This window comes from Martelella sp. FOR1707 (assembly GCF_053484265.1).
In genome coordinates, this window is the sequence record NZ_JBAKFP010000001.1 from 756560 (window position 1) to 814230 (window position 57671).

Genomic DNA, 57671 nt, shown 5'->3' on the forward strand with positions numbered 1-57671 from the left:
ATATTTATGTGTGTGTGGTTGTTTTTTTTTTTTTTATAAGAGAAAGCAATTAGGTCTTTAATTTCTCTTGACCAACCCCCCCCCCCCCCCCCCCCCCCCCCCCGCCCCACGCTGACCAAGGTGGCCGAGAAGCTGGGGGCCATCCCCGTCAACATCACGATCGCCGATGCCTACTCGGCGTTCCAGCAGGGGGTCGTCGACGGCATCTTCCTGTCCTCCGGCGACATGGTCGCCTATAATCTTGATGACATCGGAACCCATGTCTATCGCACAGGCATCGCGCGGGTTTTCGTCCCGACAGCCATGCGCCAGGAGATGTACGACGCGCTTCCCGATGATCTCAAGGCCGTGGTGGCGGAGGCCGGACGGAACGCGGCGATCAACATGGCGACGATGTATCATGATCTGAACGAGGCGGGCCTGGCGAAAATGCAGGAAGAGGGCATCGTCATCACGCAGCCGAGCGAGGCCGACATGGACAAAATGGACGAACTGCTGGCCTCGATGTATGACGATTTTATCGCCGCGAATGCATCCCTCTCCGATCCCTCCGCCGAGGAAGTCATCGCAGCCCTCAAGGAAGGCAAGGAAAAGTTCGAAGGGATGACCAGCGAAGAGGTTATCGCCTACGACAATGAAAACCCCATCGACGGACTGTTCCGGTAAAAAAGCCGCTCGGTCAGCTTTCGCGAGGCTGACCGAGCTTCCTTTTTCTCTCAGCCGCCCGTCATCACGTCAGTTATACGACGCGGTGCGTGCGTCAGCTCCAAGGCGAGATCAACGAATTCAGCCGGGGAAGGCCGGTAGATATCGGTGCTGAACTCAATGCAGATCGTGTTTGCAGACGAACTTGGGACTGCCCAGCCGAAGCGGAGCGCCAGCAAACGCAGGCCGAGGCCGGCGCTCAGGGCAAGCCGCAGACCGAGGTGGTGGTCGAGGCCCGACCGACCCCGCCTGCTAAGACACGCCGCCAACGATTGGTATGGCGTCACTTAATGATATTGTTGGGTTTGACATGCCCGGCAAGACGCGGCGTTTGCCGGCCTTGAGCATCTGCTCGCCTGCGGCAGCGCAAACTCTCAATGGAATGGCTCGGTCTTGCCTCTCTCAGGAACTCGTTGCTCTCTCGCAGAAGGCATCGGTCATCTATGGCCAATCGACTGTGACGACACCTTGGCTTGCGGAGGCAGTCTGGCCATAACGCCACCAAGGGTCAGCTTGTCGGCGTTGAGAAACGCCTCCGAGGGGCAATCAGGGGAATTTACGTTGCGGGAAGTATCACCGGAGCTGCAAGCTATTCAGCGGTGTGAATGACGGTTTCGGAATCAAACGGTCCGCAAGAAGTACGAGAGTCTGTTTCTAATACCCTTGGGTCTAAGCTGCTGTTCTTGTTGAAACCAATCTGTGCCAAAACCGTTGGTCAAAGGTCCCAATCCCTTCAAGGCCTGATGGCACCAGTCAAACGGTTGAGTCAGTCTAAATTCAGGCAGGTATTTCAGATTGAATTGCAGATACCTTCCTGGACCAGCCTCTGGTATATTTTGACAGCTCGATCGCTGGGCGCTTTTTGGCGATGTCGACGCTTATGGTGTCGAGAGGCACAGGGCGCGATTGCCGGGCGGGAGACCCGCAAGGCATGCCCGAGCTGGGGCGTCTGTGGCGTCCAAGTGAGCATGTGCTGCGGAGATCAACAGAGCAATATTGCAACAGCGTCCAGTGAACCTCCGAAACATTCACTGGGCCCGATGTGGTACGAAACCAAGCGGTCCCGTTTAGGAGGCGGAAACATTCGCTCTCTGGAAGAACGACATGAAGAGTCCCGCCGCGGCAGTTTCCGCACTTTTCGGATCGCGGATGATGGCGATAGGTCGCGGCGTCATCGGGTGCAGTTCGCGCAGCACGATCCTCGGATCGTTCCGGAACGGCCGGCAGGCGAGTTCCGACAGCACGCTCACCCCCAGCCCATGGCCGACCATCCCGATCGTCGTCGGCACGAAGGAACATTCGATCATGCTCTCGCTTTCTTCGATGCGCAGGGTCTTCTGCACCATCGCGCGCGTGTTCGACCCTGCCGCGCCGCCGATGAAGGCTTCATTGCGCAGCGCGTCCCAGGTGAGGTCCTTCTTGCCCGCCAGAGGATGATTCACGGGGATGACGGCGATGAAGCGGTCTTCGTAGACAGTCACCTGCTCGATATCCGACATGGTTTCATCATGCGCGCCGATCCCAATATCGGCCTGGCCGGTGCGCACCAGCGCGACGACTTCTGCGTTGAGCGCGTCGCGAACCGAGATCCTGATATCGGGATAGGTCGACTTGAATGCGGCAAGCGTTGGCGCGAGGATGTGGTCGACTGCCGACGGCAGGGTTGCGATCGAGATATGGCCCATCCGGCCCGCCGCAAGGTCGCGCAGCCGCGTCGTGGCGCTTTTGACGTCGCCCAAGATCCGGCGGGCCTCCGGCAGGAGCAGAAGTCCGGCTGCCGTCGGACGCGCGCGCCTGGCGCTTCGGTCCAGCAATCGCAGTTCCACAAGTTCTTCCGCCTGCTGTATCGTCGTGCTGAGCGCTGGTTGCGTCACGCCCAGCGCGGCGGCGGCGGAGGTGATCGATCCGCAGTCGCAGACCGTGACAAAGGCTCTCAGGTGCTTGGTCGACAAATCGCGCATACATAAGAAAAACATATGCTAGAATAAAATCAAACAATTTTATTTATCGGATTGTTGAGGCGATGATGGCTTCGGAGATGAACATCAGGGAGGATCATATGTTCACCAGATTTCGGGCCGTTGCGACGGCTGTGCTTCTCGTCGCGCCCTTGGCTTCACCAGCGGTTGCGGAAACGCAGCTGAACATGGGCGGGTCCACCAATACATCGTCATTCTACCCCTATTACAGTGCTCTTGCGAACGGGATCAGCGCCAATGACGACACGCTGAACGTCACCGTGGTGAGCGCCGGCGGGTTCGCCGCGAATTCCGTGCTGCTGCAGGAAGGCGATCTCGATTTCGGCGGCATATCGCCCGACATCATCGCCGATGCCCAGGACGAGGGTTATGACGGGTTTCGCGTGCTGTGGTGGACCCTTCCCGCGATCCAGAACCTGATGGCAACCAAGGCCAGCGGCATAACAAATGTCGCGGAATTCGACGGAGAATGCTTTCACCCAGGGACCAACGGGTCATCGCAGCAGAAGAACATGATGCGTATCCTGAAGGTGCTGGACATTCATCCCGACCTTTACATGTCCGACAGCGGCGATGCGATCGACGCTATCAAGAACGGCCGCTGCGATGGCCTGATGATGGCCACCCAGGCGCCGCGGCTCGATAGCGCATCGGCGGAACTGAACCTGACGCGCCCGCTGCAGCCGCTCGGCTATACGGATGACCAGATCGCCCAAATCCGCGAGGCCCTGCCATGGATGGGGTTTTATGAGATGCCGGCGGGCGTGGTGGAAGGGTCGGAACCATATACCGTGCACGCGGTCTGGATCGGCTTCACCGCGACCGACCGTATGGATGAGGATACGGCCTACCGTCTTGTGAAGGGCATGCTGGAGTCCTTGCCGCTGCAGCGGTCCGCCCTTCCGGCCATCGCGAATGTCGACATCGCGCAGCAGACGCTCGATGTCGCAGAGCAGCCTCTCCACGCGGGCGCCGTGAAGGCCTATCGCGAAGCTGGCTATACCGTGCCGGATCGTCTGTTGCCGCCCGAGATGAAATAGGTCGTCGTGAGGCGCCTTCGCCGCCAGGCGAGGGCGCCCGGTTCTCCATTATACGGACATCGTCATGACATCAGATACTCCCGGGCGGCGCGTAGCGCGTCTGCGCACGCTCCTGATCTTCGTCCTGTCTTCGCTGCTCGTGGGCATTACCGCCTGGGGCGCGGTGTTTGGACAGCTGCCGAACCTCCAACACCGCGCCATCGTTCTGTCTCTCGTCGCGGGACTGGCGGTTCTGGTAACGCCTGCCGGCCGAGGCTGGGCGGCAAGAGGTCTTGATGCCCTCATGCTGGTCGTCATCGTCGTGGCCAGCCTCTGGGTCTATGTCAACTACTGGGACATCATGATGAACCCCGTGTCCAGGCGGCCCGAGGCGATCATCCTGGGCCTGGCCCTGGTCGCGGCGATCCTAGAGCTTTCGCGCCGCGCGATCGGCTGGACCTTCGCCATACTGATCGCCATTTTCGCGGCCTACGCCCTGTTCGGGGATCTGTTGCCCGGGCGGATCGGTCATGGCGGCGTCAGCCTGCGGATGCTCACTTCGATGCTGTATCTCTCCACGGACGGCATCTGGGGGCAGGTCTTCAACATCTACGCCAGCTTCCTTATCCTGTTCATCCTGTTTTCCGCGCTCATGATGGCGACGGGAGCCGGCGAGACGATGATGGATATCGCCAAGCTCGTCGGCGGCCGCATGCGCGGCGGCCCGGCCAAGATTTCGGTGATCTCCTCGGCGATGATCGGGTCGATGACCGGTTCGTCGGTGACCAATGTCGCGATGACCGGCACATTCACCATTCCAATGATGAAGCGGATGGGCTACCGCCCCGAAGTTGCCGGCGCGATCGAGGCCACTGCTTCGTCCGGTGGGCAGATCACGCCCCCGCTCATGGGCGCCGGCCTGTTCCTGATGGCCGAGTTCCTCAATCTTCCCGTCAGCCACATGATGGCGGTCGCGCTGATACCGGCATTGCTGTTTTATGCCGGCGTCCTGGCTTCAGTTCATTTTGAAAGCTTGCGTGAAGGCGTCGGCGCCCTTCCGGAAGAGGAAATGCCTGACGCTGTCCGCCTCCGTCGCATTTCCGTTTGGCTACCTCTGGCAGCACCCTTCGTCGTGCTGTTGGCCATGCTGCTGCTGGGCTATTCCGTCTCGCTGTCGATTCTGTCCGCGTGTGTTGTTCTCGCGGGGCTGCATCTGGTGTTCGATCCCGAAAACCGCGGCTTTGTCGCTCGGTTGCGTGACCTCGCCTCGGCCTTGGTGGAAGCGGCCGGCCCGCTGGTCATGCTGGGCGCGCTGTGCGCCGCGGCGGGCATCCTCATCGGTGTGATCGGCTTTGTCGGCATCGGCGTGAAGTTTGGCGATGCGATGCTGGGGCTTGCGGGTGGACACCTGTTCCCGGCCCTGATCCTGGCAGGCGTCGTGGTCATCGTGATCGGCATGGGCATGCCCACCACCGCGGCCTACGTCCTTGCCGCCTCCACCATTCTGACCTCGTTTGATATGCTCGGCGTGCCGGCTCTCAACGCGAACATGTTCGTGTTCTACTTCGCGACGCTCTCGGCTATAACGCCGCCGGTCTGCACCGCCGTCTTCGTGGCCGCGGGCCTGGCGAATGCCTCGTGGTGGGCGACTGCGCTCCAGACCGTGCGGTTTGCGGTGATCAAATACCTTCTGCCGTTCCTGTTCATCTTCCGGCCGGAAACCCTGCTTCAGGGCACGCCATTGGACGTCGCGGTCACCCTTACCGCGTGTCTCGCGGGAACTGTCGCTCTGTCGGCAGGGTTCTCCGGCTGGCTGCTCGGGCCGCTCCACAAGTGGGCCAGGGTCGTGACTGTGATTGCCGGCGTGCTGCTGTTGTGGCCGGCGCTGGCGGTAAACCTGGCGGGGCTGGTTCTGGTCGGGGTCGTTATTCTCGTGACCGGGCGCGGCCGCGACACATCGCTGATTGGCGACAATGCAGGGGTTGCCAAGTGAAGGACATTTTTGCCGACCTGTGCGAGGAGCCGCTGCCGGGCGGCGGACGGCTCTGGCGCAGCCGCGACGTTCGCGTCGGCCAGCCTTCCATCCTGTTCGTGCATGGGGCCTATCACGGCGCATGGTGTTTCGGCGCATGGCTCCACGCGCTCGCCGGAAAGGGCGTGGGCGTGGCGGCGGTCGACCTGCCGGGCCATGGCGGTTTGCCGCAGCCCGCGGATTATGCCCGCTGCGGCATCTCGGATTACGCGCGATCCGTCGAGGAGGCGGCAGCTCGGTTGGACGGCCCCGTGGTGGCGCTCGGGCATTCGCTCGGAGCGCTGGTTCTGACAAAGGCTGCGGAAAAGGTCGATTTCGCCGCGTTGTGCCTCGTTGCGCCTTCTCCCGCCGGCAACTTGCCAGGCGTGGCATCGGTTCCGCCCGTGCCCGCCGACGTGGCGAAACAGCCGCCGGCGCTGGCCGATTATCGTGCCGTCTATCTTGCGGGTTCCGATGTCGCGGAAAAGTGGCATCCCCGTCTCGTTGCCGAGAGCCCGCGCGCGTTGAATGAACGCTACGGTCTGAAGATCTCCGTCCAGCCACGGATAAGGCGCGGCATCGTCATCGAGGCGGGACGGGAAGACGCGGCCCGTCATCCGCCGGGCCAGGACAGGGCGCTCGCCGCCTTTTACGGCTATCGCTACATTCTGCTGCCCGATGCCTCGCATTGTATGATGCTGCAACATCCTGGAACGGACGCCTACCAGGTGTTCGAGAACTGGGCTCTGGAGGAACTGGGACGGCTTGCGCAAGCGGAAGGGATCTAGCCTCGCATGTCCGTGCGCAGGCGGCGCGGAGCGTTCACTTCTCGCTGAGCGGCAGGGTGATCCTGACTTCGGTGCCCTTTGCATTCGGTACGATTCCGATCGTGCCGCCATGACGCAGAACGACATCCTGAACGATGGCGAGGCCGAGGCCGCTGCCGGAGCCGGGTTCGATCTGGCCGAAACGCCTGAAAGCGACATCGGCCAGTTCCGGGGGGATGCCCTTGCCGTCGTCCATGACCCGGAGCACCGCATTTTCCCCGTCCGTTTCGGTTTGAACGGTGATCGCGCCGAGATGCGCCCCGCCATGCTGCAGCGCATTGTCGACGAGATTTTTCACGGCCTCGCTCAGGAGGGTTTCGTCGGACTGGACAACCAGAGCCTCGGGCGCGGCGTCGAAACTGAAAGCCAGGTTCCGCGACAGGATTTCCGGTGCCACAGCCTCGCACGCTTCCTTGACGATGACATTGAGATCGCGCGGGTTCATCTGGGCCGGTTCGTCGTAACGCAGGCGCTCAAGAGAGAGAAGCTGTTCCGCCAGACGCGCGGATTTGCGCGCGGCCATGACGAGTTCGGATTGAAGCTGGACGCGATCCTCCTCTGTCCTGGCGTCCCTCAGCGCCTCGGCGAGAGACAAAAGGGCGGAGGCCGGATTGCGAAGCTGGTGGGCCGCATCGGAGATGAAGGCCTGGTGGTTCTCGATGCTTTGCTCGACCTGGCCGAGAAGCCTGTTCAGGGTGGCGACGATGCCGGCGACCTCTTCCGGGACCGGCCTGCGGATGCGGCGGAGATCCTCGGGCGAGCGCAGGGCGATGGCCTCCTGCAGACCCCTGAGCGGCTTCAGGCCGATCTGCACGCCGAACCAGACCACGACCGCCAGCGCGATCATGAGCGCGGCCATCAGCGCGGCGGCGCGCAAGGCCAAGGTGATCGCAAAGGCCCGGCGATCACTTGCCCGCTGCCATATCGTCACGACCGTTTCGCCGGTGAGATTGCCGATGGTCGTGGTTTCCGACATCCGCAATACCCGCACCGGTTCGCCGCGATAATTGGCCATGTAGAAGGTCGGCCCCTCATCGGTCGGCCTTGTTTCCGGCACAGGTGGATAGGCATATCCCGTTACGTAGATGCCGCCGGGTCCGGTCACGTGGTAGAATATCTCGCCGCCGCCGGCATCGGAAATGATGCTGCGGGAGCGTTGCGATATGGCGTCGCCTTCCGAAATAGCGACGTCGCGGGCAATCGCCAGACCGGCGGCGAGAAGGGTGCGGTCAAACAGCTCTTCCGCTGTTCTCTTCGCGGCCTCGAAACGCCAGAGGCCGAGCAGGCAGGAGACGAACAGAAGCGGCACAAGAATGAGAAGGAACAACCGTGTGCGCAGCGAGAGCGACTTCTTCATGCTGCATCGACTTCGAGCATGTAACCAAGGCCGCGGGCGGATTTGATATGGATGCCGTATTCCTCGATCCGGCGGCGGAGCCGCGAGATATGCGGCTCGATCGCGTTTTCGGCGACATCCGCGCCGGTACCATAGACGTGCGAAAACAGATGGGATTTCGACACGATCCGTCCCCGGCGCTCCAGCAGACATTCCAGGATGGCAATTTCCTTGCGCGGGACATTCAGCACCTGGTTCTCGAAGGACAATTGCCGGCTGGCGCGGTCGAACAAGAGTTTCCCGAGCGTCTCCTGCTCCGAGAAGACGAGGTTGCGACGGCGTGCGACGGCCCGAACGCGCGCCTCGAGCTCATCCATGTCGAATGGTTTGGTCAGGTAGTCGTCGGCCCCGGCGTCGAGCCCGGCCACGCGCTCCCTCGTTTCGCTGTGCGCGGTGAGCAAAATGACGGGCGTGCCATCCTCGCGCCGCCTGAGGGCGCGCAGGATATCGATGCCGTTCATGGACGGCAGGTCGATGTCGAGGACGATTAGATCGGCCCCTTCCTGCGTCAGGAACGCGTAGGCGTCCTCGCCATCGTGCAGAAGGTCAACGGCATGTCCACGGCTTCGCAATCGGTGGGCAATCCCGTTGGCCAGAGACAGGTTGTCTTCCACGATCGCGATTCGCATGGACATGAATTTGTCACGAGGCGCAAGGTTTGCGCAAGCTTGGCTTGGCAACGTGCGTTCGTCGGAGGAGGGACTTTGTTCCCTTATTTAAGTTTTCGAATGCGCGCAGGTACTACCTGCGCCACACTAGGTCCTAGGGAGGAACCAATGACCATTACGCAATTTGCGACTTCGGTAGCCGTGGCAGCTCTGGTGGCATCGCCAGCCGCCGCAGAGGTGGATCTCAGCGGCAAGACGGTGGAATGGGTGATCCCGTTCTCCGAAACCGGCGGCTCGGCAAAATGGGCGAATTTCTTTGCGCCGATGCTCTCCGAAGAACTGCCCGGCAACCCCACGGTTGTCGTCAAGTTCATGCCCGGTGCCGGCTCGACCAAGGGCGCCAACTGGTTTCAGGAGCAGGAATACGAAGACGGCACGCTGCTCTTCGGCACATCCGGCTCGACCCAGTTCCCCTATCTGCTCGACGATCCGCGGGTCCGCTACGAATATTCCGACTGGGTGCCGGTGATGGCGTCCGGTACCGGCGGCGTTGCCTATATCAACCCGAAGGATGGCGAGAAGTTCGACGGTTCGGCCAATGCGCTGAAAGACATCAACTTCATCTACGGTTCGCAGGGCGCGACCCGGCTTGATCTCGTGCCGCTGCTGGCGTGGCAGATGCTGGGGATGAATGTCGAACCCGTGTTCGGCATTAAGGGGCGCGGCGACGGCCGGCTGATGTTCGAGCGCGGTGAGGCCACGATCGACTATCAGACCTCCTCGAGCTATCTCGGCGCGTCGGCCGATCTGGTGGCCCAGGGCAAGGCCGTGCCGATGATGACCTGGGGCGCGCTCGACGACGAGGGCAACATCGTGCGCGATCCGACCTTCCCCGACATCCCGACCTTCAAGGAAGTCTGTGAAGCCACCGACGGCTGTGAAACCAGCGGCGATGCGTGGGATGCCTGGAAGGCGTTCTTCGTGTCAGGCTTCCCGGTGCAGAAGATTGCCTTCCTGCCGGCGGGCACACCCGATGAGGTGGCAAAGGTTTATGCCGATGCCTTCGATGCCGTGCGCAAGCGCGATGACTTCGCCACCATCTCCGCCAAGGAAATCGGCAAGTACGAGATCTTCGTCGGCCCGAACGCCAAGAAGGCGACCGAGGCGGGCACCACCGTCTCGCCCCAGGCGAAGGAATACGTCAAGAACTGGCTTCAGCAGGCCTATGGCGTCTCGCTGAAATAGATCCTCCCCGGAAAGGCCGGCTCGCTTCCTTCGGGACGGGCCGGCCTTCACAGTCCGCCGGCTTTGCGTTCGGCGGCCGCGGTGGTCGAAGACCGCGGAAGGACGGCCGCTACCGCGGCGGCGATCGTGACGGCGAGGCCGTCGCGCGCTGGCCGCCGACCGGTTCGTCCGAACGCAATTGTCTCAGAAATCAAGCCCGTTCCCGGCTGCAAGATCGCCTGACGCATTGTTGCGCGGATTGGCGGGGAGGGGCCTAAACGCAATCCGAAAGAGGCTTCTCCAATGGATATGTTTGCGAGTGCATTGCCGGCCTTGTCTGACGCCTGGCAGATGATCCTTCAGCCGACGGTGCTCGGCTATCTGGTGCTGGGCGTGGTCATGGGCCTTGCCGTCGGGGTCTTTCCGGGCCTTGGCGGGATCGCCGGACTTTCGCTGCTGCTGCCGTTCATGTTCGGCATGGAGCCGCTTTACGGTCTTGCGTTGATGATCGGTATGGTCGCGGTGGTGCCGACCTCCGATACTTTTGCGTCGGTTCTGATGGGCATTCCGGGGTCGTCCGCGAGCCAAGCCACCGTTCTCGACGGCTTTCCGCTCGCCCGAAAAGGCCAAGCGGCCCGCGCGCTTTCGGCCGCGTTCACCTCGTCTTTGTTCGGCGGACTCGTCGGCGCGCTGTTTCTGACGATCTTCATCCTGTTCGCCCGTCCCATCGTGCTCGCCTTCGGGCTGCCCGAAATGCTGATGATCACCATCCTCGGCCTGTCGATGGTTGCGGTGCTGGCGGGGCGCGTTGCGCTCAAGGGGCTGGCCGCGGCGGGTCTCGGCATGCTGATCGGCACGATCGGCGAGGCCGATGCCGGCGGCAGCCTGCGCATGGCGACCTATGATATTCCCTACCTCGTCGACGGGCTCGGGCTGGTGATCGTCGGCCTCGGCATCTTCGCCGTGCCCGAGATCGTTTCCCTGCTGCGTCAGGACCGGTCGATCGCGAAGGATGCCAATCTCGGCGCGGGATGGGGCGAGGGCGTTCGCGACTGGGTGGCCAACAAATGGCTTTCAGTCCGCTGTTCCATCATTGGCGTCATGGTCGGCGTGATCCCCGGTCTCGGCGGTTCGGTCGTGGACTGGATCGCCTATGGCCATGCCGTCCAGACCACCCCCGACAAGTCCAATTTCGGCAAGGGCGAGATCCGCGGCGTGATCGGGCCGGAAAGCTCGAACAACGCCAAGGAGGGCGGCGGACTCGTTCCCACGCTGCTGTTCGGCATTCCCGGCTCCGGGTCGATGGCGATCTTCATCGGCGCCATCGCGCTTCTGGGCAGCGGCGATATCGAGGTCGGTCCGTCGATGCTGCGCGACAATCTTGACATTACCTATTCCATCGTCTGGCTGCTGGCGCTCGCCAATGTCGTCGGCACGGTGCTGTGCATCGCAGCCTCCGGCGGCATCGCCAAACTGACGACCATCCGGTTTACCTATCTGGCACCCTTCCTGTTCATGCTGATCAGCTTCGCGGCGTTTCAGTCGGGGCAGAATTTCGAGGATCTGCTGGCGCTGTTCGCCATCGGCCTGATCGGCATCTTCCTGCGCCGCTTCGACTGGTCGCGTCCTGCCTTCCTGATCGGCTTCGTGCTTTCCAATCCGGTCGAGAAATTCTCCAACCAGGCTGTCCAGATCGCCTCCTTCCGCTTTCGCAACAGCTTCGAGGAGGGAATGACCTATATCTTCTCGCCGATCGTGATCGTGCTGATCATCGTCACGCTGGTATCGGTCGTTCTCGGCATTCGTCAGGCCAAGAGCATCATGGCCGAGGGCGAGGTGCAGGCCGGTTCCAAGCGCGCCCCGCTTATCTTCCTGCTGGTGATTGCCGCCTATGTCGTGACGGCGCTGATCAATGCGCAGATGATCCCGGACTACAACTTGACCGACAAGATCGTGCCGCTGGTGATCTGCGCCATCACGCTTGGATGCTGCCTGATCTTGCTGGCGCAGATGATGCTGCGGCCGGAAACGGACGCGATCTTTGCCGACAAGGAGCGCGCCGGCGAGGACGCCGATGCGCCTTACGGGCTGTGGCCGACGCTGGCGTGGTTCGCCTTCCTGATCGCGGCGTCCTGGCTCGTCGGCTTTATCCTCGCCCTCACGGTCTTCCTCATCGCGTTCCTGCGTGTGCGCGCCGGGGCCGGCTGGCCCAAGGTGCTGATCCTGACGGCTTGCGGGATAGCGCTGATGTGTGTCATGGCCGGAGCGCTCAATCGTGATTTCCCGCCGGGCCTGCTGCAGAGCGCCGTCGACCTGCCCTGGCCGCTCAAGTGATCGGAGACAGACTATGACACAGACCGCCATTCCCTTCATTTTCATGCGCGGCGGCACTTCGCGCGGCCCCTATTTCCGCCGGGAAGACCTTCCGGAGGACCGCGAGACGCTGGCGGCCGTGCTCATCGCGGCCGTGGGTTCGGGGCATCCGCTCAATATCGATGGCATCGGCGGGGGGGCTGCCGTGACCACCAAGGTTGCGATGCTTTCGCGCTCCGAGGATGAATGGGCCGACATCGACTATTTCTTTGCCCAGGTATCCGTCGAGGACCGGCTGGTCGATTTCAAGCCCACCTGCGGCAACATCCTTTCCGGCGTCGGGCCGGCGGCGATCGAGATGGGCCTGATCGCGCCCGCGGGCGAGGAGACCGAGGTCCGCATCCGGGCGATCAATACCGGTGCGAAAGTGTTGGCGCGGGTGAAGACGCCGGGCGGCGCGCTGACCTATGACGGCGATGCCGCGATTGCCGGCGTGCCGGGTGCGGCCGCGCCGATCGCGCTGAACTTCATGGAGGTGGTCGGCTCGTCGACCGGCGCCTTCCTGCCCACGGGCAATCTGCGCGACGAAATCGACGGGATCGAAGTCACCTGCATGGACGTCGCCATGCCGATCGTCATTGCCCGGGCCTCCGATTTCGGGCTCAGCGGCCATGAAACAGCAGCGGAGCTCGATGCGAACAGGGATTTCTTCGCCCGCATGGAGAAGGTCCGGATCGAGGCCGGCAGGCGCATGGGCATGGGCGATGTCACGAAATCCGTCACCCCGAAATTCGGCCTGCTTGCGCCGGCCCGCGACGGCGGCACCATCGCGACGCGCTATTTCATGCCGTGGAACACCCATCCCAGCATGGCGGTCACCGGCTCCCAATGCCTTGCTTCCTGCGCGCTCACGCCGGGAACGGTCGCCGACGGCCTGTTGGAGCGGCCCGAACAGAGCCCGGCAAACGTGGTGCTGGAACACCCGTCCGGTGAGATCGAAGTGCTGGTCGAGTTCGACGCCGCCGACGGTTTCACCCTCAAGTCGGCCGGACTGTTGCGCACCGCGCGCAAGCTGGCGGACGGCAAGGTTTACGTTCCGGGTTCTGTCTGGGGAGGACGCTGATCATGGCGATCATGAATTTGCTTGTGGCATTCAACGGAACCGAAGCCAGCGAAGCGGCGCTTCGCTATGCCGCCTCGCTGGCCAAACAGCGCGGCGCGCACCTGACGGCGCTTCTGGTTCATTCCGTCCACGACACCTTCGACACGACATCGCGCTGGATACCGCGCGAAGCCCGCAATCTGCTTGCCGATGCCCGGGAGAGCATCGTGTCGGAAATCGTGGCGCATTTCGAACGGTTGCGACCGAGCCTCGGTCTCGGGGACGATCTGGTGCTCAGGACGCAGAAGGGGAGAGTGGATATCGTCCTCTCCGATACGGCGCGCAGCTTCGACATGCTGATCGTCGGACGGCCGATGCGCGGCGATGACGAGCATGTGGTTCTGCATCCCGACCGGATCGCGCTGCTCGCCGGCCGGCCGGTGATCGTCGTGCCCGAGGGCTATGACGTGGAAGCCCGACACTCCCACGCGGCCCTCGCATGGGATGGCGGCCGGGCTGCGGCGCGGGCGATGTCGGACAGTCTGCGTCTGCTCGAACAGCAGGGCAAGGTGAGCGTGCTCACCATCGGCCCGCCCGCAGGCTCGCTTGACGATCTGATGACGCATCTCAGCCTCCACGACATCGAGACCGTCCACGAGGAATGGCCGGCCGGCCATCCGCTGGTGGAATCCATCGTGTCCTATTGCAAGCGCAATGATCCGTCATTGCTGGTCATGGGCGCCTATGAGCATTCCAAGTTCCGGGATGACTTTCTGGGCGGACACACCGCGAAGATCCTGCGCGAGATTTCGATACCGATCCTGCTGTCTCACTGAGATCGGCATCCGGGTAGCGGCGGAAACAGGGGGAGCCATGCGTATCCATATCCTCGATGACTGGTTCAACACCTTGCCCGGCCTGCCGGGCTTCAGCCTGCTGTCCGGACATGATGTGACGATCTGGACTGATCACGCGCACGACGAGGCGGTGCTGGCGGAGCGGCTGAAGGATGCCGAGGCGCTTGTGCTGTTTCGCGAGCGCACGGCGATCACCCGCAGCCTGCTGGAGCGCCTGCCGTCCCTGCGCCTGATCGCCCAGCGCGGCGCCTATCCGCATATCGATATCGTCGCCTGCAGCGATCACAATGTGCTTGTCTGTTCCGGCAAGGGCGGCGGCGAGCCCAATGTCGCCGCCGCCGAGCTGACATTTTCCCTCATGCTCGCAGCCCTTCGCGACCTGCCCGGACAGATGGCCTCAGCCAAGGCCGGTCTCTGGCAGACCGGTGTCGGGCGGACGGCAAAGGGTCTGACCATTGGTCTTTATGGCTATGGGCGGATCGCGCGGCTTGTCGCGCACTATGCCCGCGCCTTCGGCATGACGGTGGTGTGGTGGGCCTCGCCGGAAGGGCGGGAGAAGGCGCGCGGCGATGGGGAGATGGTCGCTGAAAGCCGCGCGGCGTTCTTTGCCGAGAGCGACGTCGTTTCGCTTCATCTGCGCCTGACGCCCGAAACCAGGGGTGCGATCACCGCCGAAGATCTGGGGCTGATGAAACCTTATGCGGTTCTGGTCAATACCGCGCGGGCCGGGTTGATTGCGCCCGGCGTGCTGAAGGCGGCGCTTGACGCGGGCCGGCCGGGGCTTGCCGCGGTGGATGTGTTCGATCGCGAGCCGCTGACCGATCCGGACGATCCGCTGCTGTCGCATCCGCGCCTGATCGCGACGCCCCATATCGGCTTCGTCACCGAACATGAATTCGAGACCCAGTTCCGCGAGATTTACGAGCAGATTATCGCCTATGCGGACGGCGCGCCGATCAACATGATCAATCCTCAGGTGTGGTCCGCCGGGCCTTCCGGCCGATGAACGAAGCCGCCAGCGGGGCGCCGACGATCACCAGCACGATGCGGGTCAGGTGGTGGGTGACCACGAAGCCGAGATCGGCGCCGGTGACGATCGCCAGCACCGTCATTTCCGCCTGGCCGCCGGGCGCGAAGGCCAGAAATGCCTCGGTCGGATGGCCGAGCGCAAGCGTCGCGACGATCAGCGCGACCAGCGCCGCGAGCGCGGCCAGCAGAAAGACATAGGCGACGGCGGCGATCACCACCCTGCTCAGCTCCTGCCAAGTGATGCCGGTGAAGTGCACCCCGATGCCGCAGCCGATGAAGAACTGCGCCGCCAGAATGGCCTCGGCCGGCGGGCGAATATGGATCAGGCCCGAGAGCGAAAGCGCGGCGGTCACGATCATCGGGCCCAGGATCGAGGCGCCGAACAGGCCGAGCCTCTCCCCGCCTTTCCAGCCGACAACCGCCGCCACAAGCATCAGGCCCAGCTCCTGGACCGGCACGTTCTTGATCGGTGCTCCGATGGGATTTGAAAGAGCCGCGCCGTAGAAATGCGTCAGGATGAATGGCGCCAGCGTCACCACCAGCAAAACCCGCGTGGCATGGATCAGGGACAGCGCGCGCGGATTGCCGCCGGCTTCCGTGCCGAAAATCACCATGTCCTGAAGGCCGCCGGGCATGGCCGCGTAATAGGCCGTCGGGGCGTCGAAGCCCCAGATTTTCCGGAAAAACGGAACACCCAGCAGACCGATGACCGCAATGTAGATCGGGATGATGGCGATGGAGGCCGCCATGCGCGGCAGCTCCGTGAAAAGCTGCGGCGTGATCGACGCGCCAACCGCCACGCCGAGGATCGTGCGGGCTGCGACCGAGACCTGACCGAAGCCCTTGATCGGCAACCCCGTCAGCGCCGCGCACAGGCACATCAGCATCGGACCGAAGAGGAAAGGCAGCGGTAGATCAAGCAGCCAGAAGATGCCGACGCCGACCGAAGCGAGGACAAAGGTAATGGCGCGGCGCGCGTGCGGGTTCTTGAGTTCTGGGCGCATGAATGTGGATTGACTCAGTTTGTGTCCTTATGTATCCAGTTGGATACAAGAATTACGGAGGCGAGTCCAGTCATGAGTGATGAAGCAGCGGCGCCCGGTTCGTCGCAGGGCAATGCCGTCTATCGGCAGCTTCTGGACGAAGTCCGGGAGGGCCGGCTCAATCCGGGCGATCGGTTGCGGGAAACCGAGCTTGCCGAGCGGCTTGGCGTGAGCCGCACGCCGGTGCGCGAGGCGATCCGCCTTCTGGAAACGGACGGCATCGTCACGCATGTGCCGCGGCTCGGCGCGACGATCCGCACGCTCGACTATGCCGAGGTGATGGAGCTTTACGAGATGCGCGCGGTACTGGAGGGCACGGCCGCGCGACTTGCCGCCCGCGCCGCCTCGGAAATCGAAATCGACGAGCTGTTCGACATGAACCGCGAGCTGGAGCGGATCGGCAATGTGCCGGAGGCCTTCGCCCTGAACCGCCAGTTCCATGCCGCGCTTCTGGATGCGGCGAAGAACCGCTTTCTCACCTGGTCGGTGAACAGCCTGCAGAAATCGCTGATGATTCTCGGACCCACGACGCTTGCCGAGCCCGATCGCGCGGAAAAAGCTGCCGAGGAGCATTTCGGTGTTCTCGAGGCCCTGCGCGCCCGCGACGGAAAACTCGCCGAGGCGGCGATGCGGGCGCATATCGAAATGGCTCAGCGGGTGCGGGTCCGGTCCCTGCGCGCTCGCACGACCTATGACGGAGACCTCCTGTGAGCAAGACAGTCGATATCGTTGTCATCGGCGGTGGCAATGCGGCGCTGTGCGCGGCCATGACGGCGGCGGAAGCCGGCGCCCGCGTGCTGATCCTGGAAACGGCGCCCAAGCCTTATCGCGGCGGCAATTCCCGCCACACCCGCAATTTTCGCTGTATGCATCGGGGGCCGCTCGGTCCGCTCGTTGAAAGCTATTCCGAGGACGAATATTTCGCCGATCTGATCAAAGTGACGGGCGGCAAGACCGATGAGCACCTTGCGCGGCTCGCGATCCGCACCTCCGAGGACTGTCTTCCCTGGATGGAAGAACGCGGCGTCCGCTTCCAGCCGTCCCTTTCGGGAACCCTGTCGCTCGCGCGTACCAACGCCTTCTTCCTCGGTGGCGGCAAGAGCCTCGTGAACGCCTATTACCGCACCGCCGCCAAACTGGGCGTAGCGGTCGAATACGAAGCCGCGGTCAGCCATCTTGAGCTGGATGGCGGCAAGGTCGTGTGGCTCGAATACACGAAAGGCGACGAGACACACCGGATCGCGCCCAAGGCGGTGGTCGTTGCCTCCGGCGGGTTTCAGGCCGATACCGACTGGCTGGCCCGGGCCTGGGGGCCGGCGGCGAAGAATTTTCTGATCCGCGGCACACCCTATAATTGCGGCGTCGTTCTGGCGGATCTTCTCGGGCAGGGCGTCGAACAGGTCGGCGACCCGACCCAGTGTCATGCCGTGGCGATTGACGGGCGCGCGCCGAAATTCGACGGCGGCATCGTCACCCGGCTCGATTGCGTGCCGTTTTCGATCGTGGTCAACAAGAATGCCGAACGCTTCTACGACGAAGGCGAGGATGTCTGGCCGAAGCGCTACGCCATCTGGGGCCGGCTTGTTGCTGCCCAGCCCGATCAGGTCGGCTATGTGATCATCGACGCTAAGTCGCTGGAACTGTTCATGCCGTCCGTGTTTCCGCCGATCAAGGCGCAGACGATCGAGGAACTCGCCGTCAAGATGGGCCTTCTCCCCGACCGGCTCAGGCAAACGGTCGACGGGTTCAACGCCGCCTGCGGCGATACCTCGAACTTCCATCCGACCGAGCTCGACGGCGTCGCCACCAGTGGCCTGACGCCGGCGAAAACCAATTGGGCCCGCCCGATAATGGAGCCGCCGTTCTATGGCTACAGCCTGCGCACCGGCGTGACCTTCACTTATCTCGGTCTGAAGGTGGACGATCATGCGCAATGCTCGCTCAGCGGCAGGCCCGTCGAAAATCTCTGGGCGGCGGGCGAAACCATGGCCGGCTCCATTCTCGGGCAGGGATATCTGGCCGGTTTCGGCATGACAATTGGCACCGTCTTCGGACGGATCGCGGGCAGGGAGGCTTCCGCCTATGCAAATGCAGTCTGATTTCATCGGCGAGGCGCGCCGCCAGGCCGAAATCTGTAACGCCTGCCGCTATTGTGAGGGCTATTGTTCGGTCTTTCCGGCGCTGCACAGCCTCAGGACATTCTCCGACGGCGATATCACCCAACTGGCGAACCTCTGTCACAACTGTCGCGGCTGTTACTACGCCTGCCAGTACACGGCCCCGCACGAATTCGACCTGAACCTGCCCGGCGCGCTGGCCGAAGTGCGGCAGGAAAGCTGGAAACAGCATGCCTGGCCGGCGGGCTTCGCCCGGCTGTTCGACCGATCCGGGGTCGCGATGGCGGCGCTGATGACGGTGGCGTTCGCCCTGCTGTTCGCTCTGGCGCAGGCGATGCGGCCGGAAAGCGGGGAGGGGTTCTACGCCTACATGTCGCATGGCCTGATGGTCGCGATCTTCCTCCCGGCCTTCCTGCTGCCGCTTGTCGCCATCGCCGTTTCGCTTCGCGGCTACTGGCGGACCGTGGAGGGCGGGCGCGTGTCGTTGACGGATCTGTGGGCGGCGATCGTCTCGGCCGGCAAGATGCGCAATCTCGCGGGCGGCCACGGCGATGGCTGCAATTTCGAGGATACCGACCGGTTTTCCAACGCTCGCCGTCATGCGCACCAGGCCGTGCTCTACGGTTTCCTGCTGTGCTTCGGGGCCACCTCATCGGCAACGGTGATGCATTACCTGTTCGCCATGGAGGCGCCCTATGGCTTCTTCAGCCTGCCCAAACTGCTCGGCGTCTCCGGCGGCATCCTGCTGTGCCTTGGAGCCGGCTACATGGCGGCGCTCAAGCTGAAGGCCGACCGTAGCCTCGGCGCGGCTTCCGCCTGGGGCGGCGAAATGGCATTCGTGGCGCTGCTTTTCGCTGTGTCGGCAACCGGGCTTGCGCTTTACGCCGCCACGGGAACGGGCGCCGTCGCCCTGCTTCTGCCGCTGCATCTCGGAACGGTGCTGACCTTCTTCCTGCTCACGCCCTATTCCAAGATGGCACACGGCTTCTACCGCATGACGGCCCTGACGCTCGAGGCGCACAGGCGCGATTCAAGGGTTGTCTGAAACCGGGACGCGGCGCTGGCCTCCTCAGCCCCGTAGTTTGTAAACATTCGTCATATGAATGTTTCGAATACGAAATATTCATTTCAGTCAAGCCGGGCGAACTGTTACGTCTTTATGACAGCACAAGACCCGAAATGCCGGCCCCTGTTTTGATGAACGGGCGAACCGGGGGCGGTGCGTCAATCCTTGAAAAATGGGGGAACCATGAAAATCAAATCCTTTATCATCGCATCGGCCCTGACGGTGGCCCTCGGAACCGGCGCGGTCGCGGAAGACCTGAACATCGGCGTCGGCGCCAGCATCACCTCGATCGACCCGCATTTCTACAATGCCTCGCCCAACAACAACATCGCGATGCAGATCTTTGACCGCCTGACCGAGCGCACGGCCGCCGGCAAGCTGGTTCCGGGCCTGGCGGAAAGCTGGGAAGCGACGGGCGACAGCGAATGGACCTTTCACCTTCGCGACGGCGTCACGTGGCATGACGGCGAGCCCTTTACCTCCGACGACGTGATCTTCACCCTTTCGCGCGCTGGTGACGTGCCGAACAGTCCCGGCGGCTTCGGCGGCTTCATGCGGTCGGTCGAGGCCGCCTCGGCGCCTGATGCCGAAACGGTGGTGATCACCACAGACGGGCCGGCGCCGAACCTGCCCGGCAACCTCGCCAATATCGCCATCGTGTCGCGTCACGCCGGCGAGGGCGCGACCACCGCCGACTACAATGACGGCGTTGCCGCCATCGGCACGGGTGCGTTCAAGTTCAAGAGCTTCAGCAAGGGCGATTCCGTGGTGCTGGAACGCAATCCGGACTGGTGGGGCCATGCCGTTGACTGGGACACCGCCACCTATCGCATGCTGACCAGCAATGGCGGCCGCACGGCCGCACTTCTGTCCGGCGATGTGGATATCATCGACACGCCGCCGGCCGTCGATATTCCGCGGCTGGAGGACACGGACGGGCTCCATGTGCGCTCGACTGCCGGACTGCGCGCCATCTATCTCATGCCCAACTACCGGTCACTTGACGAGGTCACCGGCGTATCGGGCAAGGACGGCGCAGAACTTTCGGAAAACCCGCTGACCAATGTTTCGGTTCGCAAGGCGCTTTCGACGGCCATCCAGCGCGAGGCGATCGTTGAGCGGATCATGGAAGGTACCGCCACCGCCTCGGCGCAGTGGCTGCCCGAGACCGCCTTTTCCTATGCGCCGTCGCAGGCCGTGGCGGCACCCGACCTGGAAGCGGCCAAGGCGCTCTTGGCCGAGGGCGGTTATCCCGACGGCTTCGCGCTGACGCTCTACGTGCCGACCGACCGCTATCCCAACGCGCCCGCCGTGGCGCAGGCCGTGGCCCAGATGTGGACGCGGATCGGCGTCGACACTTCGGTCGAGGCTTTGCCCTGGGCGACGTTCTCCGGCAAGCGGTCCGAGTTCGGCATTCACCTTATCGGTCTGGGCAATTCAACCTTCGATTCCAGCTCTATGCTCGTGAACGCGCTCGGGACCATCAACCCGGAAACCGGCATGGGCGCATCGAACCGCTCGAACTACAGCAACCCGGATCTCGACAAGATCACCCTCGAGGCCCTGCAGATATCCGATGACGATGCCCGCGAAGCTAAGCTGATCGAAGCGGTGGAGTTTGCGATGGACGATCAGGCTATCATCCCGCTCTATCAGCAGTCGAACGCCTGGGCGATGCGCAACGGCATCGATTACGAGCCGCGCATCGACGAGCGCACGGTCGCCAAGGACGTCGTCAAGAAATGATGGGCGGCCTCTGAGCAGGCACAGGCTGCCGGCGGGTCGATTTCGCTGGCAGCCGTTCCCGCCCATGAGACATTGAGGACGAGCAGATGTTTCTCTGGATCATCCAGCGGATTGTGCAGGCCGTCGGCGTGGCGTTCGCCATGATGTTGATCGTGTTCTTCGGGCTTCATGCCATCGGAGATCCCATCGAGACCCTTATCCCGCCGGAAGCGACCTTCGCGGATCGCGCGAAGATCATTGCCGATCTCGGCCTCGACCGGCCGGTCTACGAACAGTTCTTCTTTTTCGTGAAAGGCGTGTTCGAGGGCAATCTCGGCAACAGCTATGTGTTCAACGAGCCGGCCGTCGAGCTGATCGTCTCACGCTTTCCGGCAACGCTTGAGCTGGCGATCTGCGCCGTCGTGCTCTCGGTCATCATCGGCTTGCCGCTGGGGCTCCTGGCGGGCAACCGGCCGAATGGCCTCACTGCAAAATTCATCATGAATGGCAGCATTCTCGGGTTCTCCCTACCGCTGTTCTGGGTGGCGATCCTGCTGATTCTGATCTTCAGCGTGACGCTCGGCTGGCTTCCAAGCTCGGGCAGGGGCGAAACGGTATCGGTGTTCGGCATCCAGTGGTCGTTTCTGACGGTCGATGGCCTGCGGCACCTCGCGTTGCCTGCATTGAGCCTCGCGCTGTTCAACATCGCGATGGTGCTGCGGATGACCGAAACCGGCGTGCGCGAGGCGAAATCGAGCGAATACGTGAAGTTCGCCCGCGCAAAAGGGCTTTCGCCGCGCCGCATCCTTCTGGTGCATGTGCTCAAGAACGTGCTGATACCGGTGGTCACAGTGGTCGGGCTCGATCTCGGCACCACCATCGCCTTTTCGGTGGTGACGGAAACGGTGTTCGCCTGGCCGGGCGTCGGCAAGATCGTCATCGACAGTATCGCAGCCCTCGATCGGCCGGTGATCGTGGCCTATCTGATGCTGGTCGTGCTGCTGTTCGTCTTCATCAACATGGTTGTCGATATCCTCTACCGGATCCTCGACCCCCGCATCCGGCTGACGGAAAGCGAATGACACAGTCCTCCATACAAGCCTTGCATCTCAGACGCGCAGGGCAGTTTCTTCGCGATTTCGCGCGCGACCGCACCGCAGCCGTCGGTCTGGTGATGCTGATCGCGGTGGTGTTGGCGGCGGTGTTCGCGCCGCTGATCGCGCCGCAGGATCCCTATGATCTCATGACCCTGGACATCATGGACGGGCGGCTGCCGCCGGGCAGCAGCTCGTTCTCGGGCCAGGTCTATCTTCTGGGCACCGATACCCAGGGACGCGACATGTTGTCGGCCATCCTCTATGGTCTTCGCATCTCGCTTCTGGTCGGGCTAGGGGCTGCCGGTCTGGCCTTCGTGATCGGGACGCTGGCGGGCCTGCTGGCCGCCTATGTCGGTGGACGTTTCGAAACGCTGATCATGCGGCTGGTCGACCTGCAGCTTTCGTTCCCGACCATCCTCGCGGCCATGCTGATCCTCGCCTTTCTGGGCAAAGGCGTGACCAACGTCGTGCTCGCGATCGTGATCGTGGAGTGGGCGGCCTATGCCCGCACCGCGCGCGGCTCGGCCCTGTCGGTCATGCGCCGCGAATATGTCGAGGCGGCGCGTTCCCTTATGATCCCGCCGCGCAACATCATCCTGCGCCATCTCCTGCCGAACTGCATGTCGCCGCTGATCGTGCTTTTGACCATGCAGGCCGCGCGCGCGATTGCGCTTGAGGCGACGCTGAGCTTTCTGGGGCTCGGCGTTCCGATCACCGAACCCTCGCTCGGCCTGCTGATCGCCAACGGCTTCGAATTCATGCTGTCCGGGGCCTACTGGATCAGCATCTATCCCGGCATTGCGCTGCTGATCACCATCTACTCCATCAACCTTGTCGGAGACCGGCTGCGCCGTGTGCTCGACCCCAAGGCCACGTTGCGCTGAGGAGGCATGATGCTGGATATTCGCAATCTCTGTGTGGATTTCGAGACGGCCGACGGACGGATCGGCGTGGTTCACGATGTCAGTTTTTCGGTGGCGCGCGGCGCGGTTATGGGTCTGGTCGGTGAATCGGGGTCCGGCAAATCGGTCACCGGCTTCTCGATCATGGGCTTGATCGATCCGCCGGGCGAGATTTCGGGCGGCTCGGTTCTGTTTGACGGCCAGGATTTGCGCGGTCTTTCCGAGCGGTCGATGCGCAATCTGCGCGGCAACCGGATCGCGATGATCTTTCAGGATCCGATGATGACCCTGAACCCGGTGCTCAAGGTCGGCACCCAAATGATCGAGACCGTGCGCGCCCACAGCAAATGCTCGGTGGACGAGGCGCGCAGGCGATCCCGCGACGCCCTGGGACTTGTGGGCATTCCGAGCCCGGAAGAACGGCTTGCCGCCTATCCGCACCAGTTCTCCGGCGGCATGCGCCAGCGCGTGGCGATCGCCATCGCATTGCTGCACGAGCCCGACCTGATCATCGCCGACGAGCCGACCACCGCGCTCGACGTCACTATTCAGGCGCAGATTCTCAACGTGGTGCAGGGCCTTGTCGAACAAAAGGGCATGGGGCTGATCTGGATCACCCACGACCTGTCTGTGGTCGCGGGTCTCGCCGATAAGATCGGCGTGATGTATGCCGGGCGCATCGTCGAGCATGGTCCGGTTGAGCAGATCCTCCAGGAGCCGCTTCATCCCTATACGCGCGGCCTTATCGGAAGCCTGCCCGGCGCTGCCGGCCACGGCCGCCGCCTGCGCCAGATTCCGGGCACCACGCCTTCGGCGGCGCGCATGCCCAAGGGCTGTCCGTTCCGCCCGCGTTGCTATGCGGCGACCGATATCTGCGAAGAGCTGCCGCGGCAGGAGCGGCACGGCGAAACGGTTCTGCGGTGCTTTCACCCCCAGCAAGGAGCCCTGCAATGACAACGCCCCGCCTGGAAATCAGCCATGTCAGCAAGGTGTTCAGGAGCCATCCGGGCGTGATCGAGCGCGGCTTCGTCAAGGCGGGGCTGGCCAAGCCGCGCCCGTCCGTGCATGCGCTCGACGATGTCACCTTGACCGTCGGCAAGGGCCAGATCGTCGGCCTTGTCGGGGAATCGGGTTGCGGAAAGTCGACTCTCGGCCGGGTTGCTTGCGGCTTGCTGCCGCAGACCAGCGGCGCGATCAGGCACAACGGCGCCGAACTATCGACAGCGGCGCCGGGCGAGCGACGGGCGATGCAGCTTGGTACGCAGATGATCTTTCAGGACCCGTCGTCCAGCCTGAATCCGCGCATGCGTGTGCGCGATATCGTCGGAGAGGCGCCGCGCGTCCACGGCATGGCCAAGGGCAGGGAAATTGCCGATCTCGTGGACCAATATCTTGAGCTGGCGGGTATTGATGCCTCGGTCAAGAACCGTTTTCCCCATCAGTTCTCGGGCGGGCAGAGGCAGAGGATCGGCATAGCCCGGGCGCTGGCGGTCAAGCCGGATCTGCTGGTTTGCGACGAAAGCGTCGCCGCGCTCGATGTCTCGATCCAGGCTCAGATCCTGAACCTGTTTCTGGACCTGCGGGAACAGCTTGGGCTGACCTACCTGTTCATCAGCCACGATCTTTCGGTGGTTCGACACATCTCCGACAGGGTGGCGGTGATGTATCTCGGCCGTCTGGTCGAGGAGGCCGCGACGTCGGAGATCTTCGAAAACCCGAAACATCCGTATACGCAGGCCCTGCTTGAGGAAATCCCCGAACTGGTTCCCAAAAGGCGCAGCTATGGCGCCATCAAGGGCGAGATCCCGTCACCGCTCAATCCGCCAAGCGGTTGTCACTTCCATCCGCGCTGTCCATTTGCAATGGAGCGTTGCCGCGTGGAGGTCCCGCAGTTGCGCGATGTCGCGCCGGGGCATCGCAGCGCCTGTCATCTCAACGACTGACCGATCTTCCCTGCGACCGCCGCTCTGATGGCGCGCATTCGCATTTCCTATGCATGACTGAAGGTATGCCATGATCACAAAGACCCCGACCCAGAGCTTTCCCGGCGTTCACTGGGCCGACTGCAAAGACAAACCGTCCTATGGCGTGACGGAGACCGTGGAACAGGCGGCGCGCAGCGCGCTTGATGCGCTGGAGACCACGTCCTTCATCGCGATTGCCGGCGGCGAGAAGATTTTCGAATATGGCGATACCAGCCAGGTCAGCTATCTTGCCTCCACCCGCAAGAGCATTCTTTCCATGCTCTACGGCAAATATGTCGAAGCGGGGACGATCGATCTCGGGGCGACGGTCGCCGATCTTGGCATCGACGAGGCGGAGGGTCTGCTCGATATCGAGAAAACGGCAACGCTGCGTGATCTTCTGATCAGCAGCTCGGGCGTCTACTATCCGGCCGGGAGCCCGGGCGGCGACATGACCGGCGTGCCCGCACGCGGCAGCAAGACGCCCGGCAGCTATTTTCACTACAACAACTGGGATTTCAACGTTCTCGGCGCCGCCTTCGAACAGCTGACGGGCAAATCCGTGTTTGTCGCATTCGCGGAAGACTTCGCCGGTCCGCTTGCGCTGGAGGATTTCGATCCGAAGCGCCAGCGTATGCTCGGCTACCGGGACCAGTCGCGATACCTCGCCTATCATTTCTTCCTGTCGGGGCGCGACATGGCCCGGCTCGGTCTGGTGATGAGTCGCGGCGGGCGCTGGGGCGACAAACAGCTGATCCCCGCCGACTGGGTGCGCGAAAGCACCAGCATGCATGTCGTGGCCCGCGATATGGCGCGGCCCAAGCCGCGCGTTGCCGGCTACAGCTATCTGTGGTGGATACCGCAGGTGCCGGAGGGCAAGCCATGGTGGCAGGGCGCCTTTGTCGCCGCGGGACATTTCGGCCAGTTCATCTTGGTGCTTCCGGCGCTCGACATGGTGTTCGTGAACCGTCGCGCGGTCACCGACGAACAGGCGATCGGTCGCAATCAGGGCAGTTTCACGGAAGAATTGCCGACGGTCACCATGCCGGACTTCCTGAGCGTGTGCGACATCTTCGCAGATGCCCGGGCCGATTAAGACCGGCTCCAAGATGCGGAACCGCCCTATTCAGCGGGCGGTTCTCCCTCCGGGTCGGAACGGAAGCACTCCTCGATCTGGGTGCGCAGCCATAGCTGGGCGCTGTCTTCCTGCTTGCTGCGCAGCCAGATCATGCTTGTCGATTGCGGTTCGACCAGAAAGGGCGGGCGATGCAGCGCGAGCGCATGGGCGGATTCAAACAGCCGCGCCACGCTGGCAGGCATGATCGCAACGAGATCGCTCTGCGCGACGATCGACACGGCGGAGGAAAAATGCGGAACGGTGGCGACCACCTGCCGTTCGACCCCGAGTGCATCGAGCTTTTCGTCGAACCAGCCGCGCCGGCTCGGGTCGGAACTGACCTTGACATGACCCATGCTCAGGAGACGCTCCATCGTCAGGGGCGCGTCATTGGCGGGGTTGTCTGCCGCCATGATGCAAACCCGCTCCTCGTTGAACAGCGGTTGGCAGATGAAGCGGGACGCGAACTTGTCGGCGGTCATCACCGCCAGGTCGATGATCCCGTCATCGAGATAGTCCTGGACGAATGTGCGGTTCTGCGAACGCGGATTGGTGGCCGTGCGGGGCGTGTGCAGCACCTCGACGCTGGAATTGGGCGCAAGCTCCCGCATGCGCCGGATCAGTGGCGGCAGCAGCACCACCGAGAAGTAATCGTTCATGCCGATGCGGAAGACCTGCGCGTTTTCGGCCGGATCGAAAATCCCGCCGGAGACGAAAACATGTTCGCATTCGGCCATGATCTTGCGCACGCTCGGCATGATCCGCTGGCAGGTGCCGGTCATCTGCAGCCCGGTGGAGGTGCGGTGGAACAGCTCGTCTCCGAAAATGCTGCGCAACCGCTTCAGCGCGTGGCTCATGGCGGGCTGCGACAGGCCGATCATCTCGCCGGCGGCGGTCAGCTGCCCCTTGATGGCGATCGCGTTCAGAACCTTGATCAGGTTCAGGTCGACGGTGTTCAAGGAGTTCAGCATGCGCGCGAGGCTCCGGTTGGCGCAATTCCGGGAGTGGCGGCTACCGGTGGTAATGCGGAATTGCTTCACGAAAGAAAGGGTCGATTTCCCTGTGTTTACAAGAGCGCAATTCGTCCCGGCGGGCAAGGGCGGACGGTGCGGCGCGGACGGCGTCTTTTGCGGTCGATCAGACAAAACGAACGGTTGCGACAAGGCGGGGAAACAAAAAGCTGTTGAGTTCCGGTGGTGTCGCGCCAGACCGAGCCTCTCAGTCGCGGCCTTCGGCCAGCAGGCTGAGGCGGGTGCTGTAGCCCGAGCGGACATGCTGGCGCGCGGCGTTTTCGGCGCGCTCGCCATCGCGGCTCGCCACCGCATCAACAATGGCCTCGTGTTCGTCCTGCGCCTGCAGCAAGCGCCCCTTCACCGAGTAGGTCGAGCCGGGAAGCAGGCTGAGATGGATGCGCAGGTTCGCCAGCGCATCGATCATATAGACGTTGTGCGAGGAGCGCACGATGTGCTGGTGCAAATGCTTGTTGCGCGTCTTGAGGATTTCGGGGTCCTCGATGCTGCGGTCCTGAATGACCATCTGCTGCACCACTCTGCGGGAGACGATCTCATAGATTGCGTTTCGGGGCATCGTCCTTTGGTCGGTGCGGCCGTGGTACGCCTGTTGACCATCAGCGCTGGCCCCTTTGGGCTGATTTGTTTCATTATATTTGTTTTCGTTTTACTTTTATTGCCTCTCTTGTCCAAAAATTATTGCAGGGCAAGTTTAGATGTAAATCGGCGAAGTCGTTCAATGCCGGCGGCGCTTTAAAAACTTGGAGTATTGAAGTTTGCGAGGTCACGCCACGCCTAATGTCATCGCCAATCCGCCTTCGGCCCAATGCCGGTCATTTCGGAGCGCAATTTTTTTGAGAAATTAGCAAATCGATGTCGCTACATAAGAGAAACCACCGGGCCATCGGTTCGAATCCCTTCAAGACCTTGGTTGAGAAGATGGCTGGTATTCTGATCAATGCCAATTCGTGGCATCCTGGAAGTTCCTCTTTTCACATGGCGGCGGAGGTGTTGCGCGTTGACAACGGCGCCGGGCCGACCGAGTCGCGCTCGATCAGCGACATCGGCAGGACGACGCGACGCGTTGGGCCTTTTGCGTCGCCTGTCAGCCGTTCCACCATCAATTTGGCCGCTGCTTCGCCCAGTTGATAGACGGGTTGTCGCACGACGGTGACGGGCGGCGAGGTGACGGAGGTCCAGTCAGCGTCATGAAACGAGATGAGCGACAGATCCCGGGGAAGCTTCAGGCCGAGCGCACGGCTGGCCTTGAAAGCGGCGAGCCCGATCACGCTGTCGGATGCGATGATGGCGCTGGGGCGAACTGGAGCCTGAAGCAGCTCGGAGACGATGGCCTCTGTGGCTTCGGGCGAAATGGCGCCGACGCGCACCCATTTTTCCGCTTCAGGAATTTCGGCATCCCGACAGACATCGAGATAGCCTTCGATGCGCCTGCGAACGGAGCCTGTCTGGATGTCCGCCGGATCGTTAAACGTGTGATCCGCTGTGTCGCAGGCCGTCAGATAGGCAATGCGGCGGTGACCCAGCGCGACCAGCCGTTTGGTCACGTCTCTTGCCGTATCCCGATCATTGGCAATCACCGTATCGACATCGAGAAGCGAGCTGCCACGGTCAAGCAACGCGAGTGGACGACCGGAGCGCAATATCTCCTGCAGATGATCGGCTTCGCTTTCCCGCGCCAAAGAAACGATCAATCCATCCACCCGTTTGGCAAGCAATGTGCGAATGGCATCCTTTTCAGCGTCAACGTTCTCGCCTGAATTCATCAGGATAACGGTGAAACCGGCAAGTCTGGCCACATCTGTTATGCCGCGCATTGCCTGGCTGAAGAACGGGTTTTCGATATCGCCGACAACAACGCCGATTGTGCCTGATCGGCCGGTCGTCATGCTGCGGGCAAGTTCGTTGGGCCGATAGTCGAGCTTTTTCGCCGCCGCGATGACGGCGTCGCGCACGCGGTCGCTCACCGTGCCGTAACCCCCAAGCACCCGCGCCGCGGTTGCCTTGGAAACGCCGGCGCTGCGCGCAACATCGGCGACGGTGACTGATGAATATCTGTTTGGTTCTGGGGCCATGATTATTAGCCTTATAAGAGATATTGACGACTGGCAAATCAGAAGATAACAATTGACAAAAAGCAAAGAGACCGGTCTCAATCGATAAGAGACCGGTCTCTTAAAGATAGTGAATTCATTATTCAAGACGTTGCAATCTGGTCGGTAGAGTTGAGCTTCTCCGGCAAGTGAGCTTCTGCGTCCTGAAGAAAGTCATGAAAATACCACCAGAGAAGGAGAACAGCCCCATGAAACTTTTCCATTCGATTGCTCGTCCCGCAGTGCGGCTAGGCGCGGCAGCGGCGTTTGTCGCCCTCGGTCTTGCCGGTTCGGCTATGGCCGAAGACAATCCCTATGATCTGATAGACCCTTCCACGATCAGCGTGGGAACGATGGGCGATGCCAAGCCGTACGCATTCTCAACCGCCAGCGGCGAATTTTCGGGCTTCGATATCGAACTTTTCACGAATGTCGCCGAGCGGATGGGCTTTGCGAAGGATCAGGTGATCTTCACCGGTCAGGATTTTTCGGCGCTCATGCCGTCCGTGGCCAACGGTCGCTTCGATTTGGCCGTCGCCGCCATCGGCACCACGGACAAACGCAAGGAGACCGTTGATTTCTCCGATGGCTATCTCGCAGGCTACCTTTCCATCCTCACTCCCGAGGCCGATATTACCGATGCTGCGGGGCTGAAGGGCAAGCGCCTTGGCGTCGTGCAGGGCACGCTTCAGGAAATTTACGCCCAGAAGAATTTCACCGATACCGATCTTGTGAAATTTCCCGACAACAATTCCGCAGTCGCTGGTCTGAACAACGGCACGGTTGATGCGCATTTTCTCGATTACGAAGCCGCCAAGGATTACACGACCCGCTATCCGGACCTGAAGGTCACGGTCAATATCCCGAGCTTCGATGCACCGGCGGGCTTTGTGGTTCGCAAGGGCAACACCGCATTGCTCGAAGCGCTGAACGAAGGCCTGCACGCCGCCATGCAGGACGGCACATGGAAAACGCTTTATGAGAAGTGGTTTCCCGGCTCTCCGATGCCGGAAGAATACCTGCCCAAGCCCTGAAAGCAATAACGGTCCGGCGGCGCTATCCGCCGGACCTGACCAATTTTCCTTCGAAAAAGGAACTGCCTGATGGATTGGCTTGAAAACATGCGTCGCAGTTTTCTCGACTGGCATGCCATGGCCGAAGTGCTGCCGATAATGATAACAGTCGGGTTGAAGAACACCCTCATTCTGGCCGCGGCCTCCACGGTGCTGGGCGTCATCCTGGGCATGGTGCTTGCCGTTATGGGGATTTCGCGCTCGCGCTGGCTGCGCATTCCCGCCCGCATTTACACCGACATCTTCCGCGGCCTGCCGGCCATCGTCACCATTCTGCTGATCGGCCAGGGCTTTGCCCGTATCGGACGCGAGATTTTCGGGCCATCGCCCTATCCATTGGGCATTCTGGCTCTCAGCCTGATCGCCGGCGCCTATATCGGCGAGATCTTTCGCTCCGGCATTCAAAGCGTCGAGCAGGGACAGATGGAAGCCTGCCGGGCGCTCAGCATGAGCTATCGCCAGGGCATGCGTCTTATCGTGATCCCACAGGGTGTCCGCAGGGTTCTGCCAGCCCTGGTCAATCAGTTCATCGGCAATGTGAAAGACTCCAGTCTTGTCTATTTTCTCGGTCTCCTGGCCTCCGAGCGCGAGATTTTTCGTGTCGGTCAGGATCAAGCCGTGGTTACCGGAAATCTGTCGCCGCTGCTTCTGGCCGGCGCGTTTTATCTGATAATCACAGTGCCGCTCACCCACACGGTCAACTATATCGACGTACGCCTGCGCACCGGCAAAAAACGTCCTTCAGCCGCGACAAGTGGTTTGCAGGAGGTCAGCGAACTGGACAGCGCAAATGAGACCGCAAGCCGCACGCGCTTTGATGGCGGCAGCCTTGAGGTGCGCGATCTCGATATGGCTTATGGCGATTTTGCGGTGCTGAAGGGCGTCAACCTCACCGTTTCGCCCGGCAGCGTTACCTGCGTCATCGGCCCGTCGGGTTCAGGCAAATCGACCCTGCTTCGTTGCCTGAACCGTCTGGTCGAAATCAAGAGCGGCGACGTCCTTCTGGATGGAGAAAGCACGCTGGCAATGAAGCCTGAGCAGCTTCGCAGACGTATCGGCATGGTGTTCCAGCATTTCAATCTGTTTCCCGACCACTCCGCACTTGAAAACGTCATGCTGGCGCTTACCAAGATCAAGGGTTTGGCAAAGGCGGACGCCGAGCAGATTGCCAGGACTCGTCTGGCCGATGTCGGCCTTGCCGCGCGTCAGCATCACCGCCCCAACGGGCTTTCCGGCGGTCAGCAGCAGCGCGTCGCCATTGCCCGCGCGCTTGCCATGGAGCCGGAAGTCATCCTGTTCGACGAGGTGACGAGCGCGCTCGATCCGGAACTGGTGAAGGGCGTCCTGAACCTCATGGCCAGTCTCGCCGAACAGGGCATGACCATGGTCGTGGTGACCCATGAAATGGGCTTCGCCCGCCGCGTCGCCGATCAGGTTGTGTTTATGGATGAAGGAAAGGTGGTGGAAGCCGGTTCGCCGGAAGCCATCTTCGACAATCCGCAAAACCCGCGCCTGCAGCGCTTCCTCGCCGAAGTCCTTTGAAACAGGAGAAGCCAGAATGACGGACAGAACCCTTCGCTGGGGTATTCTCGGCTGCGCGAATATCGCGATCAAGAGTGTCATTCCCGCCATTGAGGCCGGCAAGACCGGTCGTGTTACAGCTATTGCCTCGCGGTCGCTGGCAAGGGCGGAGGCCGCGGCCGCACGATTCAACATTGCCAAGGTCTACGGGGATTACGAGGCCTTGATGGCAGATCCCGATATCGACGCCATCTACAATCCACTGCCCAATCATCTGCATGTCCCGATGACGCTGAAGGCTCTGGAACACGGAAAGCCCGTTCTGTGCGAAAAGCCGGTGGCGCTCGGCGCTGATGGAGCCGCGATGCTGCTTTCAGCGCAGAGGAAATCAGGTCTCCCGGTCGCCGAAGCTTTCATGGTGCGGCACCATCCGCAATGGAACGCCGCGCTGGCGCTGGCAAAGGACGGCCGCATCGGCGAGCCGCGCGCCATTCAGACCATATTTTCGTATTTCCTCGACGATCCCGGCAATGTCCGCAACCAGCGCGATATCGGCGGCGGTGGTCTGCTCGATGTCGGTTGCTATGCCATCAACACGGCCCGCTATCTGTTCGGCGCGGAACCCCTTCGAGTCATCGCGCTTGTCGACAAGGACCCGAAATTCGGCACTGACCGGCTGACAAGCGGTCTTCTCGAGTTTCCCGGCGGACGACAACTCGCCTTTACCTGTTCCACCCAGCTTGCGCTGACCCAGAAGGTGACTGTGCTTGGAACGCGCGGCCGCATCGAAATGCCCGTGCCGTTCAATGCGCCACCTGACATGGCCGCCAGCCTTGTCATCGACGACGGACGCGATCTGACCGGCGGCGGTGCGGAGACGCTCTCGTTTGAACCTGTCGATCAATACGGACTTCAAACCGACGCTTTTGCCAAAGCGGTGCTTTCCGGCACGCCGCTGGAAACCGGACTGGCTGATGCGGTCGCCAATATGAAGGCTATCGACGCTCTCTTCCGCTCTGCCGAGAGCGGTCATTGGGAAACGCCGTGACGCGACACACAATCCTTCGAAAACTGAAAGACGAACGATCATGAAAAAGACTGCCGTTTCTTCCACCGTCATCATTGGCGCAGGCATTTTGGGGGTTTCCACCGGCTTGGAGCTGGCCCGTCGCGGCGTTCGCGTCACCATCGTCAACGACGGCCCTGCCGCCAATGGCGCATCGGGACGCTCGCTCTCCTGGCTGAATTCGTCGCGCATGCGCTCCCAACCCTATCACCGGCTGCGCATGGCGGGTGTGGATCGTTACAGAACGCTTGCCGCCCGCCTGCCTGACGTCGACTGGCTTCGTTTTGACGGCGGCCTGACCTGGGATGAAGACGGGCCGGACAATGCGATCGAGGATGTCTATCAGTATGAGGTCTCGATCGGCTACGATGCCAGATTGCTGACCCCCGATGCGGTGGCCGCCGTAACACCCGGTATCGACGCGGGGGCAATTGCAAAACAGGGCGCGATTTTCAACCCCGGCGAAGGCTGGGTCGACCTGCCGATCCTGATCGGCGTTCTGCTGGAAGAGTTCGCAGCGCTTGGCGGCACGCTCGTTACGGATGAGGGCGCTGCCAAAGTCCTCGTGGAAAATGGACGCGCGACCGGCGCCGTCACCGTCTCGGGCAAGCGTTTCGAGGCCGACGCCGTCGTTCTGGCCACGGGTCCTGCCGTGCCGGCAATGGCGGCTGAAGCCGGACAGACCATTGACGACGGCACGCCGGTGGCACTGCTCATCCAGACGAAGCCGCTGGAACATCCATTGCGCGCCGTGCTCAACACGCCGCGCGTCGCCCTTCGCCCTGCGCCCGGCGGCACGATTTCGCTGGATGCCGACTGGGCCGCAGATGAGGGCGTTACCGTTCGCGAAGATGGAACCTATGAAATAGCGCCAGCCGTCGTGGATGCTCTTCTGGCGGAAGCCTCCAGCGTGATGGCGGGCAACCCGAAGCTCGAAGCCGCCTCTATCGGCGTCGGCGGCAAGCCGATCCCCGGCGACGGTGAACCCGTGATCGGCGCGATGAAGGCGGTTCCCGGCTGCTATGCGGCCTTTAGCCACAGCGGCGCAACGATTGGCCTGGTCGCGGGCGAATTGCTCTCCTATGAAATTGCAACCGGACGGGAGCATCCGATGCTCGCAGCTTTCCGCCCAGAGCGTTTCAGCGAAGAATAGGGGCCGGCCCTTTCTCAGCCTTCAAAAAAGGGCGGGCAGGGAAGGGGTTCGTATGTGACCTGCGAACGGCATCACCTGCGCCGCCCAAGCTAAACTCGAATACGCCCGAAAGGGGTCGGAACAAGAGCAGTTCAAAACCATTCGAGGACGGACAAGACAGCAGGCCGGGTTTAACGCCCGGCGAGGTTTTCGTAAAGCCAGTCGCTCATCATTCGCAACCTGTCTTCGGTAGGGGTGCAGACTTTCCGGAAAAATCCACCAAGCCGCATGATTTCACATTCCGTTCGGCCTTAACGTGTCTGTGGGAACAAATCTTGTCCTGACCCCGAGATTGGCGGCCGGCAATATCGTCGTCATGGACAATCTGCCGGTCCACAAAGTCGCCTTCGTGCGTGAGGTCATCTAGGCGGCCGGAGCGCGTCTGCTTTTTGTGCCGTCCTACAGCCCTGACTTCAACCCGATCGAGATGGCCTTTTCGAAGCTCGAGGCTACCCTCAATGCCTCTGCCTGCCGGACCGCCGCCGACCTTGGGACAAGATCGGCGAAGCAATCCAGGCTTTCTCCCCGACTGAATGCCAGAATTACTTCGAAGCGGCAGGCTATGAACCTATTTGATCGGGAAATGCTCTAGCACGCGGTTGAAGAAGTCTGACTTCAAATCCGCCAGACGGGTTAGTTATCGCCCTCGATAGGAGCTTTCATGATGAAGAAGAGGATATAATATGGCCCGATTGTATCGACGGTGTGGGTGTGGTCCTGAGCCGTCGCCGTGGCTGTGTGAGTATGGGCCTTGCCACCGCCGTCAGTTAGGATGTTGGTAGCTTGGATATCCCAGTCGCTTTCTCCGGTGGGCTGCGTATTGTTGTAGCTGGTGAACAGCAGGTAGGCGTCGCCAGAGGCATCCTTGACCTTTGCTCTCTTGTTCGTGGTCATATAAAGGCTGGAGCTGCCCGTCAGGTTTCCTGACAGGGGCGGCAACTGGTCTGAAGTGAGCGTGGTCCCGTTCACATCGACCGTTATGGCCGAAGAATCAGGCGATGTGGTTGCCTGGCAGGAGCGCTGCGCAGATCCGGAGCCGCTGGCCGGGTTCTGGGATTTGACGCTCACATCGTCGAGCGTGGATGCACCAAGAATAAACCGGTTGCGCAGGTCCGGCGTTCCATTGGTGCCGTCGCAAATAAACCAGCCGGCGGGAACCGCGGTCCCGCAAAAAGCGACGATGCTATAGGGCGGAATGGATGTTGGTGTAACTGTCATGATCTCTTCCTTCGTTCCACATGTTGATACTGTATGCTGTCTCTCACGTCCGCTTTTGAAGCAGTTTGATCTTCGGCTGCGTATTGGGCGCCGTTACCGTTTGCCGGGAGCCGGAGAGGCAGTCGCTTCAAAGGAGGGCGACGGCGCAGTACGTCACCGCTTCCCCCACCGTCATTGCAGTGCGGAAGATCTGGATTTTTCCCGCAAAATGCCCGCAGAACCGGTATCGGGTTGCCAGCCCGGATGTATTATCTTGCTGCCGAATACAATTTTAAGTTGTATAGTATTTTGAAGACAGTTGCAATAGAAATCCGGCCACATCTCGCAGCAGAAGACTTGTGCCCTTGTAGAATTTCCCGCGTCTATCAGTCACGCAAACGCACAGCGTGGAACGATACTCCTGTGGCGCAACGCCTATCGCGCAGACACCTGCTGCGAGTGGATACAGGTCAAGCAGTGGAACGCTTACCTGAGGCTGCATCGAGGCGAGGCGGTGCGGGGATATCCAGTAAAAAGCCGAGAGGCTGAGTGCCGAACAAAACGCGGTGTCAGGGGGGCAAATTCCGAGACGCATTGAACACGCGAACACCGGACGATGCTCGCTCAGCGTCCGGTGCTCCAAACTGGCGCGGCCGATCTCTCATCCTGGCCGGCAGCATACGGTCGACTTACGACCTCGGCGTAATGGTGACAGAAATGCCCTCCCGATCACCTTGGCTGGAGGATTCCCACGTATAGTCGCAGTTTTCCTGATCACCACTCACCGTGAAATAAGCGCCAGCCACCATATTTGGTGACGTGAAGCGTTGTGCAGTCATGACCAAATACTGCTCGCCTGGCAGTCCTCCCTTGATCGTCAGTGCTATCGAGACATAGGTAGTGAGTGTTTCCTGGATCGCGACCATGCTGTGTTCGTTAGGCGCACTCGTTCCCAGATTGAATATGAATTCAGAGTAACTCGATATCACTACAGATCCTCCGAAGAACAAGGCCCCCTGTGCAATCGGTTGCCCAACGCCGCTGTTGATCCCAGGCATGACTTGCGCGCCGCCAAGATAGTGTGTCGATCCTGCCTGTCCCTCGATCGTAGCCAAGCCGATTGTCGCAATCCCTGAAATGCCGAAATTGCAATTGGCGTCATCCCTCACTTGATAAGGGGCAATCGTTGCTTTCGTACCGAAGTTCATGAAGGTGATGTTGGCTCTGAACGCGCGGAGAGTGCCGTCATATGCTAAAAGCTTGTCCTCGGCGAACACTCGCAACGTCCCGTTGTCGATGTCGTTGTAGAGTATATTCACCGCCCGTTGGTTCGGTTCTCCGGCATCGACATTGCCATTGACAATATCCATCGGGATGGTGAACTGGTCAGGTAACGGACCTTTCGTCCTGTCAAGATTAAGTGTCAATACTCCGTTATCTTCCACAATCACGCCTCCTCGCAAAGCGGCGAAACCCGACGCGGACGAAGAAAGAACGAGTTCACTTTCTCCACGGACGACCGTGTGTCCTTTATAGGTCATTGGAAAAGCGAAGGTTACCTTACCCAAAATCTGGACTTCGGTGGGGTCGTCCGGCGAGTCCTGTATATCCACCTCATACGTTAGGTGCTCGTTCATCGCGTTCGAGAGCCTCACTGCGTTGCCTCTCCGGAGAAGGAAGGCGCCGCCGTTTGGCCCGGCTCGAAATGAAGTGGGCAATTGTTGGTCCGCAGGCGTGCCGGGTGGCCAGCTGTTGGTGCTCGGCTGTTGAATGTAAAAACTGGAAACCTTGATCGTTCCCTCGACAGCCATCGGGCTGTAGTAAAGCCCTTGAAAAAACGCGTCACCATAGTCTTGCCACACCCTCAAGTCGAGAGCATCGACTCTGCTCGACCAGGCGGGGGTATAGGTATTCCAAGCACCAGGCCCGCCCTGGACGGCTCCGCCCCCTGTTGTCCGGTTTTGCAAACCGGCCCAGTAGTACCGGTTGCTTGCGTCGTCCATCGGCATACCCGATGCAGTGTTCTCATCATCTCCCATTGTCCCTCTCCTCTGTAGCGGGGCTTTCTGTGACAGTTGATTTTCTGTTGCCGGTGGGTGGCTGGGCTTTGGGGGCGATCGTGACGATAATATTGATGACATCGCCCTCACCGACAGATTGCCACGTATAGCTGAGATCCCCCCGGTCTCCGCTCACCGTGAAAAGTTGATCTGCCGGAAGCATTGCAGACTGGAACAACACCACCTGAGCTACAGTATATTGGCCGACCAGCCCTCCCGTGACCGTGAGCTTGATTGGGACGGAGGTCCTCACCACGCCTCCGAAAGAAATCATGCTAGAGGTTTTGTCGGCGCCGTTTCCCAGATCGAAAACCCACTCCGCCGCGCCTCTCACTTCGGCATTGCCTGAGAAGTGCAGAACACCAGCGGTTGCAGGCGTGCCTTCGCTGCCTGGGATCCCGGGAATAAGTCGCGCGCCGACAAGGTCGTGCTGCGACATTGGAAGACCGCTTGATCCGAGCGTTCCGAACTGCCCGCGCCCTGAAATGCTGTAGTCGCAAACACGGTTTGCGGGAGGCGTTTGAGGAGCGAGCGTTGCCCGCGTTGCGGCACCATTTACGAAAATATTGACCCCCCATGCGCGGAGTGTGCCTGCATATTTTGCAAGATGATCCCCGATGGAGACAGTCAATGTGTCGTTACCGTTACCGGTATAGACCAGATGCACCGACGTGTTTCTCGGGTTTGTGGCCGGACTGCTTTCGATGTCCATGGGTATGGTAAAATGGTCGGGTAACGGGCCTTTCGTCCTGTCTAGGTCGAAATTCAGCGTCGCGCTGTCTTGCAATCGCACCGTGCTGTTCAAACTGGCGAACCCGGAGGCATCAGACACAGACAGGGTGAAGAAGCTCTCTCCGGTTATGCTTGTTGTTCCTGGATAGGTCATCGGAACAAAGAATGCGAAATCTCCCGTGAGCTCGACATTGGTGGCCAGATTGTTGGGGGTTGCTATGTTCACGCGAAACTCGGCAAAAGCCTGCATCGTGTTCTTGAACTTGATGGACGAGGCCTTGCTACTCGGTATCTGCAAGACACCGCCATCAGCCGTAAATGAGGTGAAGTGCTGCTGGCCAGCCGGCGTACCGGGCGGCCAGCCGTTGGTGGTCGGTTGCTGAATGTCGAGGCCGCCAATTTTGACCGTGCCCTTGACAGCCATCGGACTGTAGTAGGCCCCCCCAAAGACGGCGACACCATATTGGCGCCAGGGCGCCAAGGTTGTCTCATCGGGACTGGGTGACCAGGCTGGGGTGGTCGTATCCCAGGTTCCCGGTCCGCCTCGCAGGCCTCCACCCGCAGCCGTCCGGGTTGGCGGACCGCTCCAGTAGTACCGGTTGTCCCTCGTATCGTCGGTCGGGCGCGTGTCACGATTCATTCGCTGTCTTCGCCTCCGAGGTCGGCTGGCGGAACCATCTTTTCCGATATCGTTAATTTAACGAGAGATGCGGGTCCGCTGGTGTCGATAGATACATTATAATCTTTTGAATTATCGTTCCCGACAACCGTGAATGCTCCGTATTCATCACCTTCGATATAAATATAGTAAGATTTAATTATTAAATATGTACCAACAGTATTTCCATATACACTAATCTCAACAGGACCGTCATCGTTATTTATGTATAGAGCATTATCGACAAGGACATAGTCGTAGTTCATTCCGTCCATGAATCCGTTAGACGTCCCTCGCGCTCCAATATCGATGAAGATATTTGAATCATTGTCCAGATGCAGATTGCCGTTGAAAGCGACATAACCCAGCGACAACTGGTCCGTAGGCGCACCAGGACTCAGAATAGAATTGGCCAGATTGTGACGCGATACATCAGTCCCGACCGTACCCGTACCGCTGAGCTGAAACGAATACTCGCCCTCTTCGCCTGGCGGACGAACGCTGATTGTGGCGGGTACAGTCGCATTGTTTTGCATGTTGAGTGCGCAATCATCAACGAACAAAGAGCCGCTATTTCGCTCGAACTGGTCGCCGACGTTAACAAGGGGCAGCGTTTGTGGGTTAGAAAAGCAAGCCAGAATGATCTCCGGCGACGGGCCTGCCGGCAAATTCGCCGTCGCAATCGTCATCGGCGTGAAGGGAAAAGGGTCGCCGTTTTCCGTTTGCGTGATGGTCATCGCCAGCTTACTCTCGCTTTCCAATATCATGCCTCCGGCCATGGCCGGAAAGATGCCGGTTGTTTCATCTGTATTCAGGGCGAGCCCAGCACCGGAGTCGACCACGGTTGGGCCGCGATAGCTCTTCTGCCCGTCGAATCTGACGTAGCCACTTTTGATTTCCACGGTTGAAGGGTCTCTCGCAAAGAAACCGTTCGGGGCATCCTTGATGTCCACTACGAAGACGGTGTACTCTGTTTCATCATTCCTGCTGTCGATCACGATGTTACCACCGCGCGGGATCAAAAAGGATCCTCCACCATCGGATCCGGGAGGAACGGCGAAGGTGGTGCCATCATTTGCCGGACTCCCCACCGGCCAGCCGAGCGACGGCAGTTGGATTTCAAATCCGCTAACATGAATGTCGGTGTTGAGGGTCATTCTGCTGTAATATTGGCCGCCGAAGACGGCGACGGCGCCGTTCGACGGCCAAGCCCGCGCCGCCGTAGGGTTCGATGAATTCGCCCACAGAGGGCGCGTCAGGTCCCAGCTGCCCGAACCTCCGACCCAAGGACTCGTGGCCGGGTTGTTCGAAGCGCCGTTCCAGTAATACTTCGACCATGTCGTTGTCAGCGTATCGGGCTCTGCCGACTGGGCATGACCAGTCTCCGGCAGCATTGCAAGGCCGCAGGCCATCAGGACCGCCAAGGCTGGAACCGCTTCGCGCTTTCCGTCCAACACGCGCCCGTCGGAGCGCCCCGGCGCTTCATTTCGGCGCCGACGATGAGGCCGCCCGCTCTTTTTCCGGGGTTGTGCAAAAAAACGACCCTTCACTATGTTGAGATGCTCCATTGCCCGAAATTCGGCTGAGAGCGGTCGCGCCGCGACTGCGCCGTCGGGCGCCGTCGTCTGACTAACCTGCATATGCAGCCTTTCACTCGGCCTGCGCGCTCTCCGACCATGTCGACTGTCCGGCGCGTCATCCGTCAGCGCATTCGCTGTATGGCACTGAACTTCCATGGCTTGCTCCCTCCGCCGGATTCGTCTTCGGCAATCTAGTTTTGAGTAATAGTAATCTTAACCACCTTATTGGGACCGCTGTCGTCTACGAAAGTTGTATATCTATAGCGTGAGTCTGAACCTTGTACCAAGAATGCAGGCTTACTCTGGTCGTTTATATTAATATATTCTGACTGCATTATGGCATAAGTTCCGACATAAGCTCCATTTACACTTATTTTTACGGGTCCATTATCGTTTTTTATATTAATTGCATTGTCGATGGCGACATAATCGAAGTTCATTCCATCCATGAAACCGTTTGACGTCCCGGGGGGAGCGATATCGATGTTGATCAGTGAGCCATCATCCAGAAGAAGATCGCCGTTGAAGAGAAGGTAGCCAGGCTCTCCTTGGTTAAAGAGTGAGGTGTTAGCCGGGCTGGGCGGGCCTGGACTCAGAATCGACTGCGCCAGATTGTGACGTGACGCATCCAGCCCGACAGTGCCCGTGCCGGCCAGTGTGAAAATCGCGGACCGCGGGCCGCCGGCTTCCTGCGCGGCGACAATGGTCGCTGGCACCGTTGCTGTACCCTGCAGATTGAGGACGCACTTATTGACTGTTAATTCGCCAAGGTATTGTTTGAGGTTGTCGACAATGTTGACTACAGGCAGCAGAAGTGATCCTGCGGCACAGACGAACGCGGCCTGCGCCTCGTCGTCGTCTCCCGGCGGATCTTCCCCGACGACCGAAATCGGTAGCGTGAATGGATAGGGATAGCCCTGCTCCGACTCCAGGAACTGGATCAGGAGCGCGGATCTGCCCTTCAGTGTCACGCCTCCAGCCAAGGCCGGAAAGGTCCCGCTCGTGGCGTCCGGAACCAGAGTAAGAAGGGCGCCTGGATCGACCACGGTATGACCGAGATAGCTCTTTCGCCCTTGAAACCTGACCTCGCCGCGCTTGATTTCCACGGTTGATGGCGCTGGCGGAAAGAAGCCTTCCATGGCGGCATCCGCGATATCCACGCTGAAAACGGTTTCTCTCGGATGCTCATTCGTGCTGTCTATTACCAAGTTACTCCCGCGCGGGATTATGAAAGACCCACCGCTTGTGGAAGTGGCCGGGGCGAAGGTGGTGCCGTCAAAATCTCCTGCTGGATTTCCCTCCGGCCAGCCAAGCGACGGGAGCTGGATCTCGAAACCGGAGACATGAATATCGGTTGCCAGCGTCATTCTGCTATAATATTGGCCGCCGAAGACGGCGATGGCGCCGTTCGACGGCCAAGCCCGCGCCGCCGTGGGGTCAGGCGAATTCGCCCACAGGAGGCGCGTCAGGTCCCAGCTGCCCGAGCCGCCGACCCAGGGGCTCGTGGCCGGATTGCTTGAGGCGCCGTTCCAGTAATACCGTGACCATGTCGTTGCCAGCGTTTCCGGCTGTGCCGTCTGGGCATGTCCAACCTCCGGCAGCATTGCAAGGCCACATGCGAACAATGCCGCCACGGTGGTAAGGGTCGGCAAGTTTCCATGGCATGCGCTCCAACCGAAGCGCGCATGCCCCTCGCGACAGAGCACGGGCATTTCATCTTTTTGAGCCCGCATGTCCGCGGCCGCGGATCTCACACCGGCTTGGGTCGCAATACCCCCGGACGCCTTGTTGTTGTGGCGACGAAAAACCATCCTGCATTGCTCCGAAAATTTACTCTTTGGCATCGTCAACTCCCACGGTTGGTTGACGCAGGGCGTTTTCTGGTATGCCCCGGTTTTGCCGTCCGCACGAAACGACAGATGTGCGTCGGCGTGCATGTTCAAGGCGACTTCGCTGAAATATTAAGATTCACATATGTATAATCACCCGAAACGGACGTTTTTATCGTGTAGTTCAGTGTTCCATTACTTCCGTTTGCTATGAAACTGTTGTCGAGTGAGCCGGAAGGCGTAATTTTCTTTGCCTTCATAAGCGTATAGTCTCCTAGGATGTCACCTTTGATTTTGACTGTCGCTGTGCCATAGATCGACAGGCTGTCGTTGAACATGATGAAGTCATTGTTGGTCGTGACCAGCGGATCAGTATTCGGATAGCCATTGCTTGCTGCCGCCGTGCCGACGTCGAACACTAGGGCGGAGTTGCTGTCGACCCCGACGTCTCCGTTGAAAACCAGATAGCCGAGCAGGCCCGGGGTCAGGTCCGGATATTCAGCTGGGACCGGAAGGCCGGGACTGATCGTTGCCTTCGCGGCCTGATGGGTTGAGTTCGACATTCCGATGGTACCGCTGCCGGCAAGCGTGAATAGCGGGACGCCGTCAGATTGGGGTGTGTTATAGGACTGGACGGTCGAAAGCAGGGTGTCGCCTTCAAGATTGATCAGGCAGTTCTGGAGGTAAAGAATGCCGCCAAACTTCGACAGTTGGTCCTCGATATTGACCTGGGCATTGCCGACCGTCTTTGAGGCGCAACTGATCGAGACGGCAGCTCTTCTTGTCGCGGTTCCGGCAGTATCTGCGACAACCGAGGTCATGAAGGGGAAGGGATAGGAAAATCCGCCATAGCTGTCATCAAGTTGAAGGCCCAGAGCCCCGAGGCTCTCGATCCTTACGCCGCCGGCGAGGACGGGAAACTCTCCCGTTGTCTTATCCGAAATCAGTTGAAGCCTGCCGAGCGGGTGCAGCACCGTTTCCCCCGTATAGCTCTTGTGACCGGCGAAAATGGCGTTTCCGGTGATTTCCAGCCTGGATGGCAAAGCAGGAAAGAAACCCGACGGCCTTTCATCCTGAATATCGAGAGAAAAGGTTGGTATATGGCTTGTCGACGCATCGGTGTTGTTGATCGTGACCGCGCTGAGCAGGCTCGATTGCCTTGGCAGCACGAAATAGCCGAGACCGGGCTTGATCGCCGTAAATGATGTGCTGGCCGTCGAGGGGCTGTCTGGTGCAGGACCAGCCGAAGGCTGCTGAATCTCAAGACCAGAGAGTGTGATGCCGGTTTTGACCGTCATCGGGCTGTAGTAATATCCGCCGAAAACAGCAAATGCACCGTTCTGCGGCCACGTTCCGGCAGACGCAGCGGTGTCACTGGTTGCCCAATCCGGGCTGACCAGATCCCAGTCGCCAGGTCCGCCTTGCCATTTTCCGCCCGCCGGATTCGGAGAATATCCATTCCAGTAATAGCGCTGGAGTGATGCCTCTTCCACAAGTTGGTTCGGCTGATCAGCGGCGAGCGCCGCACCCTGCATCGCCGCAACCGTGGCAAGGGCATAACCCGCGCCCCGCCAAGGCGACCGACCGGCACTTCTCAACGCCTGGCTACATGGCGACGCGGCCTCTTTCGTTTTATGTCGTCCAGTTCCGCGTTCAATATCGTACGCCGCGTCTACAGGATTTGTTGCGGCTGCCAGCAAAAGCCGAGTTTTCATCATTTTTACATCCTATGGTTGCATAATAACCCCTGTATTGCTGCTCGGAACACAACTCCTGCCCCGGATTACGCAGCCATGACTATCGAATTATTGAATATAAAGATATTGATTCATTTACGTCTTCGGAGAAATATTAAGTTTTGCGTATGTATATCCGCCAGTTTGAGATGTTGTTACTGTATAATCCATATCGTCATTGTTTCCATGTACGCTAAACGGATTATCGACAAAATTGACTGTTGAGATCGAACCTGCCTTTATCAGCGTATAGTCACCAACCTGGTCTCCATATATCGTGAGTTGCAGTTTGTCCTCAATTACATCCAAATCATCGTTGAAAACGATAACATCGTTATTTGCTGTCATCAGCGGATCATTGCCCGGAAGACCATTGCCGGGGCCTGTCGTTCCGACGTCGAATACCAGCAGCGTGTCCTTATCGACGCCAGCGTTGCCATTGAAAATCAGATAGCCCGGAACGGCGGGAACCGCAGCTGGATCTATGCTGGATGTCGGCACCCCGGGGCTGATGGTCGCGTGATAAAGATCGTGACTCGACGTCGCTGTTCCGAACGTACCGGTTCCGCTGAGAGTGGGCCCCTCCTCGTCGACACTACCTTGTTGGTTGGCGACAAACCTGATTGAGGCGGACACCGTGTCGCCGTTCAAGACGAGATTGCATGCTTTGATTTTCAAGGAGCCGTAAAACTCCGAGAGCCTCCCCGCAGGAAGGACCTCTTCCATGTCGACATTGCGCGATGTGCAGCCCATGTTGACTGTTGGAGCGCTCGTGCCATCCGCAGCGTCACCGAAAACGCGGGTCTGAAATGTATAGGGAAAGGAAAAGTCACCCTTGCTGTCATCGAAAGTTACATACAGCGTTCCATTGGGTTCCACTTTCACGCCGCCAATCAGAGTTGGCAAGATGCCCAACTGGTCATCCGGAGTGAGCCAAAGGGTGGCGAAGGCATTGATTGTAGTGCGACCAACGTAGCTCTTTTGCCCGACAAAATTAACAGGTCCCGATATCGACAGAGTAGCGGGCCCGTTGGAGGGGCGGTTGAAAGGCTGGTCCGCGATGTCGACAGCGAAGAAAGGAATGCGTACGGCGTTTTGGTCTCTGCTCGTGATCATTACATTGAAGGGGGTTCCCATTTTGCTCGGGAGTTCGATACGCCCCCCTCCGGGTGTGTTCATTGTAAAAGAGGTGCCTTCACTCGACGAGCTACCTGGAGCCCCGCCCAAGGTCGGCCTTTCGATGGTGATGCCTGACACGACAATGGTGCCATCAATCCGCATCTGGCTGTAATAGTTGCCGCCGAAGACGGCGACCGCGCCATGCGCCGGCCATGGCACGGCGGCCCCTCCATCGCGGGAAGTCATCCAGGAAACGCTGGTCGTATTCCATACCCCAGGTCCTCCCCTCCAGAGAGGGCCTGCCGGGTTGTTAGCCGTGCCATTCCAGTAGAAGGGCTGCAACGATACCTCCATTGTCGGCGCCTCATGAGAATCCAGTGGGCTGGCCACACTCTGCGGCTCGGCGGCTGCACCGTAGGAAGCGGCGGCGAGAACGGAGAGAGCCCCGATCAGACCGATCTTGAGCGAACGAGCAGGGCTATTTCGCCTTCCTGCGAGCCGCGAAGACGCTCTGCCCATCTGTCTCGATGCCGTTGCAGACGGCGAGCCGTTCTCCGTTTCGCTTGGAGTTGAGTGGCAAGGGCAAGCTTCAGTTGCGGCGCTGATATTCATTGGTCGTTCTCCCAATTCTACAGGCACTCCAGACAACCGCTTCTCGGCGGATGCGCCATTGAAAGAGATTTGTCGTTTCAATGCAGGTCAGTCCGATCCCGTACCGGCAGCTTCGCCCGTGGGCGAAATGGCTACCTGCCGCCGGTCCCGGGACCAGACGTTTTATTTTGCATGAAGCGTCACCACGCCGTCCTTTGCGTCGACGGTGTAGTAGTTGGTGTCGTTCTGAAAGTTGGTCGGCTCGACATCAGTATGTGTCGTATCGGGATCTGGACCAGTGTATTGCATGATGACATAGTCCCCTTTGTCAGGCTGGCCCAACGAGGCGATGCGGATCTTGGTTGCCAGCGAGTTGATCCCGCCATGCACCAGGATCTTGTCGTTGTCGGCTGAATCTGGCCGCGTTATCCCGAACAATAGGGTTGAATCCGGGGATAATACGAGATTGCCCCGAATCTGCATGGTGCCGAAGTCCGGCCCTGCCTGCTCGGTGTCATTGCCTGGAGAAAGAACCCCTTCGTTGACATACACATTCCTTTCAAATCCGCCGAGCATGCCTGTACCTGACACGGTAGCCCCGACCTGCTGACCTGACAGCCCGCTCAACTTCTTACCGATCTCGATTTCGCCTGCGATTTGACTCGTCAGGCTGAGATCGGCATCGATCGCTGTCACGCCTTGGAATCCCGAGAGATCCCCGGTGACGACGTAGCTGCCTCTGCCGCCGAAAGTGACATTCGCCGTTTCGTCGTCGCTTGTGACTATTTGGGTAAAGTTGAGCGACTTCGCGCCAGGAGCATTGATCTGAAGGGAGGCATCCTTCTTCAAATGTATATGCCTTGACTGGAGCGTGGAGCTGTATCCGGCACCACCGAGAACCAGACCGGTCCCTTCAGCAATAGAGGTGTCGCCGAGATACGTCTTGTCGTTGTTGAAAATCAGAGTCCCGCCACCGGTAACGAGAAGGGTAGCGGGATTGAAATAGGGGCCAGCTCGAAAACTCTCGATATCGACGTTGATCTGTGCAGCCTGCGTCGGATTCACGGCGATGGTGGATGTAGAGCCCCTCGCTCTTGTGGACAGGGCCGGGTTGCCACTGTTTTCGGCGGTGGGGCCAACGATGACGTAGTCGGAGACGTCGAACGACAGGTTTTTGAAAGTAATAGGTTCGGCCAGGGTGACATTGCCTCCGGTTGTACCGAAATGCGCCCAACTCTTGGTTTCATCCCATTGGCTTACCAAGGTGGAGCAGTGGTTGGTCCAGTTGGTCAGCTGGGTGTTCCACGTGCCATCTCCGCCTTTCGGATATCCCCCAGTGTTTGGCTTTTCGTCCGTACCATTCCAGTAGATGGACTCCGCATCCGTCGTTTGAATGTTCTCCTGCTCAAGCCCGCAGCCAGCCGCCAGTGCATCGGATGCCGCAAGGCCGCCTGTCAGAGCCAGAGCAGCGACGGCACTGGTTAACGCCCGCCGAAAATGTGGATGCAAAGAAAATTCTTGGTGTTTTCCAATCATGACCTACTCCTGTTCGCTTTTTAGTTTATTATTAATATAGCAAACTAAAAATGTATGGATTTATATAATATAGAATTCATTTTACTTAAATTATTAAGTAATTATACCTGACACCCTTTTGCTTTTGCTATTTTATTTCCCAGCCAGATGGCGGCCTTAATCGCAAGTTTCCTTAAAGGTCTCTTCGTGATTGCAAGCAATCCCTGCAAAACACTACGGGCAACAACCCATGCGTCGCAGTAATTTACTTTCAATAATTCGAAGTCTATCATGTCCAGACCGATTTCTTCTAGAATTTCTTCTAGAATTTCCAGAAGCTCGTCTTCACTTGCGTCGGCAATTTCGCTTCCAAACTCTATATAATCTTCCACGACACTATCCTCAATTGTTTAAACTTACTCGAATACAACCTATGATAGGCATAAGTTATAATATTGCAACCGATTTTTTGGCGAATGGTATACAAGTGAGGGAGAGTCCTATCGAATCCCTCTTGGTCAGCTCGATGTTCACGGGGTCGGAACAAGATCAGCGCGAAACCGTACGCTAAGGCCGAACGGAGCGTGAACTATCGTCCCGGACTCTCATTATGGTCTGACAAAAGGTCCCGAATTGCCGGGCGATGGCGGAAACGCTCAGTTCGTTTGCCAGATCCTCCCGCACAACCTGCTTCTGTTCCTCGCTGAATATCGAGTGCCTTCCGAGGGACTTGCCTTCGGATTTTGCGCGCCTGAGGCCGGATTGGATGTGTTCGATAAGCAGATCGCGTTCGAATTGCGCAACGGCGTTGAGGACCTGCGTGGTCATCGTGCCGGAGGAACTTGTGAGATCGGCACCACCCAGGGCGAGACAGTAGACCTTCACGCCCATTTTCGAGAGCGTCTGGACGGTGGTGCTGACGTCGATCGCATCACGGCCGAGCCGATCGAGTTCGGTGACAGAGAGAATGTCGCCCGATTCCACATGGTCCATGAGTTTGGAAAAGCTACGCAATGGCAGTGCTGCCGGAAACAGTCTCAGTGACGATCCGGCGCGGCTCGACCTGAAACCCGGCCGCCTGGATTTCCTGAATCTGGTTTTCGGTGGTCTAGCCGGTGGTCGAGTGCATAGGCAAAGGTGCGTGGCATGGGGGTCAACTTCGTCCGAATAGGCTGTCCGAGATATCTCTACTGTTCGAAACTGCCGGAGCTGGTCGAGCTGGTGATGGCAAAACTGCTGGTGTCGGCCGGGATGGTGGCGAAAAGCCTCGACATGACGCCGTAGGCGGCGCGGCTTGGGGCTCGGTCTGCGCGAGATGACGGGGAGGGGGAGGTTTCGGGCAGGGGGGCTATGAAAGAGCGTTCCGATCAAAAACCGGGAAGAATTGCAGTCCACATTGCGAATGACCAACTGACCTCTGCTATGTCCAACCCTCTGAGGATCTTAAGAAGAAAAAATGAGTTTGAAGTCGGGGCAACCGCAACCGGGCGGTCAATACGGTAAGTGGAGATTGATGAAACATATCGATGGCGGAGGGAACGCCGACGTGTGGATCGTTCGTGACCCTGAAAGTCGAGCCGTCGCGGCGATAAAGATACTCCATGATCTTTGGAAGGAGCCCCTTTCCAGATTCCGCAACGAGATCACGGCTCTGCGGGAACTTGGTAACCTGGAAGGGATCATCCTGATTTTGGATTCCGAATTCCCGGAAGGAAAAGGTTCTCGTCCCTGGTATGCCATGCCGGTGGCCGAAACCAGCGTGGTATTTCCAGAAACGCCGATGCAAAGTCGATCGTCGCCGAACTTGTGCGTCTAGGTGAGACCCTTGCGGTGCTTCACGCAAAGAAATATGCGCACCGCGAAATAAAACCGCAGAACCTCCTGGCCTTGGACGGACGGCTGTGTTTCTCAGATTTCGGTCTCGCCAAATATCCAGACTTGACTCCTGGGCCGCGTTCCTGCGGCTAGCCGAGACGCCCCCATGGGCGAGGCCATGTTCTTCAGCATGTCTTCATCGAAGTTCTTGAATTCAAGCTGGAATTTCGTGGCGACCGGACCCGGCGCCACCTGATTGACACAGATTCCCGGTCGAGCAGTTCCAGCGCCAAGGCCCGCGTGTAGCTAACAATCGCGCCCTTCACTATGTTTATATCCTTGAACTGAATGGTCACGGCCAACGTCGCGCTGTGTTCGCAGGTCGCGATGAGCATAGATATGCAAGGGATAGTCAGGCTTTCAGAGGTTTCGCCATGATGATGGAGGGCAGGCGGGCGATCTCTTCAAAGCCCAGCTTTCGGTAGAATGCGGTTACCGCCTCGTTTTCATGGTTGACGCCCAGGTGCACGCCGGTGGCGCCGGCTTTTGAAAGCAGTGCGAGCAGAGAATTGAGAAGCTGCGACCCGAGCCCGCCGCCCTGCGCCTCGGGCAGGAGGTTGATATGCAGGTGCGCTGGATAATGCTTGGCTATCTCGGCAGGCACGCGTTCAGGCTTCTCGATATAACCGAAAACGTAGCGGTCATCCGCCGTGACCGGTTGGTTGGCAGACAAATCCTCGCGGACCTGCGGCCACCAGTGATGCTCCAGCTTGCGGGCGAAAGCGGCCGTGTCCGCTGTTCCAACGGCGTATCCCACCACTTTCTTCTTCTTTGTCAGAACAAGAGCATGCTCGGCCTCAAGCGTGAAATAGGGCAGGGCCCAGAGCAGGGCCGGATAGTCTGCTCGGCTGAAGCGATGCCTCCCGTCCGCACCCTTGTCAGCTGTCCGGACGCAAATGTCGATGATCGCATCCCGGTCTTCCGGACGCGCCTTTCTGATAGCAAAATCGCTCATGATGTGGCGTTCATCGGCTGGAAGCGGGCATGCGCAGTGCAGCGTCGAAACGCGTCCAGCTGTCTGCCAGCTCTATAAGTTTTCGCTCGCGGCGGGCCTCGTCGATCTTGATGGCCGTGAGGCCGGCCTCGAGCGCATCGATGATGCCGACCGGCAGCGGTTCGCCTTCGCGCAGGTTGCGGGTAATATCGGCGGCCATCTGATCGTCGGCGCCGTAGTGATCCTCTTCCACCCCCGAATAGCGTTTTTCGACCAGCAATTCGCCGGATGCTGCATCGTGAACAGCGAAATTGTTGCGCACGAAATCGCCTTCCGCCATGCCTTTCGAGCCGATCACGCAGAACCGGCGGAACTGGTTGGGGACGTTGAGATTGGCGTGAAACGCCATCGTCGCTCCATTCTCATACTCGATCAGCGCAGTCTGGTAGTCGACTATGTCGGCATCGCTGTCGAAGACGCGCTCGGTGGCATTCCAGCCGCTCGGCTTGCGGTAATATTGTTCGCGCTCCGCATTCGACATCACCGCCGGTGCATTGTCGGGCACGAAGGATTTACGGCCGCCGAAGCTCGAAACGGCTGACGGCCTTGCTCCGACCACACTCGCATAGAGATCGATGTCGTGGCAGCACTTTTCCAGAATATAGGGACCGGCATAGCGCCGGTAGCGCCGCCAGTCGCGCATGAAGAAGGCGCCGTGATAGGGCGCGATATGCTCCGAGGCCTCGATCGACACAACATTGCCGATCCGCCCGTCCGACTGTGCCTGTCTCAGATCGCGGTAGAGGTCCGAATAGCGCAGCACCAGACCGACCAGAACCCGGTCCGCGCCATATTCGCCTAGAAGAGAAGCCATGTCGAATGTCTGCTGCTCGTCAATGACCACCGGCTTTTCGGTGAACACCTTTACCCCGTGGCGAAGACCGGAATGGATATGGTCGAGATGGAAGGCATTGGGAGAGCCGACCATCAACAGGTCGGGCGTGACGGCCTTCATCATCTCATCGATGGTTTCAAAACGCTGGCCTGTGGGGAGCCCGGCCTGTTCGACCTCGTGAAGCCCGGCAGGGGCGGGGTCAACAAGCCCAACGATCGCGAGGTCGGGATTGGCCTTCAGGAAGGATTTCAGGACATTGGCCATTCGGTAGCCAAGGCCGGCAACAGCAACTTTCATGAAAAATACCTTTGTAACCGGGCGCAGGGGCAGCATCCCGGCAAAAACTCATCCCGCGACGCGGTCGAAGCGGATTTCGGGGTCGACGGCGTCCTTGCGGCCGCGCATCAAAGACAGGCGTCGGAAGTCGGGACTGCCGTGGGCAATGATCGGCAGCATGGCCGCGCCCACGGCCGAGGCGCTTGCGCCCAGGCTTGCGAGTCTGAGGCGCGGTCCCTCGCGGTTCTTGCGGGCGGCAACAGACGGCAATAGCGGGTAACAGCGATCGACCAGCGACAATAGTAGCGATGTCGGGAAACTGCCGCCGACGAAGATCGCCTGCGGATCGAACATGTTCTCGATCATCGCGACAAGCTGGCGAAGTCGCTGGCTGTTGAGTTCCAGCCAGCGCATCAGTCCGCCATCGCGTTCATGATAGAGCCGCTCCAGCGCGTCGGGCTGTTCCAGCGCTGCCGTGTCACACCCGATCATGATCGCCAGTTCGTCCACCGAGAACGGCGTAGCGGAGGCCGTTTCCGGTGGTTTGAGATCGGCGGGCCAGCTCAACAGTCCAATCTCGCCGGCATTGCTGAAGGCGCCCTGAAAGGGTAGCCCGTCGATAATGATGCCGGCGCCGAGCCCATGGCCGACGAAGACATACACGAAATGGGACAGTGCCGATGCATCGCCCGCCTGCAACTCGGCAATCGCGGCGGCGGTCGCATCATTCTCGACAATCACCGGAAGGCCGCAGGCGGCTTCCAGCGCATCTGCAACATCGATATGACTCCATTCCTGCCAACCAGGCGAGCCGACATATTGTTCGTAATCGGCTTCCTGCAGTGTTGGCATGGCTATGCCCACACCCCAGGCCGGAACATCGGGGCATTCGCCGGTCAATTGCGAGACCAGAGTGGCCATGCCTTTCACGCTGGCATCAGGATCGCGCCAGTTGAGCCGGGTGGAGGCGCGGGCCACTTCCCGTGCGGACAGATCGCAGGCAACGCCGATCAGTTCGTCCCGGTCGAGGTGAAGGCCTATCGAACATCCGGCATGACTTGCGATTGCCAGAATTTTCTGCGGCGCGCCGCGGCTGCCATCGGGGCGGCTCTCCTCGCGCAGCAGGCCACGCTCCTGCAATTCACGTGTGATGTTGGAGATCGTCTGCGATTGCAACCCGGTCAGCGAAACCAGCTCGCCGCGGCTCGTCTCTCCCCTTGTGCGGATGAGATCGAAGACGAGGCGCCGATTGTAGCGCCCCGAATAGGCGTGATTGTTTCCCGTGACTGACACCGAAGCTCCGATTTAATCAATTTAATGTAATTAATAACACCCTAAACATATGGGCTAGTCAACCACATTCAACGTTCCTGTCTGCTTCAGCGGTCGAATCTCGGTTTACACGGCGATATTTTTCCCATTTAATAGATTTATTATTCTGCATCAGACAAGGGAACAACAATGAACAGATATATCGCAGCGACAGCGGCCGCAGTGGCCATCATGGTCGCGACTAGCGCCGCCGCAGCCAACCTCGTGGTCTACACCTCCCATGGCGAGACGACGTCCGGCCCGATCCTCGACGCCTTCAAGGAGGCGCATCCCGATATCGACGTTACCATCGTTCGCGGCGGCACGGGCGAAGTGGTGGAGCGCCTGCGCGCCGAATCCGGCAATCCGACGGCCGACATTCTGTGGGGCGGCCCGACGCAGACATTTGAAGAGAATGCGTCGCTGTTCCAGCCATATGAGAGCGCCACGGACGCCGACATGGTCACGCTCGATCCCAGCCACATCTGGCATCCCTACACCGTGCTGCTGCAGCCGATCATCGTCAGCACCAAGCGCGTTTCGGCCGAGGATATGCCGAAAACCCAGGATGACCTCGTCTCCGACACCTGGCAGGGCATTGGCGGACTGATCATTCCGGACCCGTCCAAATCCGGAACCGGTTATACCATCCTGTCGGCGCTTGCCGGTGACAAGGGCTGGGATTTTATCGCCGAGCTTTCGGCGGGCGCCCGCATCGCGCCAGGTTCCGACGACGCCTTCAATGCTGTTCGCGATGGCGAGGTGGCGGTTGGCTGGATCAACGAGGATCTGGGCGCCAAGTGGAAGGCCGAGGGCCTGCCGATCGAGGTGATCTATCCGACCGACGCCGTAACCGGTCAGGTCGATGCCCAGGCGATCGTCGCCGGCGCGCCTCATGTCGACGAAGCCAAGGCCTTTATCGATTTCCTCGGCTCCAAGGCTTCCCACGAAATCGTGCGCGACGCCACCATCCGCCGCTCGGCGCGCATGGACGTCACCCCGCCGTCGGTTCTTCCCGATATCGGCACGCTCACCATCGTGTCGCCGGTCGATCCGCGCCCCGTGGTGGTCGCCCGCTTTCAGGAAACCCTGAATAAATGAGAATTTGGCGCGATAATTGGCTGCTGTTCACGATTGTCGCGCTGCTATTATGCATCGCGACGATCCTGCTGCCGCAGCTTCGCCTTCTGAGCGCTTCCGTCATCGGTGATGGCGGTCGCTTCTCGGTGGTGCATCGCGGCGCGGGCCTTGAGCCCGTGCCCGAAATGTCGGAGCAGTTCGCCACCGAAACCGTCGAGCCGGGCAAGGCGCTCAGCTTCAGCCGCGCCGGCGGATTCGCGCTGGAAATGACCGAAGTCGACAAACTCGCGGTCCAGATCACTGCAGCCGAGCCGATCGTCCCGACAGGCGGCAGGGATGGCAAGCTCTCGCTCACGGTCGGTAAGCAGGTTCTGGTTGTCAGCCAGCAGGCGCCACGCGGGCTGTTCAATCGGACGGCGCCGGCTCCGCTAACGGCGACAGCCGCCGAGGATGGCAGCGTGATCCTGAACCATGCCGCCAATGCCTATCTGACTTTCGACGATACCACCCGACGCTTCACGCTTGCCAATTATCTTGCTTTCTTCACCGGCAACGACACGGTCAAGGCCACGGTCAACAGCCTGTTCATCTCGCTCACAGCGACTGCGATTGCCGCCCTGATCGGTGTCTCGCTCGCCTATGTCATGGCCCGCCTCGACGTGCCCTTCACCAATGAGATCGTTTTCCTGACGACCATGGCTTCGGTCTCGCCGCCCTTCCTCGGGGCGTATTCTTGGCGGCTGCTGCTCGGCCGCAACGGGGTGATCACCAATGCGCTCGGCATCGATTTTTCGATCGTCGGGCTGCACGGGGTGATCTGGGTCATCGCCTGGCTGGTCTTTCCAGTGATCTTTCTTCTGAGTTACAGCGCCTTTCGGGGGCTCGACGCATCTCATGTCGAAGCCGCCGAAAGTCTCGGCGCCAATCCGGCGAAGGCCCGGTTCTCGATCGAGATCCCGCTTGCCATGCCTGGCATCATCACCGGCCTCTATCTCGCCACCATGGCGGCGCTCTCCGATTTCGGAACGCCGCGGATCATCGGCCTCGACATCAATGTCCTGCCAGTTCTGATCTACACCTCCTTCCTCAGCGAAGCGGGGCGCAACCCAGCCCTTGCGGCAACCGGTTCGGTTGTCCTTGTTGCGATTTCGAGCCTGTTTCTGATGGCCCAGCAGCTTTATCTGGCAAAGCGCGGTTTTTCCGTCGTGTCCTCGCGCGCGCTGGCGCGCCGGCCGCTGAGCCGGACCGGCAAGGCCTGCGCGCTCGGTTTCGTAAGCATCATCCTGTTCTTCGCCTTCGTGCCGCATATGACCGTGCTGGTGACGAGCTTCATGGAATGGCGCGTCGGCCTGCCGCGGCTTTCGTTCACGCTTTCCAACTATGTCACCATGTTGAAGAGCGGGCTGGGGCCGGCCTGGGTCACGCTTTCGCTCGGCATCGCCGGTACAGCGATCGCCTTTGCGGCCGGTCTCGGCATCGCTTTTGTGCTGGTGCGCAAGCGCTACCGGGTTCTTGCCCCGGTGCTGTCGGTCACCGTGATGATGCCCTATGTCATCCCCGGTACCGTTCTCGGTATCGGTCTGATCATGATGTTCAACGAGGCGCCGCTGCTTTTGACCGGAACCTGGTTCATTCTGGCGCTTGCTTATGTGATCCGTAATCTCCCCTTCACCGTGAAGGCCTCGGAGGCGGCGCTCAGGCAGGTGCATCCGGCGCTTGACGAGGCGGCGATCAGCCTCGGCGCGAAGCCGATGCGAGTGTTCCTGACCATCACTGCGCCGTTGATGCTGGCGGGCGCCGTGACCGGCGCGACGCTGACCTTCCTGCACATCGTGACTGAACTGTCGTCCACCATCGTGCTCTACCGTCCCCCATGGAAGCCGATGACGGCGGTGATCTTCGAAAACACGCTCGTCGACGCGGATTTCGGCGTCTCCGCCGCCCAGACCATCCTGTTGATGATGATCATCTACATACCGCTTTACCTGGTCGTGCGTTACGGTCAGTCGAGAAGGATCGAACATGCCTGAAACCGAGACTAATTCCGCCCGTCATCACGGCTCGGAGGTTGCCATCGAGGCGGTGTCGAAGGCCTATGGCGACGTCACCGTTCTGCGCGACGTGAACATGACGATCAAGCCGGGGGAGTTCTTCACGCTGCTCGGGCCCTCCGGCTGTGGCAAGACCACGCTGTTGCGCGCGGTCGCCGGTTTCCATCCGATCAATAGCGGCCGCATCACCTTCGATGGGGCGGATATTTCGCGTCTTCCGCCTTGGGAACGCAATATCGGCTTCGTGTTCCAGAATTATGCTCTATGGCCGAACAAGACAATTTTCGACAATGTCGCCTATGGCCTGAAGCTCAGGAAAATACCGAAGGCCGATATCGGCAGGCGGGTGCGTAACGTTCTGGAACAGGTTCAGCTCAAGAATGTCGAGGATCGTTACCCGTCCGAAATGAGCGGCGGCATGCAGCAGCGCATCGCCATGGCACGCGCCCTCGTCATCGATCCGCCGCTGCTGTTGCTCGACGAACCAATGTCCAATCTCGACGCGCGTTTGCGGGTATCGCTGCGTCAGGAACTGCGCGATCTCCAGCAGCGCATCGGGGTCACCGCCATTTACGTCACCCACGATCAGGAGGAGGCGCTTGAGCTTTCCGACCGGATCGCGGTGATGAACGGCGGCGTGGTCGAGCAGCTTTCCGTGCCGGAGCACATCTATGCCTACCCGCAGACGCGGTTCGTCGCCGAATTCGTGGGCGACGCAAATTTCCTCGAAGGTCACATTGAAAGCGGTGGCTTCCGGCTTGCCGACGGCCGCCGGTTGACGGTGACGAATCCCGGTGAGGCGGGACCCGCTACGTTGTTCATCCGTCCGGAGCGCGTGCGGTTGACAGACCCCGGTCAGGGAGAAATCGATGCCGCCGTCTCCGACACGCGCTATGTCGGGCGCTCCTGGGTGCACAAGCTGACCTTCGGCGATGGCATGCATGTCTGGGCCGATGCGCCCACCCGGCTTGAGGTGGGCCACATGTTCGGCCTCGGCTTCGAGGCGGCAACTGTGCTGAGGGACAAGTGATGCCGGAGCTGGACACCAATGATCTGCTCCGCCTTGCCGAAGCGGCGGCAAGGGCGGGTGGCGATGCGCTGATGCGCTCGTTCAGGGCGCTTTCGAGCCGCGAGGTCCAGAAGAAGGGGCAGGCCGATTATGTATCGAGCGCCGACATGGAGGCCGAGCGAGCGATTGCCGATGTCCTTGCGCGCGATCGGAATGGCTTCGGCTTTCTCGGCGAGGAAACGGGGTTGAGTGAGGGCAGACGGCCGGAAATGTGGGTGGTCGATCCGCTGGACGGCACCAGCAATTTCGTCTGGGGCATACCCTATTTTGCCGTGAGCATCGCGCTTTGTGATCAGGAGGGTGAAATTCTGGGCGTGGTCTTCGATCCGGTACGAAACGAAATGTTTTCCGCGCTTCGTGGCGGTGGCGCCTGGTTGAACGGCGCGCGCGCTGTGCCGCTTGCAGAAAAGGCGCCCACAGAAGCCATGGTTTCGATCTCGATGCCTGTACCCGGCCAGTTGAAGATCATCGGCCAGGACGCGTTTCTGCGGGGGCTCCAGACGGTCATGGACGGTTCGGCCGGTATTCGCCGGCTGGGTTCCGCGGCGCTGGATCTCGCCAATGTCGGTGCTGGCCGCCTCGACGGCTTTTTCGAGGATGGCCTGAGCTATTACGATTTGGCAGCGGGAAAGCTTTTTGCCCTGGAGAGCGGTGCATGCGTCAGCAATGGCAAGGGAGGGCCCGCGCATGAAGGCGCGGTGTTCGCAGGCCAGATCGTGATCCACGACTGGCTGGTAGAGACCTTCATCGGGACGTAAAGACATTCCAGGCGCGACGGATACCGGCTCACTTCCTACAATTGCCAGGAAGCACTAAAACAGAACGGCTTCGCGCGGCCGCGAAAGGCGGAGCCGCTCTGTCTATTTTCTTTGATGTATTTTCGCAGTCGTCAGTCTGAAGGGGCTAGCTCGCATTCTGCAGCGAGATGACCCGACTTTCGGACAGTTCGCCCGCCTCCGACAGGATCGGATAGGAGACTGCGGCGATATGGGCGTTGATGCGCTTCAGGTCGCGCAGGATGTCGAGATGGAGCGTGGAGGAGCCGAGCGTTTCAGGCCTTCCGTCCTGCAGGCGCTCGATATGTTTCTT

47 protein-coding genes and 3 pseudogenes (1 of these 50 cut by a window edge) are annotated in these 57671 nt (G+C 60.2%); 29 read left to right on the forward strand and 21 right to left on the reverse strand.

Annotated elements, in window-relative coordinates; all coding sequences use genetic code 11:
* The first annotated feature begins 111 nt into the window (after positions 1–111).
* Positions 112–666: a TRAP transporter substrate-binding protein gene (locus V6765_RS03390; RefSeq protein ID WP_448426624.1), complete on the forward strand. Its 555-nt coding sequence runs from the start codon at positions 112–114 to the stop codon at positions 664–666.
* 1106 nt (positions 667–1772) lie between these two features.
* Here the strand turns inward: V6765_RS03390 and V6765_RS03395 are convergent.
* Entirely contained in the window at positions 1773–2666 is an 894-nt protein-coding gene (locus V6765_RS03395; RefSeq protein ID WP_448426451.1) for a LysR family transcriptional regulator, read from the reverse strand.
* A gap of 98 nt (positions 2667–2764) precedes the next feature.
* Here V6765_RS03395 and V6765_RS03400 point away from each other — a divergent pair, with 98 nt between their 5' ends.
* The 3 genes from V6765_RS03400 to V6765_RS03410 all read left to right on the forward strand — a co-directional run bounded on the left by V6765_RS03400 (position 2765) and on the right by V6765_RS03410 (position 6502).
* On the forward strand, positions 2765–3724 hold the full coding sequence (locus V6765_RS03400) for a TAXI family TRAP transporter solute-binding subunit (RefSeq protein WP_448426453.1): 960 nt from the start codon (positions 2765–2767) through the stop codon (positions 3722–3724).
* A gap of 64 nt (positions 3725–3788) precedes the next feature.
* On the forward strand, positions 3789–5696 hold the full coding sequence (locus V6765_RS03405) for a TRAP transporter permease (RefSeq protein WP_448426454.1): 1908 nt from the start codon (positions 3789–3791) through the stop codon (positions 5694–5696).
* A complete protein-coding gene (locus tag V6765_RS03410) occupies positions 5693–6502 on the forward strand; it encodes an alpha/beta hydrolase (protein ID WP_448426455.1) in 810 nt (269 codons plus the stop codon). Before V6765_RS03405 ends, V6765_RS03410 begins: the two co-directional genes overlap by 4 nt.
* 34 nt (positions 6503–6536) lie before the next feature.
* Here V6765_RS03410 and V6765_RS03415 read toward each other — a convergent pair whose 3' ends face one another.
* Positions 6537–7898, reverse strand: coding sequence for an ATP-binding protein (locus tag V6765_RS03415; RefSeq protein ID WP_448426456.1), 1362 nt, complete (start codon positions 7896–7898; stop codon positions 6537–6539).
* Positions 7895–8572 (reverse strand): response regulator transcription factor, encoded by a 678-nt coding sequence (locus V6765_RS03420; RefSeq protein WP_448426457.1) that lies wholly within the window; start codon positions 8570–8572, stop codon positions 7895–7897. Before V6765_RS03420 ends, V6765_RS03415 begins: the two co-directional genes overlap by 4 nt.
* A 141-nt stretch (positions 8573–8713) precedes the next feature.
* Here V6765_RS03420 and V6765_RS03425 point away from each other — a divergent pair, with 141 nt between their 5' ends.
* The 5 genes from V6765_RS03425 (at position 8714) to V6765_RS03445 (ending at position 15047) form a co-directional block, all read left to right on the forward strand.
* Complete coding sequence (locus V6765_RS03425) at positions 8714–9790, forward strand: tricarboxylate transporter (RefSeq protein WP_448426458.1); 1077 nt, start codon at positions 8714–8716, stop codon at positions 9788–9790.
* Between the two features lie 282 nt (positions 9791–10072).
* On the forward strand, positions 10073–12103 hold the full coding sequence (locus V6765_RS03430) for a tripartite tricarboxylate transporter permease (RefSeq protein ID WP_448426460.1): 2031 nt from the start codon (positions 10073–10075) through the stop codon (positions 12101–12103).
* 13 nt (positions 12104–12116) lie between these two features.
* Complete coding sequence (locus V6765_RS03435) at positions 12117–13205, forward strand: 4-oxalomesaconate tautomerase (RefSeq protein WP_448426461.1); 1089 nt, start codon at positions 12117–12119, stop codon at positions 13203–13205.
* 2 nt (positions 13206–13207) lie between these two features.
* Positions 13208–14020, forward strand: coding sequence for a universal stress protein (locus tag V6765_RS03440; RefSeq protein ID WP_448426462.1), 813 nt, complete (start codon positions 13208–13210; stop codon positions 14018–14020).
* Positions 14021–14057: 37 nt separating this feature from the next.
* Positions 14058–15047 carry a D-2-hydroxyacid dehydrogenase family protein gene (locus V6765_RS03445; protein ID WP_448426463.1) on the forward strand — a complete coding sequence of 330 codons (990 nt, stop codon included), beginning with the start codon at positions 14058–14060 and terminating at the stop codon, positions 15045–15047.
* Here the strand turns inward: V6765_RS03445 and V6765_RS03450 are convergent.
* Positions 15007–16074 carry an AbrB family transcriptional regulator gene (locus V6765_RS03450; protein WP_448426465.1) on the reverse strand — a complete coding sequence of 356 codons (1068 nt, stop codon included), beginning with the start codon at positions 16072–16074 and terminating at the stop codon, positions 15007–15009. The genes V6765_RS03445 and V6765_RS03450 overlap by 41 nt on opposite strands.
* Positions 16075–16146: 72 nt before the next feature.
* On the opposite strand from V6765_RS03450, the gene V6765_RS03455 reads away from it, so the two are divergent.
* The 9 genes from V6765_RS03455 (at position 16147) to V6765_RS03495 (ending at position 26080) form a co-directional block, all read left to right on the forward strand.
* Positions 16147–16824 (forward strand): GntR family transcriptional regulator, encoded by a 678-nt coding sequence (locus V6765_RS03455; protein WP_448426466.1) that lies wholly within the window; start codon positions 16147–16149, stop codon positions 16822–16824.
* Positions 16825–16880: 56 nt separating this feature from the next.
* Positions 16881–18212: an FAD-dependent tricarballylate dehydrogenase TcuA gene (gene tcuA, locus V6765_RS03460; RefSeq protein WP_448426625.1), complete on the forward strand. Its 1332-nt coding sequence runs from the start codon at positions 16881–16883 to the stop codon at positions 18210–18212.
* Entirely contained in the window at positions 18196–19275 is a 1080-nt protein-coding gene (gene tcuB / locus V6765_RS03465) for a tricarballylate utilization 4Fe-4S protein TcuB (protein WP_448426467.1), read from the forward strand. The genes tcuA and tcuB overlap by 17 nt, the downstream gene beginning before the upstream one ends.
* A 204-nt stretch (positions 19276–19479) precedes the next feature.
* Complete coding sequence (locus tag V6765_RS03470) at positions 19480–21042, forward strand: ABC transporter substrate-binding protein (protein ID WP_448426468.1); 1563 nt, start codon at positions 19480–19482, stop codon at positions 21040–21042.
* An 86-nt stretch (positions 21043–21128) separates the two neighbouring features.
* Positions 21129–22103, forward strand: coding sequence for an ABC transporter permease (locus V6765_RS03475; protein ID WP_448426469.1), 975 nt, complete (start codon positions 21129–21131; stop codon positions 22101–22103).
* A complete protein-coding gene (locus V6765_RS03480) occupies positions 22100–23002 on the forward strand; it encodes an ABC transporter permease (protein ID WP_448426470.1) in 903 nt (300 codons plus the stop codon). The genes V6765_RS03475 and V6765_RS03480 overlap by 4 nt, the downstream gene beginning before the upstream one ends.
* Positions 23003–23008: 6 nt before the next feature.
* Entirely contained in the window at positions 23009–23974 is a 966-nt protein-coding gene (locus tag V6765_RS03485; protein ID WP_448426471.1) for an ABC transporter ATP-binding protein, read from the forward strand.
* Positions 23971–24963 (forward strand): ABC transporter ATP-binding protein, encoded by a 993-nt coding sequence (locus V6765_RS03490; protein WP_448426472.1) that lies wholly within the window; start codon positions 23971–23973, stop codon positions 24961–24963. The genes V6765_RS03485 and V6765_RS03490 overlap by 4 nt, the downstream gene beginning before the upstream one ends.
* Before the next feature lie 70 nt (positions 24964–25033).
* On the forward strand, positions 25034–26080 hold the full coding sequence (locus V6765_RS03495) for a serine hydrolase domain-containing protein (protein ID WP_448426474.1): 1047 nt from the start codon (positions 25034–25036) through the stop codon (positions 26078–26080).
* Between the two features lie 26 nt (positions 26081–26106).
* Here the strand turns inward: V6765_RS03495 and V6765_RS03500 are convergent, their stop codons facing one another.
* The 3 genes from V6765_RS03500 to V6765_RS03510 all read right to left on the reverse strand — a co-directional run bounded on the left by V6765_RS03500 (position 26107) and on the right by V6765_RS03510 (position 29204).
* Positions 26107–27072, reverse strand: coding sequence for a LysR family transcriptional regulator (locus tag V6765_RS03500; RefSeq protein ID WP_448426476.1), 966 nt, complete (start codon positions 27070–27072; stop codon positions 26107–26109).
* Positions 27073–27319: 247 nt separating this feature from the next.
* A complete protein-coding gene (locus tag V6765_RS03505) occupies positions 27320–27688 on the reverse strand; it encodes an FCD domain-containing protein (protein WP_448426477.1) in 369 nt (122 codons plus the stop codon).
* A 415-nt stretch (positions 27689–28103) separates the two neighbouring features.
* Positions 28104–29204, reverse strand: coding sequence for a LacI family DNA-binding transcriptional regulator (locus V6765_RS03510; protein WP_448426626.1), 1101 nt, complete (start codon positions 29202–29204; stop codon positions 28104–28106).
* A gap of 227 nt (positions 29205–29431) precedes the next feature.
* Here V6765_RS03510 and V6765_RS03515 point away from each other — a divergent pair, with 227 nt between their 5' ends.
* The 5 genes and pseudogenes from V6765_RS03515 to V6765_RS03535 all read left to right on the forward strand — a co-directional run.
* Complete coding sequence (locus V6765_RS03515) at positions 29432–30256, forward strand: ABC transporter substrate-binding protein (RefSeq protein WP_448426478.1); 825 nt, start codon at positions 29432–29434, stop codon at positions 30254–30256.
* A gap of 69 nt (positions 30257–30325) precedes the next feature.
* Positions 30326–31837 carry an amino acid ABC transporter permease/ATP-binding protein gene (locus tag V6765_RS03520; RefSeq protein ID WP_448426480.1) on the forward strand — a complete coding sequence of 504 codons (1512 nt, stop codon included), beginning with the start codon at positions 30326–30328 and terminating at the stop codon, positions 31835–31837.
* Positions 31838–31853: 16 nt separating this feature from the next.
* Entirely contained in the window at positions 31854–32864 is a 1011-nt protein-coding gene (locus V6765_RS03525; RefSeq protein ID WP_448426482.1) for a Gfo/Idh/MocA family protein, read from the forward strand.
* A gap of 40 nt (positions 32865–32904) precedes the next feature.
* The gene (locus tag V6765_RS03530) at positions 32905–34035 is read left to right on the forward strand and encodes an NAD(P)/FAD-dependent oxidoreductase (protein WP_448426483.1); all 1131 of its coding nucleotides are present in this window, start codon (positions 32905–32907) and stop codon (positions 34033–34035) included.
* Positions 34036–34354: 319 nt separating this feature from the next.
* A pseudogene (locus tag V6765_RS03535) lies at positions 34355–34650 on the forward strand (transposase); the annotation flags it as partial.
* 57 nt (positions 34651–34707) lie between these two features.
* On the opposite strand, the gene V6765_RS03540 reads toward V6765_RS03535, so the two are convergent.
* From V6765_RS03540 to V6765_RS03585, 10 genes and pseudogenes are all read right to left on the reverse strand, one after another.
* Positions 34708–35292: a hypothetical protein gene (locus V6765_RS03540; protein WP_448426485.1), complete on the reverse strand. Its 585-nt coding sequence runs from the start codon at positions 35290–35292 to the stop codon at positions 34708–34710.
* Between the two features lie 668 nt (positions 35293–35960).
* Complete coding sequence (locus tag V6765_RS03545) at positions 35961–37310, reverse strand: hypothetical protein (protein ID WP_448426487.1); 1350 nt, start codon at positions 37308–37310, stop codon at positions 35961–35963.
* Positions 37300–38544, reverse strand: a complete 1245-nt coding sequence (locus tag V6765_RS03550) for a hypothetical protein (protein ID WP_448426489.1) — start codon at positions 38542–38544, stop codon at positions 37300–37302. The genes V6765_RS03545 and V6765_RS03550 overlap by 11 nt, the downstream gene beginning before the upstream one ends.
* Before the next feature lie 155 nt (positions 38545–38699).
* A complete protein-coding gene (locus tag V6765_RS03555; protein ID WP_448426490.1) occupies positions 38700–40457 on the reverse strand; it encodes a hypothetical protein in 1758 nt (585 codons plus the stop codon).
* Positions 40458–40492: 35 nt separating this feature from the next.
* The gene (locus tag V6765_RS03560) at positions 40493–42145 is read right to left on the reverse strand and encodes a hypothetical protein (RefSeq protein WP_448426491.1); all 1653 of its coding nucleotides are present in this window, start codon (positions 42143–42145) and stop codon (positions 40493–40495) included.
* 95 nt (positions 42146–42240) lie between these two features.
* Positions 42241–43848, reverse strand: a complete 1608-nt coding sequence (locus V6765_RS03565; protein ID WP_448426492.1) for a hypothetical protein — start codon at positions 43846–43848, stop codon at positions 42241–42243.
* Between the two features lie 114 nt (positions 43849–43962).
* Complete coding sequence (locus tag V6765_RS03570; protein WP_448426493.1) at positions 43963–45597, reverse strand: hypothetical protein; 1635 nt, start codon at positions 45595–45597, stop codon at positions 43963–43965.
* 162 nt (positions 45598–45759) lie between these two features.
* Positions 45760–47112 carry a hypothetical protein gene (locus V6765_RS03575; protein WP_448426495.1) on the reverse strand — a complete coding sequence of 451 codons (1353 nt, stop codon included), beginning with the start codon at positions 47110–47112 and terminating at the stop codon, positions 45760–45762.
* Between the two features lie 101 nt (positions 47113–47213).
* A complete protein-coding gene (locus V6765_RS03580; RefSeq protein WP_448426497.1) occupies positions 47214–47483 on the reverse strand; it encodes a hypothetical protein in 270 nt (89 codons plus the stop codon).
* A 175-nt stretch (positions 47484–47658) separates the two neighbouring features.
* Positions 47659–48239, reverse strand: a pseudogene (locus tag V6765_RS03585) (recombinase family protein).
* Between the two features lie 46 nt (positions 48240–48285).
* Here V6765_RS03585 and V6765_RS03590 point away from each other — a divergent pair.
* Together V6765_RS03590 and V6765_RS03595 are read left to right on the forward strand one after the other, a co-directional pair.
* A pseudogene (locus V6765_RS03590) lies at positions 48286–48445 on the forward strand (helix-turn-helix domain-containing protein); the annotation flags it as partial.
* A 159-nt stretch (positions 48446–48604) separates the two neighbouring features.
* Complete coding sequence (locus V6765_RS03595) at positions 48605–48907, forward strand: hypothetical protein (RefSeq protein ID WP_448426498.1); 303 nt, start codon at positions 48605–48607, stop codon at positions 48905–48907.
* A 411-nt stretch (positions 48908–49318) separates the two neighbouring features.
* Here V6765_RS03595 and V6765_RS03600 read toward each other — a convergent pair whose 3' ends face one another.
* From V6765_RS03600 to V6765_RS03610, 3 genes are read right to left on the reverse strand one after another with little or no spacing between them, the layout of a single operon-like run.
* On the reverse strand, positions 49319–49921 hold the full coding sequence (locus V6765_RS03600) for a GNAT family N-acetyltransferase (RefSeq protein WP_448426499.1): 603 nt from the start codon (positions 49919–49921) through the stop codon (positions 49319–49321).
* A gap of 10 nt (positions 49922–49931) precedes the next feature.
* Positions 49932–51092 (reverse strand): Gfo/Idh/MocA family protein, encoded by a 1161-nt coding sequence (locus V6765_RS03605; RefSeq protein ID WP_448426501.1) that lies wholly within the window; start codon positions 51090–51092, stop codon positions 49932–49934.
* Between the two features lie 48 nt (positions 51093–51140).
* Positions 51141–52364, reverse strand: a complete 1224-nt coding sequence (locus tag V6765_RS03610; protein WP_448426503.1) for an ROK family transcriptional regulator — start codon at positions 52362–52364, stop codon at positions 51141–51143.
* Between the two features lie 168 nt (positions 52365–52532).
* On the opposite strand from V6765_RS03610, the gene V6765_RS03615 reads away from it, so the two are divergent.
* From V6765_RS03615 to V6765_RS03630, 4 genes are read left to right on the forward strand one after another with little or no spacing between them, the layout of a single operon-like run.
* On the forward strand, positions 52533–53483 hold the full coding sequence (locus V6765_RS03615) for an extracellular solute-binding protein (protein ID WP_448426504.1): 951 nt from the start codon (positions 52533–52535) through the stop codon (positions 53481–53483).
* Positions 53480–55492 (forward strand): ABC transporter permease, encoded by a 2013-nt coding sequence (locus V6765_RS03620; protein ID WP_448426505.1) that lies wholly within the window; start codon positions 53480–53482, stop codon positions 55490–55492. The genes V6765_RS03615 and V6765_RS03620 overlap by 4 nt, the downstream gene beginning before the upstream one ends.
* Positions 55485–56543, forward strand: a complete 1059-nt coding sequence (locus V6765_RS03625; RefSeq protein WP_448426506.1) for an ABC transporter ATP-binding protein — start codon at positions 55485–55487, stop codon at positions 56541–56543. The genes V6765_RS03620 and V6765_RS03625 overlap by 8 nt, the downstream gene beginning before the upstream one ends.
* A complete protein-coding gene (locus tag V6765_RS03630) occupies positions 56543–57340 on the forward strand; it encodes an inositol monophosphatase family protein (RefSeq protein ID WP_448426507.1) in 798 nt (265 codons plus the stop codon). The genes V6765_RS03625 and V6765_RS03630 overlap by 1 nt, the downstream gene beginning before the upstream one ends.
* A 145-nt stretch (positions 57341–57485) precedes the next feature.
* Here the strand turns inward: V6765_RS03630 and V6765_RS03635 are convergent, their stop codons facing one another.
* A protein-coding gene (locus V6765_RS03635; protein WP_448426508.1) for a Na/Pi cotransporter family protein crosses the window boundary here: on the reverse strand, positions 57486–57671 show its final stretch. Its footprint extends 1470 nt past the window's final position; 186 of the gene's 1656 nt are visible here — the last part of the coding sequence; its start codon lies off the right edge, out of view; its stop codon occupies positions 57486–57488.

Excerpts from the sequence above, each read along its gene's own strand:
- V6765_RS03435 (WP_448426461.1), top strand. The coding sequence starts at position 12,117 with ATGACACAGACCGCCATTCCCTTCATTTTCATGCGCGGCGGCACTTCG.
- V6765_RS03505 (WP_448426477.1), bottom strand. The coding sequence starts at position 27,688 with ATGCCCCGAAACGCAATCTATGAGATCGTCTCCCGCAGAGTGGTGCAG.
- V6765_RS03430 (WP_448426460.1), top strand. The coding sequence starts at position 10,073 with ATGGATATGTTTGCGAGTGCATTGCCGGCCTTGTCTGACGCCTGGCAG.
- V6765_RS03595 (WP_448426498.1), top strand. The coding sequence starts at position 48,605 with ATGAAACATATCGATGGCGGAGGGAACGCCGACGTGTGGATCGTTCGT.
- V6765_RS03445 (WP_448426463.1), top strand. The coding sequence starts at position 14,058 with ATGCGTATCCATATCCTCGATGACTGGTTCAACACCTTGCCCGGCCTG.
- V6765_RS03515 (WP_448426478.1), top strand. The coding sequence starts at position 29,432 with ATGAAACTTTTCCATTCGATTGCTCGTCCCGCAGTGCGGCTAGGCGCG.
- V6765_RS03475 (WP_448426469.1), top strand. The coding sequence starts at position 21,129 with ATGTTTCTCTGGATCATCCAGCGGATTGTGCAGGCCGTCGGCGTGGCG.
- V6765_RS03540 (WP_448426485.1), bottom strand. The coding sequence starts at position 35,292 with ATGACAGTTACACCAACATCCATTCCGCCCTATAGCATCGTCGCTTTT.
- V6765_RS03560 (WP_448426491.1), bottom strand. The coding sequence starts at position 42,145 with ATGCCAAAGAGTAAATTTTCGGAGCAATGCAGGATGGTTTTTCGTCGC.
- V6765_RS03530 (WP_448426483.1), top strand. The coding sequence starts at position 32,905 with ATGAAAAAGACTGCCGTTTCTTCCACCGTCATCATTGGCGCAGGCATT.
- V6765_RS03415 (WP_448426456.1), bottom strand. The coding sequence starts at position 7,898 with ATGAAGAAGTCGCTCTCGCTGCGCACACGGTTGTTCCTTCTCATTCTT.
- V6765_RS03605 (WP_448426501.1), bottom strand. The coding sequence starts at position 51,092 with ATGAAAGTTGCTGTTGCCGGCCTTGGCTACCGAATGGCCAATGTCCTG.
- V6765_RS03400 (WP_448426453.1), top strand. The coding sequence starts at position 2,765 with ATGTTCACCAGATTTCGGGCCGTTGCGACGGCTGTGCTTCTCGTCGCG.
- V6765_RS03470 (WP_448426468.1), top strand. The coding sequence starts at position 19,480 with ATGAAAATCAAATCCTTTATCATCGCATCGGCCCTGACGGTGGCCCTC.
- V6765_RS03490 (WP_448426472.1), top strand. The coding sequence starts at position 23,971 with ATGACAACGCCCCGCCTGGAAATCAGCCATGTCAGCAAGGTGTTCAGG.
- V6765_RS03480 (WP_448426470.1), top strand. The coding sequence starts at position 22,100 with ATGACACAGTCCTCCATACAAGCCTTGCATCTCAGACGCGCAGGGCAG.
- V6765_RS03630 (WP_448426507.1), top strand. The coding sequence starts at position 56,543 with ATGCCGGAGCTGGACACCAATGATCTGCTCCGCCTTGCCGAAGCGGCG.
- tcuB (WP_448426467.1), top strand. The coding sequence starts at position 18,196 with ATGCAAATGCAGTCTGATTTCATCGGCGAGGCGCGCCGCCAGGCCGAA.
- V6765_RS03455 (WP_448426466.1), top strand. The coding sequence starts at position 16,147 with ATGAGTGATGAAGCAGCGGCGCCCGGTTCGTCGCAGGGCAATGCCGTC.
- V6765_RS03520 (WP_448426480.1), top strand. The coding sequence starts at position 30,326 with ATGGATTGGCTTGAAAACATGCGTCGCAGTTTTCTCGACTGGCATGCC.
- V6765_RS03555 (WP_448426490.1), bottom strand. The coding sequence starts at position 40,457 with ATGGAAGTTCAGTGCCATACAGCGAATGCGCTGACGGATGACGCGCCG.
- V6765_RS03420 (WP_448426457.1), bottom strand. The coding sequence starts at position 8,572 with ATGTCCATGCGAATCGCGATCGTGGAAGACAACCTGTCTCTGGCCAAC.
- V6765_RS03500 (WP_448426476.1), bottom strand. The coding sequence starts at position 27,072 with ATGCTGAACTCCTTGAACACCGTCGACCTGAACCTGATCAAGGTTCTG.
- V6765_RS03395 (WP_448426451.1), bottom strand. The coding sequence starts at position 2,666 with ATGCGCGATTTGTCGACCAAGCACCTGAGAGCCTTTGTCACGGTCTGC.
- V6765_RS03405 (WP_448426454.1), top strand. The coding sequence starts at position 3,789 with ATGACATCAGATACTCCCGGGCGGCGCGTAGCGCGTCTGCGCACGCTC.
- V6765_RS03495 (WP_448426474.1), top strand. The coding sequence starts at position 25,034 with ATGATCACAAAGACCCCGACCCAGAGCTTTCCCGGCGTTCACTGGGCC.
- V6765_RS03545 (WP_448426487.1), bottom strand. The coding sequence starts at position 37,310 with ATGGGAGATGATGAGAACACTGCATCGGGTATGCCGATGGACGACGCA.
- V6765_RS03615 (WP_448426504.1), top strand. The coding sequence starts at position 52,533 with ATGAACAGATATATCGCAGCGACAGCGGCCGCAGTGGCCATCATGGTC.
- V6765_RS03525 (WP_448426482.1), top strand. The coding sequence starts at position 31,854 with ATGACGGACAGAACCCTTCGCTGGGGTATTCTCGGCTGCGCGAATATC.
- V6765_RS03450 (WP_448426465.1), bottom strand. The coding sequence starts at position 16,074 with ATGCGCCCAGAACTCAAGAACCCGCACGCGCGCCGCGCCATTACCTTT.
- V6765_RS03570 (WP_448426493.1), bottom strand. The coding sequence starts at position 45,597 with ATGAATATCAGCGCCGCAACTGAAGCTTGCCCTTGCCACTCAACTCCA.
- V6765_RS03600 (WP_448426499.1), bottom strand. The coding sequence starts at position 49,921 with ATGAGCGATTTTGCTATCAGAAAGGCGCGTCCGGAAGACCGGGATGCG.
- V6765_RS03425 (WP_448426458.1), top strand. The coding sequence starts at position 8,714 with ATGACCATTACGCAATTTGCGACTTCGGTAGCCGTGGCAGCTCTGGTG.
- V6765_RS03440 (WP_448426462.1), top strand. The coding sequence starts at position 13,208 with ATGGCGATCATGAATTTGCTTGTGGCATTCAACGGAACCGAAGCCAGC.
- V6765_RS03575 (WP_448426495.1), bottom strand. The coding sequence starts at position 47,112 with ATGATTGGAAAACACCAAGAATTTTCTTTGCATCCACATTTTCGGCGG.
- V6765_RS03620 (WP_448426505.1), top strand. The coding sequence starts at position 53,480 with ATGAGAATTTGGCGCGATAATTGGCTGCTGTTCACGATTGTCGCGCTG.
- tcuA (WP_448426625.1), top strand. The coding sequence starts at position 16,881 with ATGACGGCGGCGGAAGCCGGCGCCCGCGTGCTGATCCTGGAAACGGCG.
- V6765_RS03625 (WP_448426506.1), top strand. The coding sequence starts at position 55,485 with ATGCCTGAAACCGAGACTAATTCCGCCCGTCATCACGGCTCGGAGGTT.
- V6765_RS03565 (WP_448426492.1), bottom strand. The coding sequence starts at position 43,848 with ATGATGAAAACTCGGCTTTTGCTGGCAGCCGCAACAAATCCTGTAGAC.
- V6765_RS03510 (WP_448426626.1), bottom strand. The coding sequence starts at position 29,204 with ATGGCCCCAGAACCAAACAGATATTCATCAGTCACCGTCGCCGATGTT.
- V6765_RS03485 (WP_448426471.1), top strand. The coding sequence starts at position 23,009 with ATGATGCTGGATATTCGCAATCTCTGTGTGGATTTCGAGACGGCCGAC.